This is a genomic window from Vibrio sp. 1562, from assembly GCF_033340155.1.
GTDB lineage: Bacteria > Pseudomonadota > Gammaproteobacteria > Enterobacterales > Vibrionaceae > Vibrio > Vibrio alginolyticus.
On the sequence record NZ_JAWOVY010000005.1, the window covers coordinates 57,672 to 115,342 of the forward strand.

Annotated in this window: 43 protein-coding genes, 2 pseudogenes and 1 other annotated feature (2 of these 46 cut by a window edge); of the genes and pseudogenes, 20 read left to right on the forward strand and 25 right to left on the reverse strand. The window is 44.9% G+C overall.

What is annotated here, in order from left to right:
• Positions 1–313: the 3' portion of a flavodoxin FldB gene (gene fldB, locus R7Z49_RS06920; RefSeq protein ID WP_005381790.1), read on the forward strand. 206 nt of this gene lie to the left of the window's left edge; only the last 313 of its 519 coding nucleotides appear in the window; its start codon lies off the left edge, out of view; it ends in the stop codon at positions 311–313.
• An 85-nt stretch (positions 314–398) separates the two neighbouring features.
• On the opposite strand, the gene brnQ is transcribed toward fldB, so the two are convergent.
• The gene (gene brnQ / locus R7Z49_RS06925; protein ID WP_104975863.1) at positions 399–1,709 is read right to left on the reverse strand and encodes a branched-chain amino acid transport system II carrier protein; all 1,311 of its coding nucleotides are present in this window, start codon (positions 1,707–1,709) and stop codon (positions 399–401) included.
• Positions 1,710–2,039: 330 nt separating this feature from the next.
• On the opposite strand from brnQ, the gene R7Z49_RS06930 reads away from it, so the two are divergent.
• Both R7Z49_RS06930 and srmB read left to right on the forward strand, forming a co-directional pair.
• Positions 2,040–2,759: a tRNA1(Val) (adenine(37)-N6)-methyltransferase gene (locus R7Z49_RS06930; RefSeq protein ID WP_053306891.1), complete on the forward strand. Its 720-nt coding sequence runs from the start codon at positions 2,040–2,042 to the stop codon at positions 2,757–2,759.
• A gap of 107 nt (positions 2,760–2,866) precedes the next feature.
• On the forward strand, positions 2,867–4,090 hold the full coding sequence (gene srmB / locus R7Z49_RS06935; protein WP_005381797.1) for an ATP-dependent RNA helicase SrmB: 1,224 nt from the start codon (positions 2,867–2,869) through the stop codon (positions 4,088–4,090).
• A gap of 110 nt (positions 4,091–4,200) precedes the next feature.
• On the opposite strand, the gene yaaA is transcribed toward srmB, so the two are convergent.
• The gene (yaaA, locus tag R7Z49_RS06940) at positions 4,201–4,977 is read right to left on the reverse strand and encodes a peroxide stress protein YaaA (protein ID WP_005382848.1); all 777 of its coding nucleotides are present in this window, start codon (positions 4,975–4,977) and stop codon (positions 4,201–4,203) included.
• A 110-nt stretch (positions 4,978–5,087) separates the two neighbouring features.
• Entirely contained in the window at positions 5,088–6,521 is a 1,434-nt protein-coding gene (locus tag R7Z49_RS06945; protein ID WP_005381800.1) for an alanine/glycine:cation symporter family protein, read from the reverse strand.
• A 721-nt stretch (positions 6,522–7,242) separates the two neighbouring features.
• Here R7Z49_RS06945 and R7Z49_RS06950 point away from each other — a divergent pair.
• A complete protein-coding gene (locus R7Z49_RS06950) occupies positions 7,243–7,428 on the forward strand; it encodes a DUF3545 family protein (protein ID WP_005381805.1) in 186 nt (61 codons plus the stop codon).
• Positions 7,429–7,663: 235 nt separating this feature from the next.
• On the opposite strand, the pseudogene R7Z49_RS06955 reads toward R7Z49_RS06950, so the two are convergent.
• From R7Z49_RS06955 to nfo, 3 genes and pseudogenes are all read right to left on the reverse strand, one after another.
• Positions 7,664–8,215 (reverse strand): annotated as a pseudogene (locus tag R7Z49_RS06955) (hemerythrin domain-containing protein).
• A 113-nt stretch (positions 8,216–8,328) separates the two neighbouring features.
• A complete protein-coding gene (gene ung, locus R7Z49_RS06960; protein ID WP_005382846.1) occupies positions 8,329–9,009 on the reverse strand; it encodes a uracil-DNA glycosylase in 681 nt (226 codons plus the stop codon).
• 289 nt (positions 9,010–9,298) lie between these two features.
• On the reverse strand, positions 9,299–10,183 hold the full coding sequence (nfo, locus tag R7Z49_RS06965; protein ID WP_318111483.1) for a deoxyribonuclease IV: 885 nt from the start codon (positions 10,181–10,183) through the stop codon (positions 9,299–9,301).
• A 326-nt stretch (positions 10,184–10,509) separates the two neighbouring features.
• On the opposite strand from nfo, the gene grcA reads away from it, so the two are divergent.
• Positions 10,510–10,887, forward strand: a complete 378-nt coding sequence (grcA, locus tag R7Z49_RS06970; protein WP_005381814.1) for an autonomous glycyl radical cofactor GrcA — start codon at positions 10,510–10,512, stop codon at positions 10,885–10,887.
• Positions 10,888–10,997: 110 nt separating this feature from the next.
• On the opposite strand, the pseudogene R7Z49_RS06975 reads toward grcA, so the two are convergent.
• The 5 genes and pseudogenes from R7Z49_RS06975 to thrL all read right to left on the reverse strand — a co-directional run bounded on the left by R7Z49_RS06975 (position 10,998) and on the right by thrL (position 16,696).
• Positions 10,998–11,657 (reverse strand): annotated as a pseudogene (locus tag R7Z49_RS06975) (NADPH-dependent FMN reductase).
• Positions 11,658–11,796: 139 nt separating this feature from the next.
• Entirely contained in the window at positions 11,797–13,077 is a 1,281-nt protein-coding gene (gene thrC, locus R7Z49_RS06980; RefSeq protein WP_132936765.1) for a threonine synthase, read from the reverse strand.
• Complete coding sequence (thrB, locus tag R7Z49_RS06985) at positions 13,074–14,030, reverse strand: homoserine kinase (RefSeq protein ID WP_033906103.1); 957 nt, start codon at positions 14,028–14,030, stop codon at positions 13,074–13,076. Before thrB ends, thrC begins: the two co-directional genes overlap by 4 nt.
• Positions 14,031–14,050: 20 nt before the next feature.
• On the reverse strand, positions 14,051–16,510 hold the full coding sequence (gene thrA, locus R7Z49_RS06990; protein WP_047102037.1) for a bifunctional aspartate kinase/homoserine dehydrogenase I: 2,460 nt from the start codon (positions 16,508–16,510) through the stop codon (positions 14,051–14,053).
• Positions 16,511–16,563: 53 nt separating this feature from the next.
• Positions 16,564–16,683 (reverse strand) — a sequence feature (Thr leader region).
• Positions 16,619–16,696 (reverse strand): thr operon leader peptide, encoded by a 78-nt coding sequence (thrL, locus tag R7Z49_RS06995; RefSeq protein ID WP_074192076.1) that lies wholly within the window; start codon positions 16,694–16,696, stop codon positions 16,619–16,621. It overlaps the preceding feature by 65 nt.
• Before the next feature lie 423 nt (positions 16,697–17,119).
• On the opposite strand from thrL, the gene R7Z49_RS07000 reads away from it, so the two are divergent.
• Positions 17,120–17,590, forward strand: a complete 471-nt coding sequence (locus R7Z49_RS07000) for a ribonuclease regulator (protein ID WP_318111485.1) — start codon at positions 17,120–17,122, stop codon at positions 17,588–17,590.
• Here R7Z49_RS07000 and R7Z49_RS07005 read toward each other — a convergent pair.
• Complete coding sequence (locus R7Z49_RS07005) at positions 17,587–18,069, reverse strand: putative 4-hydroxy-4-methyl-2-oxoglutarate aldolase (RefSeq protein ID WP_005381822.1); 483 nt, start codon at positions 18,067–18,069, stop codon at positions 17,587–17,589. The two genes, R7Z49_RS07000 and R7Z49_RS07005, sit on opposite strands and share 4 nt — an antisense overlap.
• Positions 18,070–18,133: 64 nt before the next feature.
• A complete protein-coding gene (locus R7Z49_RS07010) occupies positions 18,134–18,541 on the reverse strand; it encodes a DUF3293 domain-containing protein (protein ID WP_005381823.1) in 408 nt (135 codons plus the stop codon).
• Positions 18,542–18,902: 361 nt separating this feature from the next.
• Between R7Z49_RS07010 and arcA the strand changes: the two genes are divergently transcribed.
• The gene (arcA, locus tag R7Z49_RS07015; RefSeq protein ID WP_005381824.1) at positions 18,903–19,619 is read left to right on the forward strand and encodes a two-component system response regulator ArcA; all 717 of its coding nucleotides are present in this window, start codon (positions 18,903–18,905) and stop codon (positions 19,617–19,619) included.
• Between the two features lie 85 nt (positions 19,620–19,704).
• On the opposite strand, the gene R7Z49_RS07020 is transcribed toward arcA, so the two are convergent.
• From R7Z49_RS07020 to R7Z49_RS07035, 4 genes are all read right to left on the reverse strand, one after another.
• Positions 19,705–20,154 (reverse strand): hypothetical protein, encoded by a 450-nt coding sequence (locus R7Z49_RS07020; RefSeq protein WP_054574283.1) that lies wholly within the window; start codon positions 20,152–20,154, stop codon positions 19,705–19,707.
• 1 nt (position 20,155) lies between these two features.
• The gene (gene arcB, locus R7Z49_RS07025; RefSeq protein ID WP_005381826.1) at positions 20,156–22,510 is read right to left on the reverse strand and encodes an aerobic respiration two-component sensor histidine kinase ArcB; all 2,355 of its coding nucleotides are present in this window, start codon (positions 22,508–22,510) and stop codon (positions 20,156–20,158) included.
• Positions 22,511–22,747: 237 nt separating this feature from the next.
• The gene (locus R7Z49_RS07030; RefSeq protein WP_132936764.1) at positions 22,748–24,493 is read right to left on the reverse strand and encodes a GGDEF domain-containing protein; all 1,746 of its coding nucleotides are present in this window, start codon (positions 24,491–24,493) and stop codon (positions 22,748–22,750) included.
• A 35-nt stretch (positions 24,494–24,528) separates the two neighbouring features.
• Positions 24,529–25,488: a TIGR01212 family radical SAM protein gene (locus R7Z49_RS07035; RefSeq protein ID WP_132936763.1), complete on the reverse strand. Its 960-nt coding sequence runs from the start codon at positions 25,486–25,488 to the stop codon at positions 24,529–24,531.
• A 551-nt stretch (positions 25,489–26,039) separates the two neighbouring features.
• Here R7Z49_RS07035 and gltB (R7Z49_RS07040) point away from each other — a divergent pair.
• The 10 genes from gltB (R7Z49_RS07040) (at position 26,040) to R7Z49_RS07085 (ending at position 43,141) form a co-directional block, all read left to right on the forward strand.
• On the forward strand, positions 26,040–30,590 hold the full coding sequence (gene gltB, locus R7Z49_RS07040) for a glutamate synthase large subunit (RefSeq protein ID WP_132936762.1): 4,551 nt from the start codon (positions 26,040–26,042) through the stop codon (positions 30,588–30,590).
• Positions 30,590–32,059, forward strand: a complete 1,470-nt coding sequence (locus tag R7Z49_RS07045; protein WP_132936761.1) for a glutamate synthase subunit beta — start codon at positions 30,590–30,592, stop codon at positions 32,057–32,059. The genes gltB (R7Z49_RS07040) and R7Z49_RS07045 overlap by 1 nt, the downstream gene beginning before the upstream one ends.
• 447 nt (positions 32,060–32,506) lie before the next feature.
• Positions 32,507–36,970 (forward strand): glutamate synthase large subunit, encoded by a 4,464-nt coding sequence (gene gltB / locus R7Z49_RS07050; protein ID WP_186584463.1) that lies wholly within the window; start codon positions 32,507–32,509, stop codon positions 36,968–36,970.
• Positions 36,971–36,990: 20 nt separating this feature from the next.
• Complete coding sequence (locus tag R7Z49_RS07055; RefSeq protein ID WP_318111489.1) at positions 36,991–38,403, forward strand: FAD-dependent oxidoreductase; 1,413 nt, start codon at positions 36,991–36,993, stop codon at positions 38,401–38,403.
• A 91-nt stretch (positions 38,404–38,494) separates the two neighbouring features.
• Complete coding sequence (locus R7Z49_RS07060) at positions 38,495–38,923, forward strand: DUF1499 domain-containing protein (RefSeq protein ID WP_132936759.1); 429 nt, start codon at positions 38,495–38,497, stop codon at positions 38,921–38,923.
• A gap of 63 nt (positions 38,924–38,986) precedes the next feature.
• A complete protein-coding gene (gene mtnN, locus R7Z49_RS07065) occupies positions 38,987–39,682 on the forward strand; it encodes a 5'-methylthioadenosine/S-adenosylhomocysteine nucleosidase (protein WP_186584464.1) in 696 nt (231 codons plus the stop codon).
• Positions 39,683–39,693: 11 nt separating this feature from the next.
• A complete protein-coding gene (locus tag R7Z49_RS07070; RefSeq protein WP_054578510.1) occupies positions 39,694–40,647 on the forward strand; it encodes a cobalamin biosynthesis family protein in 954 nt (317 codons plus the stop codon).
• Positions 40,647–41,468, forward strand: coding sequence for a vitamin B12 ABC transporter substrate-binding protein BtuF (gene btuF, locus R7Z49_RS07075; RefSeq protein WP_017633625.1), 822 nt, complete (start codon positions 40,647–40,649; stop codon positions 41,466–41,468). The genes R7Z49_RS07070 and btuF overlap by 1 nt, the downstream gene beginning before the upstream one ends.
• A 69-nt stretch (positions 41,469–41,537) precedes the next feature.
• Entirely contained in the window at positions 41,538–42,158 is a 621-nt protein-coding gene (locus tag R7Z49_RS07080) for a TRIC cation channel family protein (protein WP_318111493.1), read from the forward strand.
• Positions 42,159–42,286: 128 nt separating this feature from the next.
• Positions 42,287–43,141: a LysR family transcriptional regulator gene (locus tag R7Z49_RS07085; protein WP_132936758.1), complete on the forward strand. Its 855-nt coding sequence runs from the start codon at positions 42,287–42,289 to the stop codon at positions 43,139–43,141.
• Here the strand turns inward: R7Z49_RS07085 and R7Z49_RS07090 are convergent.
• Positions 43,083–43,862, reverse strand: coding sequence for a TSUP family transporter (locus tag R7Z49_RS07090; protein WP_017821480.1), 780 nt, complete (start codon positions 43,860–43,862; stop codon positions 43,083–43,085). The genes R7Z49_RS07085 and R7Z49_RS07090 overlap by 59 nt on opposite strands.
• A 249-nt stretch (positions 43,863–44,111) precedes the next feature.
• On the opposite strand from R7Z49_RS07090, the gene R7Z49_RS07095 reads away from it, so the two are divergent.
• Positions 44,112–45,026 (forward strand): hypothetical protein, encoded by a 915-nt coding sequence (locus R7Z49_RS07095; RefSeq protein WP_025768414.1) that lies wholly within the window; start codon positions 44,112–44,114, stop codon positions 45,024–45,026.
• Complete coding sequence (locus R7Z49_RS07100) at positions 45,016–45,435, forward strand: hypothetical protein (protein WP_318111494.1); 420 nt, start codon at positions 45,016–45,018, stop codon at positions 45,433–45,435. The genes R7Z49_RS07095 and R7Z49_RS07100 overlap by 11 nt, the downstream gene beginning before the upstream one ends.
• A 75-nt stretch (positions 45,436–45,510) precedes the next feature.
• Here R7Z49_RS07100 and carB read toward each other — a convergent pair whose 3' ends face one another.
• From carB to secA, 5 genes are all read right to left on the reverse strand, one after another.
• The gene (carB, locus tag R7Z49_RS07105; protein ID WP_005381854.1) at positions 45,511–48,744 is read right to left on the reverse strand and encodes a carbamoyl-phosphate synthase large subunit; all 3,234 of its coding nucleotides are present in this window, start codon (positions 48,742–48,744) and stop codon (positions 45,511–45,513) included.
• Positions 48,745–48,760: 16 nt separating this feature from the next.
• A complete protein-coding gene (carA, locus tag R7Z49_RS07110; protein WP_017821483.1) occupies positions 48,761–49,900 on the reverse strand; it encodes a glutamine-hydrolyzing carbamoyl-phosphate synthase small subunit in 1,140 nt (379 codons plus the stop codon).
• Positions 49,901–50,381: 481 nt separating this feature from the next.
• Positions 50,382–51,191: a 4-hydroxy-tetrahydrodipicolinate reductase gene (dapB, locus tag R7Z49_RS07115; protein WP_005381860.1), complete on the reverse strand. Its 810-nt coding sequence runs from the start codon at positions 51,189–51,191 to the stop codon at positions 50,382–50,384.
• 110 nt (positions 51,192–51,301) lie between these two features.
• A complete protein-coding gene (gene mutT, locus R7Z49_RS07120; RefSeq protein ID WP_005387387.1) occupies positions 51,302–51,700 on the reverse strand; it encodes an 8-oxo-dGTP diphosphatase MutT in 399 nt (132 codons plus the stop codon).
• A gap of 155 nt (positions 51,701–51,855) precedes the next feature.
• Positions 51,856–54,585: a preprotein translocase subunit SecA gene (secA, locus tag R7Z49_RS07125; protein ID WP_047102008.1), complete on the reverse strand. Its 2,730-nt coding sequence runs from the start codon at positions 54,583–54,585 to the stop codon at positions 51,856–51,858.
• A 407-nt stretch (positions 54,586–54,992) separates the two neighbouring features.
• On the opposite strand from secA, the gene R7Z49_RS07130 reads away from it, so the two are divergent.
• Complete coding sequence (locus tag R7Z49_RS07130) at positions 54,993–55,451, forward strand: DUF721 domain-containing protein (protein ID WP_033906094.1); 459 nt, start codon at positions 54,993–54,995, stop codon at positions 55,449–55,451.
• 113 nt (positions 55,452–55,564) lie between these two features.
• Here the strand turns inward: R7Z49_RS07130 and lpxC are convergent, their stop codons facing one another.
• Both lpxC and ftsZ read right to left on the reverse strand, forming a co-directional pair.
• The gene (gene lpxC, locus R7Z49_RS07135; RefSeq protein ID WP_005381871.1) at positions 55,565–56,482 is read right to left on the reverse strand and encodes a UDP-3-O-acyl-N-acetylglucosamine deacetylase; all 918 of its coding nucleotides are present in this window, start codon (positions 56,480–56,482) and stop codon (positions 55,565–55,567) included.
• A gap of 101 nt (positions 56,483–56,583) precedes the next feature.
• Positions 56,584–57,671: the 3' portion of a cell division protein FtsZ gene (gene ftsZ / locus R7Z49_RS07140; protein WP_017633617.1), read on the reverse strand. Its footprint extends 151 nt past the window's final position; 1,088 of the gene's 1,239 nt are visible here — the last part of the coding sequence; its start codon lies beyond the right edge, outside the window — the gene reads right to left on this strand; the stop codon is at positions 56,584–56,586.

Here is a 57,671-nt window from a genome sequence, read left to right on the forward strand (position 1 = left end):
GCAAGACATCGCGACCACACCACTGAAAGGCAAAGTTGTAGCGCTGTTTGGTCTGGGTGACCAAGAAGGTTACGGAGAGTGGTATTTAGATGCGATGGGCTTACTTCACGATGAATTGCAAGCCACAGGCGCAACCTTTATCGGTTACTGGCCAAATGAAGGCTACGAATTTGAAGCATCGAAAGCATTGATCGAAGATGGCAGCAAGTTTGTTGGACTTGCGTTAGATGAAGACTCACAGTACGAACTGAGTGATGAACGCATCGAAAAATGGTGTGAACAAGTTCTTGTGGAATTCCACGACACGCTTTAATAGCGCAAACACGTAATCATTAAAAAGTAAAAAGCCCGATGAAGTAATTCATCGGGCTTTTTATTATCTTGATAACGCGAAGTGATTACGCGGTTTCTTGTGCTAGCTCTGGGCGAGGTTTCGCGATGAAGAACATGCACACGATAGCCGCAAATGTTGGAAGCACCCAACCCATGCCGACTTCGAATAGTGGCAACATGTTAAACGCAGAAACATCAATACCCGATACTTTTGCCGCATCAACCAACGCAAACAGCAGAGATACAAGCAGTACTGCACGGTAAGCAAAGCGTGGATTCGGCAGTTTGCTGCGCACAAATGTTAGTGCAACCAACGCAATCGCCACAGGGTACAGCGCAAACAATACTGGCACTGACAGAGAAATCAGCTGCGCAAGACCAACGTTTGCAACCAATGCACAAACAGAACCATTAATCAGTACCCATTGCTTGTATGACAGTGGTGTTTTCGAGCTGAAGAAATCTGAACACGCAGAAATCAAGCCAATCGCGGTTGTCAGACACGCTAGCAATACGATGACAGACAGAACGATTTGACCGTATGGACCAAACAACGCTTGAACGTATTGGCTAAGCACTAGGCCACCATTATCAGCACCAGCAGCAACCGTTGCACTCGTCGCACCTAAGTAAAATAGTGAGATGTAAACAAACGCAAGACCAGCAGCAGCAATACAACCTGCATAGATCAGATATTTAGTAGTTGCAGAGCGCTCAGTAATGCCTTTACCGCGCAGTGCATCAACCATCAGCATACCAAACATCAATGACGCGAACGTATCCATTGTGTTGTAGCCTTCTAAGAAGCCTTTGGTCAGAGGCTGCGTTAGGTATTCACCGTGCGCGCCTATCATATCGCCCTGAGGATCAAGGAAGACAGCGACAGCAAGAATGATCAAACCAACAAACAATGCTGGTGTCAGTACTTTACCGATAAGATCGATCAAACGGCCTTGGAACCATGAGAACATCATCGCTGTGATAAAAAAGATCACTGAGAACGCTGTCAGATGCGTTTGTGATGCCTCAAGGAAGAAAGGTTTCACCGCCATCTCGTAAGCCACTAGGCCAGTACGAGGCGCTGCAAACGCAGGACCAATGATGATGAAAATCAGTGCAGCCATAAGAACTGCCGCTTTTTTCGGAAGATCTTGCGTCAAGTGATCCCAAGAACCACCAGCAACAGCAATAGCAACGATAGTAATAAGAGGTAGACCTACCGCTGTTAGCAAGAAACCAAACATAGCTGGCATTAAGTTTTCACCCGCTAACTGACCCGCTAGAGGTGGAAAGATAATATTGCCCGCACCTAAAAAGAACGCAAATAGCATAAAGCCTACTGCGATAATATCTGTTAGTTTTAACGTCTGCTTCACAGATAACCCTTGTCTTTTAATTAATGAATGTTGTGTATGCTTAGACCACTTTTTGTATACCTAAAGTCAATAAGTACACGTGGTTCAATCTATAAAATTTTCGCCGCATAATGACGAAAGACTCATCATTTGGCAACCTTTAAGAAAAAAACACCATATTAATTTAGTTTTCAAACTTAAAAGCAGTGGATATAACCAGATCCAAATGACAGACCAGTTCTTTATCTCGATCAATTAACAATACAATTTAATAACCAACAAAACAACAATCTATACAATTAATAAACAATAGAGCAATCCACTTAATTATTGAGCAAATATAAAACAATCATGAAGAACAAAAAACTGAAAACTAAAGGCTTCAATTTTAAGCAATTTTGTATTGAGGGCGGCGAGAGTGGTATGCCAGTCAGCACAGATGGGGTAATGCTTGGTGCTTGGATTCAAAGCCCTAACGACGCTAAAATTCTCGATATTGGCACTGGCACTGGCCTGCTTGCCCTGATGTGTGCTCAACGCTTTACAGAAGCTCAAATAACCGCGGTCGATATCGAATTAACAGCCGTTGCTGCCGCGCAAAAAAATATGGCCCAGTCTCCTTGGTCAGATCGTGTAAGTGTGCATCACACCGACATACTGCACTTTACGCCGACACATCCATTCCAACGCATCATTTGTAACCCGCCCTACTTCAACAGCGGCGAGCAATCGAAACACAGTCAACGTGCAACCGCGAGGCACACTGATACGCTAGGCCATAACGCATTGCTACAGCGTTGCTATCATTTGCTTGATGACGAAGGGAGAGCTAGTTTTGTGTTGCCAATCACCGAAGGCGAGCAGTTCATTGAGCTAGCATTAAACCAAGGTTGGTATCTATCGCGGATCTGTCGTGTGCAACCATCAGAAAAGAAACCAGTACACCGACTGTTATTTGAACTGTCAAAACGACCTTGCGATTTGCAGACGTCACATTTAATTATCCGTTCAAATGACGGCTATAGTGATGATTTCATACAGTTAACTCGCGAGTTTTATCTTAAGATGTGAAATAACATGTGATCCTTATCACCAATCACTTTATAATGTGCGACCTTTTTGTATTCTATGCTGTTGTGGCGAACCATTAACCAAGCTTTGCTTGTGGAGAACTCATTGTGATCAGAACCTTTGCTGAACTTGATCTAGACCAAAACCTACTTGAAGCCATTGAAGAGATGGGTTACGAACGCCCAACAAAAATTCAGGCAGAAGCGATTCCACAAGCGTTGGACGGTCGTGACATTCTAGCGTCAGCGCCAACAGGAACTGGTAAAACGGCCGCCTTCGTCCTGCCAGCATTGCAATACTTGCAAGACTTCCCTCGTCGTAAGCCTGGGCCTGCGCGTATTTTGATCCTAACGCCTACTCGCGAACTGGCGATGCAAATTGCCGATCAAGCACGTGCTTTGGCAAAAAATACCAAACTCAACATTTTCACCATCACTGGTGGTGTTCAGTACCAAGAGCACGCCGACATCCTTGCAACAACGCAAGACATTGTGGTTGCGACACCTGGCCGTTTAAAAGAATACATTGATGCAGAACGTTTTGATTGTCGTGCAATCGAATGGTTAATCCTTGATGAAGCAGACCGTATGCTAGATATGGGTTTTGCTCCTACTGTCGATCGCCTATCGAACGAATGTCGCTGGCGTAAGCAAACCCTTCTGTTCTCAGCAACGTTAGAAGGGAAAGGCGTAGAAGGCTTTACCGCAGATCTGTTGAATGACCCAGCAGAGATTGATGCAAAATCGCCGCTGCGTGAGCGTAAGAAAATTGCTCAGTGGTACCACCGAGCTGATGATGCAGAACACAAACTGGAATTACTAAAACACATTATTACTCAGCAGGCTGAACGCACCATCGTCTTTTTAAAGACTCGTGAGCGTTTGGCTGAGCTACGAGCGCAGCTTGAAAGCGCACAGATTCCATGTTCTTGGATTCAAGGTGAAATGCCTCAAGATCGTCGTAATAATGCGATTTCTCGCTTCCGCGATGGTACTGTGAACGTGCTGCTCGCGACGGACGTTGCTGCGCGCGGTATCGATCTTCCGGATGTATCACACGTTATCAACTACGATATGCCACGCACGGCTGATGTTTACCTTCATCGTATCGGCCGAACTGCTCGCGCAGGTAAGAAAGGTAACGCTATCTCAATCGTAGAAGCACACGACCAACCAATGATGGATCGCGTTGCACGTTACGTGAAAGAAGACATCAAAGAGCGTTTCGTGAAAGAGATGCGTCCTAAACACAAAAAGCCCGTGTTTAAGAAGAAAAAGAAAAAAGACGACAAGAAAAAAGTAGCGAAAAAGAAAACCGCTAAGAAGAAGTAATCTTGTTGGGGCCAAGTAGCTCAAGCTAGAAAATAACAAAGGGTTGGCAATGCCAACCCTTTTTTCGTTTGTGCTGAAAGAGATTAACGTCGATTACGTCTCAATCAGCTTTATTTTTGCTCTTCGCGTTTAAATACTAACTCTGTTGGCGTCGATTCATCTTCCACAAAGTAGTAACCCGCCGTATCAAACTTAGTCAGGTCTGCCACGCTCTCAACACGGTTTTCAATGATGTAACGCGCCATCATACCGCGCGCTTTCTTCGCGTAAAAACTGATGACCTTGTATTGACCATTCTTACAATCTTTGAATACTGGCGTGATCACTTGCGCATCTAAATTCTTTGGCTTAACCGCTTTAAAGTATTCATTTGATGCAAGGTTGATAAGGACATTATCACCTTGAGCAGAAATCGCTTCGTTAAGCTTGTCCGTAATAACATTGCCCCAAAACTGGTACAAGTTCGTACCTTTGTCGTTTGCAAGCTTGGTACCCATTTCAAGACGGTATGGCTGCATCAAATCAAGTGGTTTTAGTAAACCATAAAGACCCGATAGCATACGCAGATGATCTTGAGCATATTCGAAGTCCGCTTCAGATAAACTTTCGGCGTCTAGCCCTGTGTAAACGTCACCTTTAAATGCAAGAATAGCTTGTCGAGAGTTTTCCGTGGTAAACGTTTCACTCCACTCTTGGAATCGGCCCACATTTAAATCGGCAATCTTGTCGCTCACTTTCATTAAAGAGGCAACATCAGCAGGAGTCAGTTTGCGGCAAACATCGATAAGCTCTTTTGAGTATTCGACCAACTCAGGTTGAGTAAATTTTTCTGTCGCTAACGGAGACTCGTAATCAAGAGTCTTCGCTGGAGAAACTACGATAAGCATGACTTTCCCTTCTCTAATTTTGTTTTTAATAGGGTACAAAAAAAGCCATGCATTGTCTGCATGGCTTTTTACATCGTACTAATAGCTTTCAACTATGAGTGATAGCTCACTTAGTCTTTTTTATCGTTGTACCAAATGCCTTCTTCAAGCTGAGATTTCAGCTCTGGGAAATCATTCGCATCAAATGTTGGCACTTTGCCTTCACCAAGCTGGCGATTGTAATCTTTGGCCAGTTTAATCACGATGCCAGATAGCAAGATGATCGCCACCAAGTTGACTATCGCCATCAGACCCATAGAGACGTCAGCAAGCGACCATACGACTGGTAACGAAGCTAGTGCACCAAACATCACCATACCAAGAACAATAACGCGGAAAATGCTTAAGCCCGCTTTATGATTGTGCTCTAGGAAGATTAAGTTCGTTTCAGCATACGAGTAGTTTGCAATGATTGAAGTAAACGCAAAGAAGAAGATTGCCACAGCAACAAAGATGCCGCCCCAATCGCCAACTTGTGAGCTCAATGCACGCTGAGTTAGCTCGATACCCGTCACTTCTGTTGCTTGACCGACATACTCACCAGACATCAGGATGATAGCCACTGTTGCAGAACAGATAACGATCGTATCCATGAACACGCCTAGCATCTGTACGTAACCTTGAGACGCTGGGTGTGGTGGGTAAGGTGTTGCTGAAGCTGCCGCGTTAGGTGCAGAACCCATACCTGCTTCATTCGAGAATAGACCGCGCTTGATACCGTTAATCATTGCCTGTGCAATTGCGTAGCCAAGACCACCTGCTGCTGCTTCTTGCAGACCAAATGCACTCTTAAAGATAAGCATCAATACATCAGGTAATTTCTCTAGGTTAGAGAACATGATGAACAGCGCTAGGGCTAGATAAAGTAGTGCCATGATCGGAACGATCATCTCAGCAACTCTTGCGATACGCTTGATGCCACCGAAAATAACAATTGCAGACAGTAAAACAACGGCAATACCGACATACAGGTTATTCCAACCAAATGCGTTGCTCATTGCATTGGCAATTGAGTTAGCTTGTACGGCGTTGAATACCAAACCAAAAGCGATGATTAGGAAAACTGAGAACAACACGCCCATCCAACGCATGCCCAGGCCTTTTTCCATGTAGTAGGCAGGGCCACCACGGTAGTTGCCATCATCATCTTTGGTTTTGTATAGCTGCGCCAGTGTGCTCTCAGCAAACGATGTTGCCATACCAAGCATTGCAATCAGCCACATCCAGAAGATCGCACCAGGACCACCCGCAGTCAATGCAACTGCAACGCCCGCCATGTTACCTGTACCAACACGTGCAGCAAGACTAGTACAAAGCGCTTGGAAAGAGGAAATACCAGCTTTGTCTGCTTTACGGCTGTTCTTAAGAACAGAGAACATGTGGCCGAAATGGCGGAACTGAATGAACCCTAATCGAACGGTGAAGTAAATACCAACACCAACAAGAAGATAAACCAGAATCGAACCCCAGAGGAGATCGTTCATCAAATTGATTAAGTCTGTCATGTGTACCTCAAAGTGAGTTGCGCCAGTCTATGCATCCTAGCCATCCACCAAATTGCCTGCTAAGTGTCAAAGTGTGCTTAGCTTTTTAAGTAATGTTTATGGGCAATCTAGAATCGTAAACGTCGCTTCATGCATCCATTTTACGTACCAGCGTATTTTTTGACGGGCGGATAATGCAACCTAGGAGCGCAAAAATCAATATGCAACAATAAGAATAACATTGTTATTTTTCACTATAAAGTCACCAAAAAATAACATAAATAGAAGACTTAACACTCAAACTGCGCAACATTTCAATTACCAAACACCAACATAAATAATTATTCTTCATTAAATGGAATGGCAAACCGTATAAACAAGAACAAGCTAGTATTCACAAGGTGTTACATAAATTTACGCTAGTGACTTACCATCTAATTGAACACTATTTCATCAAACTGATTTTATGCAACTTTAACCTTTGCGCAGTGCACCCATTCATCAAATCGAATTAACATAGAAAATTTCTCTATTTAATCGTTTTCTTGAGATCGTTTGTGCATTTTTTATCCACATCGTTGTAATAAAAAGTGTGATTTTGAGAATATTTTTGCACGAAAATGTCATGCTACCGACACAAATGCGAAATATATCATGGTTATTCTCACGGCTATTGTGGTACTTAAAAAACTCCACAAGGACTGGTTACAACAGTTTAGCTTAAGAAAGGTAAAGGTGGCTTATGGAAGGCTTTCAACTAGATGACATTTTTAATCTGGATACTACCTCAACAACCAAATCTCGTGCCAAACCAGTAAAGCGAAAGTGGCGTGAAATAGAAGAGATGAACGACAGACGCAATTTGCTTAAAGAGCTGCGCGAACTTGATGTCTGTACCGATTATAACTTGGAAGACATTAAACTCTAATTCAAACAAAAGGCACCTTACAGGTGCCTTTTGTTTTTTGTTTACAGTGACCGTAAACACCGTGAGTTTAGTACCAAGGTTTAAGTATGAATACCATTATTACTCAATGAGAATCTTCCGTACTTTTTGCCGAAAAATATGCACACGAAATTTTCGGTTGATTCCCAATAAATAAGAAATATATCTCACAAACCCGAGATACGACTTTCGCTCGCTCAGGTTTCATCATTCAGGCTTAAACATACTCAGTATCACTTTGACGAACACGTTCGGCCAACTGTTTATAACGATCAGCAATCGTGTCACCAAACACAGGATCATCCTCACTGACGCTCCATAAGCTCTCGACATGCTGTCAATCTTCTGTGGTAAATAACTCTTCAATGAGAGGCAAAATTTTTCGCTCTTCTAGCTCCAAGTGGTGCCTTTGCGATTCGATGAAATCTTCTAGGTGAGCGACAAACATGTCTTGTGGCACAACAGCATCCTGAAGGATCATCTCTATCACGGATGAAAACTCTCTGGTTTTACTCGCTAACTCTAGATGCTCTTTCTCTAAATTTTCCATGGTTTGTTGCTTACCATAGTGTTCAAGAAAGTGGTGATAGAGGATATCTTCTTTCGGGTGGTGTACTTTCTCCGAATGATTAGAGAGGTAATCAACAATCTCGCTTACTAACGCATAGTTGATTACACGTTCTTTTTTTATCTCATTGAGCTTATGGCGCAGTATCGCCAACAGACGAACCATATAACCATGTTCGCGTCGAATTCTTTCGATCATCATAGCGTCTCTCCTTAACACCTACTTTTAGTAAGTGTACATGAGAAATTTACTATCAGCCTCGAGCGTGCTCAAAAAAACAGCGATCATAGCATCCATGATCGCTGTCTCTTCATTTATACCGTTAATGGCAAATGCCAGTTAATTGGTGCTTTTTCTTGTGATGTAAGCAACTGGTTTGCTTGAGAGAAATGCTTACAACCGAAAAAGCCTCGATGTGCCGATAACGGCGATGGATGCGGTGCTGCCAAGACATGGTGTTTATTGCGATCGATAAAGCGCCCTTTCTTCTGCGCGTGTGACCCCCACAGCAAGAACACTACACCTTCTTGATGCTGATTAATGGCTTCAATAACTCGATCAGTAAACGTTTCCCAACCTGTCTTTGAATGTGAATGCGCTTTACCTTGCTCCACCGTTAATACCGTATTGAGTAACAATACGCCTTGCTCAGCCCAGCTTTGCAAAAAACCATGCTGAGGGATTTGGAAACCTTCAATATCTTGCGCCAGTTCTTTATACATATTAACCAGTGACGGTGGCGTTTTAATGCCAGGAAGTACAGAGAAACACAGGCCATGCGCCTGATTTGGGCCGTGGTATGGGTCTTGTCCTAGAATCACGACCTTAACGTCTTTGAACTCGGTAAAACGAAACGCGTTAAAGACATCTTTTGCGGGAGGAAAAATAGCTTTGCCTGCGGCGCGTTCGGCTTCAACAAAATTCAAGGTGTCTACAAAGTAGCTCTGCTTTTTCTCTTCGCCGATCACATCGTGCCAAGTGGGTGACTGATTCATGGAAAGTTCCTGTCCTAAATTTTGCTTCTATTCTAACGAGCGAAACTCAAACAAACAAAAACTTACCACGAACTTGAGACAAGTAATAAAAGACTAATGCTTCTGTGGCGTTCGAAAGTGCCCCTGTCCGGTAATGTGACGATTAGGCATCGGTAAGCGAAGCACGCGACGAGTATAAGCATAAGGAGTAAAAGAGAGTGGTCGAGACATGTTGGCATCCTTCTTTGCTAATTCAGAGATTGATGTTCAATGACTAAGAAAGAAAGGTGCCAACTTTGTGGTTACGCCATTAACTGTCAATGGCCGCTAAATGGAATTGACGCAACGTGTTGATCTCTTGCTGCCAAATATCTGGATCAATTGTTTCTAAAATCAGAGGGATACCATCAAAACGAGGGTCTTTCGCGATGTACTCAAAGCAATCCCACCCGATCTCTCCTTTACCAAGAGAATGGTGGCGATCTACTTTGCTGGCAAACTCTACTTTTGAATCATTTAGATGCATTGCTCTTAAATAGTGCATACCTACGATACGGTCGAACTCTGCAAAGGTGCGCTCGCAATCTTCTTTTGTACGTAAGTCATAACCAGCCGTAAAGGTATGGCAGGTATCAATACAAACGCCGACACGATCTTTATCTTCCACTTGCTCGATGATTTCAGCTAGGTGCTCAAACTTCCAGCCTAAGTTAATGCCTTGACCTGCCGTATTCTCGATAACAGCGATCACATTCGGCACCGCTTTATGCGCAAGATTGATCGACTCGGCGATCGTCGCGAGACACTCCTGTTCAGAGACTTTCTTTAGGTGACTACCCGGATGGAAGTTAAGCAAAGTCAGCCCCAACTGATTACAACGCTCCATTTCATCAATAAATGCCGCGCGGGATTTATTCAGCTTTTCTTCTTCCGGCGCACCCAAGTTAATCAGATAAGAATCATGGGGAAGAATATGTTCTGCTCCGAAACCCAGCATTTTACAGTTCGCTTTAAACGCACTGATGGTTTTTGCTTCTAAAGGCTTCGCCACCCACTGGCGTTGGTTTTTTGTAAATAGTGCGAATGCATTCGCGCCAATTTCACGAGCTCTCAACGGAGCTTGATCGACCCCACCAGCAGCAGAGACATGTGCACCAATGAGTTTATTCCCAAGCTTGTTTTTCATGTTTGTCATTTAATCACTTTAGACTTTCAGTATTGCTACCTAAATACAGATAGTTGCGTTAACCAGTTTAAACTTTAATCTCAATTTGTAGTAAATTTACAACAAAACCAGTTATTAAATATTTTTTATATTATCAAATAAATTGTAATTGGTTTGTTTTCAAAGGTTTTATTGATTTAACTCAATAAAATCACCTTAATAAAAATAATGTTTTTGGTTGTTTTTTGACTTAAATCAATATTAAAATAGTGGATATTAGCTATATAATACTCAGCTCAACGAAAATTCGAAAATTAACACCAATAATCACCACGTAAGTGGTCTAGGAGATAGTGATGATCCAAGGTATCCAAATTACAAAAGCGGCAAACGACGACCTACTAAACTCTATCTGGCTATTAGATAGCGAAAAAAATGAAGCTCGTTGTGTTGCTGCAACTGCTGGCTACGAAGCAGACCAAGTTATCGCAATCAGCGACCTAGGTGAATACGAAAGCCGTGAAGTTGCAATCGAAACTGCTCCTCGTATCGAAGGCGGCCAACACCTAAACGTGAACGTGCTTAAACGCGAAACACTAGAAGATGCAGTTGCACACCCAGAGAAATACCCACAACTAACTATTCGTGTTTCTGGTTACGCAGTACGTTTTAACTCGCTAACTCCAGAGCAACAACGGGATGTAATCGCTCGTACTTTTACTGAGACTCTATAATCTCTCAGTAAACTAGCTCGCTAGAATTTAAAAAGCTTGGTCAGCAATGACCAAGCTTTTTTGTTTCAGAATCCTTCTAAACCCTTTCTATAATGGAAAGCAACTCGCCTCTAAGGTGCATTTCTTTGCGAAGGATCTTTCTGAAACGCTTGCGCTAAAGAGGTTGGATCAAGCCTATCTCTTTGCAGTGACGCCCCTTCTGCCCACCAAATCAATTGATGCATAGTGCGATTCATATAGTTGTCCCACTGCGTCTGCTCCGACTCATCCTCAGCAACGCCCTGTTCATCAAACACTTCTTGCGCTTTCGGAATGTGGATCATCGCAGAGACAGGTAGACATCCAAGTTCAGATAAGAAGGTACGCATAGAAACGGCAGCTCTAACACCACCCCATTGTCCGGCAGAATAGGTCACGATAGCACTCGGCTTGTAAGAAAACAGCGAACTGCCGAAATGGTTAAGTATGTTCGCCAAAGCAGGACTCATCGAATGGTTATATTCCGGGCTAACCATCACATACCCATCGGCCTGTTTGATTTTGTCTGCCAGCTCACTTAGGTGCTGCGGAACTTTAGAGCGGTGATAAGCAAACTCGGGCTTAAACACATCGCCAAAGTCTTAATTCAAAGGGTCGATGATTTCGACCGTATGTTGCGAATGTTGACTCGCGATGAGTTTTTCACACGCTTTACTGACTCGCATTCCTAAACGGGCTGGTCGTGGTGGCGTGCTGTTTCTCACTGAGCCAAGAAAAATCAAAAAATGCATGCTTCTCTTTCCATCTCATTTAGTTAAGTTCGTTTCTCAATCATAAAGAGAGTCAAAACTTACCGACAATAAAAAAGGTGAATGATTACTCATTCACCTCTCGTTATTTCTGTTTTTGATACTTACTATACTTTGAAGCTTACTGCACGCGGCGCAGTACTTGTTTCAATGCGTCAAAGTCTGCGTCGAGCTCTTCCGATAGCAGCTCCATCGCAGCGTGCTTCGCTAGTGGCGCAGGAAGGTCGATATCGGATTCTAGAATATCATCCACCACTTCTTTGAACTTCGCAGGGTGAGCAGTACATAGGAACAGACCGGTTTCACCGTCTTGCAATTGTTCTTCAAGCACTCGGTAAGCAATCGCACCATGCGGTTCGCATAGGTAGCCTAGAGCATGTAAATCTTTCACTGACTGTGCGCTTTGCTCATCAGATACTGCGCCTTTACCTAACGTCTCCAAGCCCCACTCTTTCACGCGGCACAGCTCTTCAATACGAGGCCAGTTGTTTGGTTGGCTCACGTCCATCGCGTTCGATGTTGTTGCGACTGTTGGTTTTGGCTCCCACTTACCTGTTTCTAGGTAGCGTGGCACAGTGTCATTGGCATTCGTTGCCGCGATAAAGCGCTTAATAGGTAGACCCAGTGCTTTTGCCAGTAGACCAGCAGTTAGGTTACCGAAGTTACCGCTTGGTACTGATACCACTAGGTTTTCACGCTCTTGCTTGCTCATTTGCGCAGCTGCTTCAAAGTAGTAACAGATTTGCGCCATCAAACGGCTGATGTTGATTGAGTTTGCAGAGTTCAGACCGATCTCTTCACGCAGTGCTGAATCACCAAAAGCTTGCTTAACCAGTGCCTGACACGCATCGAAGTCTCCATCGATCGCGACAGTGTGAATGTTTTTACCAAGCGTACAGAATAGCTTCTCTTGCAGTGGGCTGATCTTACCTTTCGGGTAAAGAATCACAACGTTGATGTCTTCCATACCGTAGAAAGCATGTGCAACCGCTGCGCCAGTATCGCCAGAAGTTGCCGTTAGGATAGTGATCTTGCCGCCATCCGAAACCGCAGCAAGAGATTGCGCCATAAAGCGACCACCAAAGTCTTTAAACGCAAGCGTTGGACCATGGAACAGCTCCAGTGCGTAAACACCGTCTTTTACTTGGTTGATAGGCGCAGGGAATTGAAATGCAGCATCAACAAGAGCATTCACTTGCTCTTCTGCAAGTTCATCTCCAATTAACGCCGATAGAATCTTAGTGCTACGAGAGACAAAGTCTTCTGCAAGCAGCGCATCGATATCTTCAAATTTTGGTAATTCCGATGGGAAAAATAGGCCTTGATTGCGACCTAACCCTTGGCGAACGGCTTGGCCAAAGGAAACTTGTTCATCATTTTCTTTTATATTGTAAAGCTTCATAGCTCACTTCCTGTTACTTTCGAACCCTGCTTATCTAGACGACAAACGTGGACGAATCCTTCTTCGTTTTGTACGTAGTTCTGTTCTAACCAGCGAGCAACTCGCTCAGCGACATCTTTCTCTTTGCAAATACTGAACAGTGTTGGACCACTGCCAGAAATACCGGTTGCTAACGCACCTGCTGATGCAGCGTATTGACGTGCATTCGCAAAACCTGGAAGCAGTTTCTCACGATACGGTTCTGCGATCACGTCTTTGATCATTTTTGCAGCAAGTTCTGGCTGACCAGAATGACACGCATGAATAAAGCCCGCAAGGTGGCGACCATGAGCAATGATATCTTGTCGGCGGTATTGAGATGGTAGGATCTCACGCGCTTCCGCCGTTGATACCTTGATACCCGGATACGCCATCACCCAGTACCAATCATCAAAGCAAGGCACTTCTTGACTGATGATACCCAACTCTTCAAGCATCAGTTGCACACCACCAAGGTAACATGGCGCAACGTTGTCGTAGTGAATACCACCAGAGATCTTGCCTTCCATCTCTCCCATCAGCGCCAATAATTCTGTCTCGTTAAGTGGCTGTCCATGGAATCGGTTCAATGCATCTAATGCAGCGACGATAGAACATGCACTTGAGCCTAAACCAGAGCCAATTGGCATGTTCTTTTCTAGCGTCATCTCAAGTGGTTTTAGCTCAACGCCTTTTTTGTCTAACTCACGAGCAAACACGAGCCAACAGTCGTAGACGATGTTGTCTTTTGGTTCAGTTGGCAATTTCTCAACAAAATCACCCGCCGTTTTAAGGCTGAACGGATCAGCCCCAGATTTCACCAATACACGGTCACCCAATAGTGTGCCATCCACTGGAGACACGGCCGCCCCCAGCACATCAAAGCCAACGCTTACATTACCAATTGATGCTGGGGCATAAACCACTACATCCATATCACTTGAACTCATTATTGTTATACCCCTAGTTTCCAACCTAAAGTACGCATCACGTCAGAAAATACACCCGCAGCCGTTACTTCGGTGCCTGCACCATAGCCACGTAACACTAGTGGGATTGGCTGATAGTAACGGCTGTAAAATGCCAGTGCGTTTTCACCGTCCTTGATTTTATACATTGGATCGTTTTCATCCACCGCTGCGATGCTTACTGTGCACTTGCCCTCATTAATCTCACCAACGTAGCGCAGTACTTTGCCTTCTTCCGCTGCCTTTGCAGATAATTCTTTAAAGTAAGCGTCTGCTTCAGGTAAACGCGCCATAAATTCATCAACGCTACCAGAATCATCAAAACCTGGTGGCAGTGCTTGATCAACCACAACGTCTTCTAGTTCTAGAGACATGCCTGCTTCACGAGCTAGGATCAGAAGCTTACGCGCGACATCCATACCAGAAAGATCATCACGAGGATCCGGTTCAGTAAAACCATTTTCTTTTGCGATATTAGTAGCTTCACTTAGGCTCATACCTTCATCTAACTTACCGAAGATGTATGACAGAGAGCCAGAAAGAATACCGCTAAAGCGCTCTAGCTCATCACCCGCTGAGATTAGGTTTTGCAGGTTTTCGATTACCGGTAGACCCGCCCCCACAGTTGTTTCGTACATCAGCTTGCGACGAGAGCTGCGCGCAACATCGCGAAGCTGATGGTAGTAAGCCATGCTTGCTGTGTTTGCTTTTTTATTTGGTGTAACGACATGGAAACCAGCTGCTAGGAAATCAGCGTATTGGTTCGCGATATCTTCACTTGATGTACAGTCAACCAATACTGGGTTGATGATGTGGTTACGTTGAACCAAAGAAATCAAACGCGCTAGGCTGAACTCTTCTGTCGCTGCCGACATACGATCACGCCAATGCTCGAGTGGCAGACCTTCACTATCAAGTAAAAGACCTTTGCTGTTTGCCAAGCCGCACACGCGGATCACGATGCCTTTCTCTGCAAGCTTCGCCTGTTGACGCTCGATCTGATCCACCAGCTCACCACCAACGCCACCAATACCAACCACGAATACGTCTAAGAAGTGCTTAGAGTTGAATAGGTTTTCGTGACACGCTTTGATCGCTTCAGAGATTTTATCTTCAGGAATCACGGCTGAGATAGCACGCTCAGATGAGCCCTGTGCGATGGCTACAATGTTTACGTTCACTTCAGCAAGAGATGAGAAGAAGCGAGATGCAACACCGCGCGATGTACGCATGCCGTCACCAACCAACGTTATGATTGAAACATTATCAATAAACTCGACCGGCTCTAATAAGCTATCTTTCAGTTCCAACTCAAACGCATCGGCCAGTACTTGTTGCGCTTTTGCTTTATCTTCTGCCTCAATACAGAAGCTAATGCTGTACTCAGAAGAAGACTGAGTAATAAGAACAATAGACACACCAGCGGAAGACATTGCGCCAAATACGCGGCTTGCCATGCCAACCATACCCTTCATACCTGGGCCGGAGACGTTAACCATGGTTAGGTCGTTTAGCGTCGTGATACCTTTGATCGCCAGATTGTCTTCACCAGTGTCTTGCCCAATCAGAGTTCCTGCACCTTGTGGGTTAAAGCTGTTTTTGATCAGACATGGGATGTGGAACTGCGCGATAGGAGCAATGGTCTTCGGATGCAAAACGGAAGCACCGAAGTAAGAAAGCTCCATTGCTTCTTGGTAGCTAAGAGATTTAAGTAAGCGAGCATCTTCCACTAAACGAGGGTCGCAGTTGTATACACCATCTACGTCAGTCCAGATCTCACAACAATCTGCGCGCAGACACGCCGCAAGAACCGCCGCCGAATAATCAGAGCCATTGCGACCAAGTGTTACCAATTCACCTTTCTCGTTACCTGCGGTAAAGCCAGGCATGATATTCACATGGCCCAGAGGAAGAGGGTTTTGGCGGAAGTTTTGCGTTGAAACATCTACATCAACCATGGCTTCAAGGTGATCACCTTTTGCGTATAGGTATTCAACTGGGTCGATAAGATGCGCAGGTTGGCCTTTCGCTTCAAGCACTGCCTTCATCAATTGAATTGAAACGCGTTCGCCTTTGCTGATGATGCGTGCATTGACGTTATTTGGGCACATGCCAAGAAGGTTGATGCCATGAACGAACTGGCGTAATTGAGAGAGAGAAGTTTTCACTTGGTTATCGAAAGCTGAACCATCGATATTGGGTAGTACTGCTTGGATTTGAGTGAAGAGCGTTTTAAACGACTCCTCCAACTCTTTGATTTGTAGTTCTGCTTCACCATTGCGCAATGCGCCTTCAATGACCGCAACCAATTTGTTTGTTGTTTTACCAGGAGCGGAAAGAACAACCGCTACTTCTTCTTGTTGAGCGTTATTGGCAATAATGTCTGCCGCTCTCAAAAAGCGATCTGCATCAGCTAGTGATGATCCGCCAAACTTCAATACTCGCATCCCTTCCTCCGGTATATCTTCTTAAATTTGTCTAAATTCTGGATAAAAAAGCATAAAAAAAGGCCTGTATCTTGTTGGATACAGGCCTTTTTTGTGAATTTCTTTCGCTCAGCAGCCTGCCCCAACATGTGTCGTGTCGGTAATAATAATGGTCGTGGTCATTACTACTAGGCTGTTAGATGGCATAAATAAATATTCAACGTTAATTGTGTTTGCTTAACTCTACGTTTACCGAGTTTCTGATACATAGTCAACAAAAAATTGTTTGTTTTTCCATCTTTCAGAGATTTCTGCTAAGCAATGTCATTGATATTTATAGTTAATTACACATTATTGATCATTTGGAAATCTACAGTTAGTTTTTGTAAAGGACTTAACTATCATCACCAGTTCGGTTTTTTATCTAATAACTAGTCTAATCTTTGCCATAAAACGTACGATCAAATAATTCGAGAGGGTTGTGACACATAACAACAACTTAACTGTGACTTATGTTCATAGGATCGAATTATTTAGAAAATAGGTGAGCTAGCTTTCATATTCTATGCTTTAATAGTGAGAAGCTTTGGGCGCATACTAATAAAAAAGTTGACACAAGGAGTGGTGAACATGAAAAGAGGGCTTTTTCTGTTGCTGTTTTTTGTGCCTGGTGTTTGTCTAGCAAACGAACTTCCGCCGCTTCCAGGTAAAACATCCCCTTCTCCTCATAAGCTATTCATTTCCAGCGACAGTTATCAGTCTGACAGTTTTGATGTTTGGAATATCGATACGGGTTACGCTTACGAGCTTTTTGATTCGGTAGACGTTTATGTCGGTGCGCGAGTCAATAACTCTCCTACCCAAAATCAAAGTGGTTTTTTGAGCGGGATCAGCTATCACTTTAATGATCGTGTCACGCTGAAAAGTACAGTTCGCTCTTACAAGAACGAAACAGTGGAAGGTATTCGCCAAGACGACAGTAGCCTCGCGGCTGAAGTCTCAAGTCGCGTAAAAATTACCGATAAACTGGATCTTCACGCGACTCTTGATTACCAAGATTGGCGACAAGGCTTTGAGGTTGGTTTAGGCTTTCGTTTTTAGAAGTCCAGCTTTTGCTTAGAAATCAATACACCGTTCCAGTCCGCGTAAACGTAGTGCTTAGGTTGAACGATTTGGTTTTGCATCGTTAAGGTTACGTTTACCTCTCCTATCCCGCGTTTCTCTGTTTTAAACGGGTTGGTGCCAAGAGCTTGAACGCCAATGTCCATTTGAGATATTTGTGCTACATCGCGTATTGCACCATAGACAATGATGCCTTCCCACCCATTTTCTATTCCGAGTATCGCTAATTGATCGCCGAGTAATGCTCTCTGACACGATCCATGTCCGTCAACAATCAATACTTTACCCGTTCCATCTTCGCCCAGTACTTCACGCACTTTCGAGTTATCGTGATAGCAGCGCACCGTAACGATTTCACCGTAAAAAGCGCTACGTTGACCAAAGTTCTGCAATGGTAAAGTAAGCAAGCTCACTTGGTCTTCAAATTGGTCACAAATATCGGGTGTAATGTCTCTCATATTTCCTCCGTGAATTTTCTCACCCAAGCGGTGCTTCAGTGAGCAGTATCCTTTTCTATACCTTCTATACGAGCCGAGGTTTAATGGAGCCTAACGTATGAAAAACTTTCGGCTGCGAGCACGCAATAAGATAAAGTTGGTCATTAATGACGTAATAAATCGCGTTTTGTTGAAAGTCACTCGCCAATTCAACGGCTACCTCTGGCGACAACTCGACGGCAAAGCTTTCCTCATACCATGTAAAAGCGCTATCACCTACCGTGACAGGCGCGTAATTAACGTGCTGTAGCTGTTTTTCTAACGCGTGATTGTTTATGCTGTTCTCTTCTTTGGACCTCAAGTTACTGTATGGGTTCCAAGCGGTTATCACAGCATAGTTTGAAACACGCCACTCGGCTTCGAATCTGAAAAAAGATTCTGAATAAGCATTCCATAACGATGCGTCTATGTTCTTATTACTTTTTTCTATCATAAGTCTTAAACGATTAATAACAGTTACATTTCATCAATTGATATAAATCAACAAACTGAATGGAATTAACATTTGAGCATTGTTAGCATGCTGTTAACAATATAAAATCCGCTCAATATCTTAGGGTGTTTACGTTTCAGGCCCCACTGAAAGCAGGAAATGAAAGGTAAACAAGCCCTTTAGAATAAACGTCGCCATTGGATACTGGTGAGTTGGCAAAATTCCATGGAGGGCGGATAACTGAAAGAAGTGTTTTTTTGATCAACTTGATTTATTATCAAAATCACATTACCTGTATGTTATATTTTTGCCTAGAATTTATTCTATTAGCACAATTTTGTCACAAATTTAGGTACCGCCAATGCAAACCCCGCAGATTCTTATCGTTGAAGATGAGCAAGTAACTCGTAACACTCTTAAGAGTATTTTTGAAGCAGAGGGATACGCTGTTTTTGAAGCCAGTGACGGTGAAGAGATGCACCAAGTGTTGTCTGATAACTCAGTCAACTTGGTTATTATGGACATTAATCTTCCAGGCAAGAATGGCCTTCTACTAGCGCGTGAATTACGCGAGCAAGCGAACATTGCTTTAATGTTCCTGACAGGCCGTGACAATGAAGTAGACAAGATCCTAGGTCTTGAGATTGGTGCAGATGACTACATCACTAAACCATTCAATCCACGTGAACTAACTATTCGTGCACGTAACCTACTTAGTCGCTCAATGAGCTCTAACGCGGTGCAAGAAGAGAAGCGCTCGGTAGAAAAGTATGAATTCAACGGTTGGGTACTAGACATCAACAGCCGCTCTCTAGTAAGCCCTGCTGGTGATAGCTACAAGCTACCTCGCTCTGAGTTCCGCGCATTACTGCACTTCTGTGAGAACCCGGGTAAGATTCAAACTCGTGCAGATCTTCTTAAGAAGATGACTGGTCGTGAACTTAAGCCACACGACCGTACTGTAGACGTAACGATTCGTCGTATCCGTAAGCACTTTGAGTCTGTTTCAGGTACGCCAGAAATCATCGCCACTATCCACGGCGAAGGTTACCGCTTCTGTGGCGATCTAGAAGACTAGATTTAACCGCTAATATGCAAAGGGCTTGCTCATTGAGCAAGCCCTTTTTGTTTTAGGTCTAACGACTAATGCAACATCATTGCGGTTAATAAACCTTGTTAATCTTCACGTACTTTTCGACTAACCAACGCTGTTTACCCGCATCGTCTAGAAGCACTGCGATATCAACCGATTTTTCTGTGTTCACATCAATGTGAGACGAGAACGCCACCTCCCATCGGCTTTCACTGTGCGTTCGAGTATCTAAAGACGCACTGTCCACCAACCACTCTTTTTGCCCCTGTTTAATAATAAGAGCTTCTGCCGTTAGATTTGCAGGAAGTAACTGATCTCCTTCGAGGTAAAGTGCACCTTGAATACTTTGCTCTTCCACGTCCCCAATATTCGGCATGAGGTTCACCCATAAATTACTTTTGAGCTCAACATTAACCTCATTAATCGTAATCTGACTGTTTTGTTGCCAATTCACATTTGGAACGGAACTACAGCCTGCCATCAATGCCATGACTAACGCCAATGGTGCGATTCTTTTCATGTTATTTCCTTTGTTCCAACCAACTTTTGAGGACTTGAATATCGTTTTGGTATTCATTTTTGATCTCTTCAACCCAGTCTGAAATGTTTTCCCACCATGCAGGCATATCGGGCGATTGCGCTTTTTGCGCCACACTTTGGATACGTTTCAGGCCAATTGAACCTGCAGCACCTTTGATTTTATGCGCTTCAGAAACAATCCCATCTTGATCTTTCGCTGTCATGTTCGAATCTAAGACATCGATATAGTCTGGCATCATATCTTCAAACATTTTTATGCTGTCGTAGACAGGTTTTGCACCAACAATGTCGACGTAAGACTCTAACATATCCATATCGAGCAAATGTGTCTCAATCACAGGAGAAGGCACTGGCTCTTCCACTGTTTCGGGACCGCTCACCACTTCCTTAGGTTGTTCTAACTGGTGAGCGAAGAATTTATCAATCACTGACTGAATAGCATTCACTGCCAGCGGCTTACTGATCGCATCATCCATGCCGTTATCTAAGTATTCACGACGATCTTTCATTACATTAGCAGTTAAGGCGACCAATGGAGGAAGATTGTTATAATGCTTGCGGTAATAATTGGCGACATCAAAGCCCGTCATATCAGGCAGTTGGATATCCAACAACGCTAAGTCGTATTTTTCTGGCACAAAGTTCACTAACGCTTCTTGGCCCGTCATTGCCACGGTGACAGAGTGCCCTAGGCTCTCAAGTAACGATTTAGCCACAGTTACGTTAAGCTCGATGTCTTCGACCATAAATATGTTGAGGCGCACATTGTCGCGTTTCGCATCAATGACTGGCTCAGCTAGTTCAACAATCGGAACGTGGATCGATACAGTAAAAGTGCTACCAAAGCCTTCCTCACTGGTAACCGTAATGTCACCATCCATCATATTGATCAGTTGCTTAGATACCGCCAAACCAATACCTGTACCGACCGCATGCAGGTTGTCCTTGCCTGATTTCACTTGGTAGTACATCGCAAAGATCTTATCTAGCTCTTCGTCTGGGATACCAATACCAGTGTCTTCCACTTCCATAATAATGGTCGCAAAATCGTCTTCGACATCCGCGCTCACTGTCATCACAACGCCACCTTCTTTGGTGAACTTCATTGCGTTGCTGACCAAGTTCCAAATCACCTGACGTAGACGGGTTGCATCCACTTCAATTGCTTTTGGCAAGTCGCTTAAACGTTCTAAGTCAAAGCGTAACCCTTTTTGTTCCGCCATCAGAGCAGAGATACTCTCAATCTCTGCGACGAAGTCTTCGAAGTTAAGTGGCGCAGGTAATAGTTCTAACTTACGGCGATCAAATTTATCCATATCGATAATATCGTTGAAGATGTTACCTAGAGTAATCGCACTCACATTGATGGTCTGCATGTGTTTACGCTGCTCTTCTGTCAACGGACTATCTAGAAGCATACGACTTAAGCCTACAATGCCATTCAGCGGCGTTCGCAGCTCATGACTGATGGTTGAGATGAAGGTAGTTTTGTCGCGGCTTGCTTTCTCTAACGACTCTTCATGGCGCTTACGTTCAGTGATATCACGACCGAACCCAACGAGACCAAGGTGACGGCCATCTTTGCTGTAAAATGGCACTTTACGCAGCTCAAAGTAATGCTTGCGACCATCTGGGTATTCGAGCCATTGCTCGTAAGTAATCGCTTGATTATCGGCAAAAACCTTTTGGTCAGTATCAACGATATGCTCGGCGATTTCTTTGCTATACACATCCCAAGGGCTTAATCCGACTAACTGGTGCTCTTTCTTGCCCGTTAGCTCTTCCATCGCGCGGTTACAGCCAGAGAAAACACCATCCGCATTGCGGTAGTAAATTAAGTCTGGTGAGGCATCAATAAATGAACGCAGTAATGCGGTACGTTCTGCCAACTCTAATTGAGTACGTTCGCGTTGGAACACCTCGTTTTCGAGGTCTTGCATCGCCTCTTCACGTGCTTCTTCCGCTTTAATACGCTCTTCAATTTCTTGGTTAAGCTTTTCAATGTTTTGTTGAAGTTGGTAATTCAACTCTTGATCTCGCGAACGCATGTCCTTCAGTTTGGACACCAGCTTAGTTAAACGCTGGCGAGACTCTTCTAGTTGATCGACAACCACAGAGAGGAAGTAAACCGCCCAAGGGGTGATCAATAGACCAAAAAACACCGAACGGACAATGTCGATATCATCTACTCGCCCTTTGAGAGCTAAAGTAATCCCTACCTGCACCACAACAGCTAATGCCACCAGCGCAAGGGCTAGCAAAATAGAGAAGCGAACAATCCCCAGTTTGACTAGCAAGTCGACATAATACTGGGCGAGATTTTTCATGGGTTTCATTAACTACTCCATGGTGGTGGCTAGATAGCGCCATTCGATGATGAAAAACAGGTAAATGCACTCGACCTAACGCAATTTAGGTCTGTTTGATTAGTGAAAAACACACGGTGCGATCTGCGCTTGTGACACGAGATAGAAAGATAAACCAACGAGCGCACAGGCTTCTGTAAGTTTAACGTGTTTAATACGGTGATTTAAACAATCAGCTATCAACTTAGAGCAAGCGGTCACAAAGCGTTAGCAAGAACTGGGGTGAATACAGGTGCGATTACGTCCATCAGCTTTAGCTTGGTATAACGCACTGTCAGCCATAGCGATGCCCATTTCAGGTTCATCACCATGCTGAGGAATGTAAGAGACCAGACCGATACTGACGGTAAGGCGTTCAGATGCTTCTGAACTGTCGTGTTCCATATCAAGCTGTAGAATTTTCTCATGAATACGCAGCGCTACGTTGCGCGCACCTTCCGTGGTGGTATTCGGCAATATAAAACCAAACTCCTCGCCACCATAACGCGCAACACAATCCGAAGAACGATTGATGACTTGTGTAAACACGGTAGCGACACTGACTAACGCTTCATCACCTTGTTGGTGACCGTAACAGTCGTTGTAATCTTTGAAAAAGTCGATGTCACATAACATGATGGTGAGCGGCAGCTTTTCTCGAGCGTGGTGGTACCACAATACCTGCAGCTGTTCGTCGAAACGGCGTCGGTTCGATACTTGAGTTAAGCTATCCATAAAGCTCAATTTTTCTAACTCTAGGTTGGCTTTTTCCAACTTTTGTTCTGCAAGATAACGCTCAGAAATATCACGCGCCATGATCAGCACACCATTCGTTCCTGATGCTTTATCTTTAAAAGGCGATTTCACCACATCAAACCACGTACTTTTACCATCACTACTCACGACTTTATCTATGTATCGAACTGGCTCTAACTGGCGTAATGCTTCTAAGTCACTATCTGCTAAGCGCGCGTACATCTCTTTAGGAATCACGTCTTGGAGGCGCTTACCTATCAAATCAGAAATTTTTGAAATGCCTAACGCCTTAACAAAAGGCTGATTACACGCTTGATAGACCATGTTCTCATTGAAAATACCAATAGAGTCCGGACTGGCATCCAGAATCGTTTGTAAGATAGTATCTCTTTGCGCTAGCGCCACCTCTGTATCTTTGCGACGCTCCATTTCATCTCGCAGATTCTGTTGCATCTTGTGCCATTCAGTCACGTCATGACTAATAGACAGCGTACCGATAAGCTCACCACTCGGCGAAACAAGAGAGTTTTGATTGACTTCCAATAAGCAACTTCGACCTTGTGGATCCGTTGTCCATTTACGTTCGCTTTTTCTAGTCGTCTCACCCAAGGCCTTGGATGCGCAAACTTCTTCCCTTCGCCCTTGCCAGAATTGATCAAATGCTCGATTGGTCGTTAATAGATTGCCTTGGCGGTCTTGGGTACAAATCAGCTCTGAAAGTGAGTCTAATGCCGAACGTGCGATGATTAATTGCGCAAGTTCTTGTTGCTGCTCTTGGTGAGTGGCTTGATATGGCTGAGCATAAAGAATCCAAACTCGATGATTGCGCAATAAACTCTTTCTGCCTGACAGCTCCACTTTAATAGATTCACTATCAGATAGTCGCCAGTCAAAAGCCTGCTGACGAAAATGACGACTAGAGAAGCGATCGAGAAACTGCTCAAGCTCATGAATATCGAATAAAGCAGGATACAAATACCCCGTTCCCAAAGAGCGAATGCCTAATAACTGCATCGCAGCCTGGTTAGATAGCAAGAGCTGAGCATGGCTAGTGTCCACCACTATGACTGGATAGGGAGAATCCGTTACTAGTTGCTTAAGTGATGTCTGAAAGTGTAAATAGATCAGTGCTAACGCGCACACGCCTGCGATTAACAACAAGACGACATAGCCATAACCGCCTTGACCACCCCAAAGCCAATTGAGTAACTGATCCATCGTTTAAACCTTCAAAGAACACTGGTTAAAATATATCAGTTATTTATTGAGCGATCTGCTATTAATTCCGGTTTAGTATAGATAAAGGTATTCCCCGTAAGACTCCCTTGAGCACCATGAGCACTGAGATCTCGACCAATTTCCGTCATCGCTAGCCAACGGTTTTCACACCACAGAGGCGATAATAACGTGGGCCTCCTGGCTGCTGATGAAACGCGATGATAAATCACATCTGGTGGTGTCATACGAATCATTTCACTGGCGATCGCAACATATTCTTCTAATTCAGGGGCTTCTAGCTTTCCAGCACGCCAAGCTTTCGCCATGGTGCTACCTTCGACAATATGCAAGCCATGTAACTTGATGCCATCCGTTCCCACGGCCAACACTTTTTGCAGCGTTTCAATATTTTCGGCGCGGTTTTCTTTGGGTAAACCCACAATTAAGTGAGTACAAACCTTGATTCCGAGTGTTCGCGCACGCTTAGTGATTTCGGCATAACACTCAAAGTCATGACCACGATTGATACGTTTTAGGGTGTCATTGTTGGCGGTTTGAAGGCCTAGTTCTAGCCAAATTTCATAACCTTGCTGTACATAGCCCGACAGTAAATCCAATACCGCATCAGGGACGCAATCAGGACGCGTCCCCACACAAAGACCAACCATGTCTGCAGCCTTTAGTGCTTCTTCATACATGTTTTTGAGAACTTGTACTTCGGCATAGGTACTGGTGTAGGCCTGAAAATAAGCGAGATACTTCTTCGCTCTGTGAATTTCACCTGCGCGATCTTTTAACTGTTCGTGAATGCTTTTTATCTGGACTTCTTCATCTGCAAACGAAGCCACATTGCAAAATGTACATCCTCCCCGCCCAATCGTGCCATCGCGGTTAGGGCAACTAAATCCACCGTGCAATGTTAACTTATGAACCTTTTCACCGTATCGACGCTGAAGATCTTGGCCGATTGTATTGACCAACTCATGTAACTGCATAAATTCTCACCAACAATAAATCGTAATCAATCTCACTACGATCTGTGTAAATAAATTACATCCCTGCAAGAAAAAACACACAATATTAATCAATTCAAACACCCACCATGCGGGTCAAAATCAATAAACTTGCATAATTAAAGACAAAAATCGTTCATGTTGCGTAAATGTTAAACTAAAAATGCATAATTAAACGAAAAAATTGGGTCACAACGCCGACTTTTTCATTGCATTCTGAAGTGACAAAATTGTAGGATACTTACACAACCCCGTTATTTTTGTGACTTTTATTACAAAGCACACTGCGGGATTTGTCGGTGTTATCCCACTCCTACCTATATAAATCACTAGATAGTGATAATAAATAAAGGGATACCACCAAGGATTGTTTTTCTCGCAAAACTTTTCCTGCGAGATACGGAAAGGAATCAAGACCGGTCAACCTAGATCGGTGGCGATAATAAATATAAAGGACAAGACGTAATCAATAGTCTAGGTAGTATTTGCTGCCCGGTACTTTTGCGTCGACATTGAACTGGAAGGATGTATCTATGGTAGATAGAGAGCAAAATCCACAGGGTCTGTACACTCCGGAACTGGAGCATGACGCTTGCGGTATCGGTTTTGTTGCTCACCTTAAAAACCGTAAATCTCATGAAGTAGTGACTCAAGCATTGGATATGCTGGCTCGCATGGAACACCGTGGTGGTCAAGGTTGTGACCCATGCAGCGGTGACGGTGCGGGTATCTTGCTACAAAAACCTCATGAATTCCTATTAGAAGAAGCCGTTAAGCTAGGCATTAAACTGCCTTCGTTTGAAAAGTATGGTGTTGGTGTAGTTCTTTTCCCGAAAGACGAATACAAACGCGAGCAATGCCGTGACATTCTAGAACGTAACGCACAACGTCTAGATCTTGAAGTTATCGGCTACCGCGTATTGCCAACCGATAACTCAATGATCGGTGCAGACCCACTAAGCACAGAGCCTCAGTTTGAGCATGTGTTTATCTCTGGTGGCCCGGGCATCACACCTGAAGAGCTAGAGCGCAAACTGTACGTACTTCGTAACTATACTGTACGTGTTTGCCTAGAAAGCGTTTCGAACATTGGTGACGACTTCTACATTAACTCCATGTCTTACAAGACATTGGTGTACAAAGGTCAGTTAACTACCGAGCAAGTACCTCAGTACTTCCTTGATCTACAAAACCCGACCATGGTGACTGCACTGGCACTGGTACACTCTCGTTTCTCTACCAATACCTTCCCGAAATGGCGTCTTGCACAGCCTTTCCGTTACATTGCCCACAACGGTGAAATCAATACAGTTCGCGGTAACTTGAACTGGATGAAAGCCCGTGAAGCAATCCTAGAATCAGACCTGTTTACTCAGGCTGAAATCGACATGCTTCTTCCAATCTGTCAGGAAGGCAGCTCGGATTCATCTAACTTCGATATGGCACTTGAGCTCCTAGTTCTTTCTGGTCGCAGCCTGCCACACGCATTGATGATGATGATCCCGGAAGCATGGCAAGAAAACAAAAACATGGATCCTAAACGTCGCGCGTTCTATCAGTACCACGCGAACATCATGGAACCATGGGATGGTCCTGCTTCAGTATGTTTTACTGATGGTGTTCAAGTTGGTGCGACACTAGACCGTAACGGTTTGCGCCCTTCTCGCTACACAGTGACCAAAGATAACTTCCTAGTGATGGCATCTGAATCTGGTGTTGTGGATATTGAACCAGAGAACGTAGAGTTCCGTGGTCGTCTACAACCGGGTCGTATCTTCGTTGCAGACCTAGAACAAGGTCGAATCATCTCTGATGAAGAAGTGAAAGACACCATCGCAACGGCACAGCCTTACGAGAAGTGGGTAGAAGAAAACCTACTGAGCTTGAAGAAGCTGCCAGATGCGAGCAACCAGTTCAGCCAACCTAAGCCAGAACACCTTCTACACCGCCAACAAGCGTTTGGCGTAAGCACTGAAGAAGTGAACGAAATCATCGTTCCAATGGCGAATGATGCGAAAGAGCCATTATCAGCAATGGGTGCCGACTGGCCTCTTGCGGTTCTATCTCATCAGTCTCAACATCTTTCAAACTACTTCAAGCAGCTGTTCGCACAGGTAACTAACCCACCGATCGACCCGATCCGTGAGCGTATGGTTATGTCGCTGAACACTTACTTGGGTAAAGACCAAAACCTTCTGACTGAAACACCACTTCACTGTCAGAAAGTAGAATTGGAATCGCCTGTTCTAGCCAACTCTGAGCTTGAAAAACTGCGTGCGATCGATAACGAGCACCTACAAGCGAAAACGTTGGATATCGTATTCCAAGCTAGTGAAGATCAAGGCAAACTTGAGCGTGCATTAAAACGTATCTGCCAATACGCAGAAGACGCGGTTATCGATGGTTATTCAATCATCCTACTCACTGACCGCGCAGTGAATTCAAACCACGCGGCGATCCCAGCAATGCTGGCTGTTGGCGCAGTGCACCACCACTTGATCCGTAAAGGTCTACGTGCGAAGTGTGACATCGTGGTTGAAACTGGTGACGCGCGTGAAACGCACCACTTTGCAACGCTACTTGGTTACGGTGCGAATGCGGTTAACCCTTACCTAGTGATTGAAACCATCATTGAACTTCAACGTACGAAGAAGTTGGATCCAGAAGCGAACCCGCGCGATCTGTTCAACAACTACCGTAAAGCGATTAATGGCGGTCTTCTGAAGATCTTCTCGAAGATGGGTATCTCGACGCTACAGTCGTACCATGGCGCACAAATCTTCGAAGCCTTGGGCATCCACAAATCCGTGGTAGACAAATACTTCACTGGTACGGTTTCTCGTATCCAAGGTCTCACCCTTGATGATATCGCCAAAGAAGTGCTGATCCGTCACCGCATCGGTTACCCACAACGCGAAATCCCAATTCAAATGCTGGATGTTGGTGGTGTTTACCAATGGAAACAGCGTGGTGAAAAGCACCTATTCAACCCAGAGACTATTTCTCTACTGCAAGAGTCTACGCGCAACAAGAACTACGATCAGTTCAAGCAATACGCGACTGCTGTAGATAAGCAAGGCGACAACGCGGTAACCCTGCGTAGCCAACTTGAGTTCATTAAGAACCCAGCCGGTTCTATCTCTATCGACGAAGTCGAGCCAATTGAAAGCATCGTGAAACGCTTCGCGACCGGTGCAATGTCATTCGGTTCTATTTCTTACGAAGCACACTCCACACTGGCAGTTGCGATGAACCGTCTTGGCGCGAAATCGAACTCTGGTGAAGGTGGTGAAGACCCAATGCGTTTCGAGCGCAAAGAGAACGGCGATTGGGAACGCTCTGCAATCAAGCAGGTGGCTTCAGGTCGTTTCGGCGTAACCTCTTACTACCTAACTAACGCTGAAGAGCTGCAAATCAAAATGGCTCAAGGTGCGAAGCCAGGTGAAGGTGGTCAGCTACCAGGCGATAAAGTAGATGACTGGATCGGTGCAACGCGTCACTCGACTCCGGGCGTTGGCCTTATCTCGCCACCACCACACCACGATATCTACTCAATCGAAGATTTGGCTCAACTTATCTACGACTTGAAGAACGCGAACCGCGCAGGCCGTGTAAACGTGAAGCTAGTATCAGAAGCAGGCGTAGGTACGATCGCTTCTGGTGTAGCGAAAGCGAAAGCGGACGTTGTACTAATCGCAGGTTTCGACGGCGGTACAGGTGCATCACCAATGTCTTCAATCCGCCATACCGGTCTTCCTTGGGAACTTGGCTTGGCAGAAACGCACCAAACGCTACTGAAGAACGGTCTACGTAACCGTATCGTGGTTCAAGCAGATGGTCAGATGAAGACACCTCGCGACCTTGCAGTGGCAACACTACTTGGTGCAGAAGAATGGGGCGTAGCAACCGCAGCATTAGTGGTTGAAGGTTGTATCATGATGCGTAAGTGTCATAAGAACACTTGTCCTGTTGGTATCGCAACTCAGAACAAGACGCTTCGCGAGCGCTTTGATGGCCGCGTAGAAGACGTCGTTACCTTCTTCCAATACATGGCACAAGGTCTACGTGAAATCATGGCTGAGCTTGGCTTCCGCACTATCGATGAAATGGTCGGTCAAGGTCAGAAACTGAAGATCCGCCAAGAGATTTCTCACTGGAAATACAAGAACCTAGATCTGTCTCCTGTTCTCCACGTTGAGCAACCACGTGAAGCTGATGGTGTATTCAACCAAGCTCAACAGAACCACAACCTAAAAGAAGTGCTAGACCGTAAGCTGATTCAAGCAGCGATTCCTGCACTAGAGAAAGGCGAAGCGGTGAATGCCGAGTTCCCTATCGTCAACACGGACCGCTCTGCAGGTACCATGTTGTCGAACGAAATCTCGAAAGTGTACAAAGATGCAGGTCTACCTCAGCCAATGAACGTGAAGTTCAAAGGTTCTGCAGGTCAGTCATTCGGCGCATTCCTAGCTAAGGGCGTGAAGTTCGAAGTGGAAGGCGACGCGAACGACTACTGGGGTAAAGGCTTATCCGGCGGTACTTTAGTACTTTATCCAGATGCGAAATCAAGCATTGTCGCGGAAGACAACATCGTGGTTGGTAACGTGTGCTTCTACGGTGCAACTTCGGGTGAGTCTTTCATTCGTGGTATGGCTGGTGAACGTTTCTGTGTTCGTAACTCAGGCGCGAAAGTAGTAGTAGAAGGCGTCGGTGACCACGGTTGTGAATACATGACTGGCGGTGCAGCCATCATCCTTGGGTCAACAGGTCGTAACTTTGCCGCAGGTATGAGTGGTGGCGTGGCTTACGTATGGGATAAATCAGGTGACTTTGAGTCAAAACTGAACCCAGAGTTAGTAGACTTAGATCCAATCGAGAAAGAAGACAGAGATCTATTACTCGACATGCTAACTAAGCATGTTCAATTCACAGGAAGTGAAGTCGCGCAGTCTTTCCTAGACAATTTTGAAGCTAGCCTAGCCTCTATGGCTAAGGTAATGCCGCGTGATTACAAAGCGGTTCTTCAAAAACGCAAAGCTGAAGCACTGTCTCAAGGAAACGAAACTCAAGTGGAGGCCGTATAATGGGTAAGCCTACTGGATTTTTAGAGCATGGTCGTGAACTACCACAGAAGATTGACCCAGCTGAACGCATCAAGAACAACAAAGAGTTCGTTCTGAACGAGGAGTTTGGTGACAAGATCAATACTCAAGCTTCTCGTTGTATGGATTGTGGCGTGCCGTTTTGTCATAACGGCTGCCCTATCGGTAACATCATCCCAGAATTTAACGACGCGGTTTATCGTGATAGCTGGGAAGAAGCTTGGAACATCCTAAGCTCGACGAACAACTTCCCAGAGTTTACTGGTCGTGTTTGCCCTGCTCCATGTGAAAGTGCTTGTGTTCTTGGTATCAACCAAGACCCAATCACTATCTGTAATATCGAAAAAACTATCGTAGAAACGGCGTATCGTGAAGGGTACGCCAAACCAAAAACACCACGCTCTCGCACTGGCAAAACCGTTGCGATCATTGGTTCAGGTCCTGCTGGCCTTGCAGCTGCTGAGCAGCTAAACAGCGCAGGTCATACTGTGACGGTATTCGAGCGAGACGAGAAAGTGGGCGGTCTGCTACGTTTTGGTATCCCAGACTTTAAACTGAGCATGGAAGTCATTGATCGCAAGATCAATCTAATGGCAGAAGCTGGCATTGAGTTTAAAGTAAACCAACACGTCGGTGTTGATGTAAATGCTCAGCAATTGCGTCAAGAGTTCGATGTGGTTCTACTAACCGGTGGCTCAACGGTTCCACGTGATTTGCCCGTTCCGGGTCGTGAACTAAAAGGCGTTCACTTCGCGATGGAGTTCCTAGGTCAAAACAACCGTCGCGCCAATAACATGGACCTGAAAACGGAAGAAATTCACGCTGCGGGTAAACATGTTGTGGTTATCGGTGGTGGTGATACGGGTTCAGACTGTGTGGGAACATCAAACCGTCACGGCGCAGCAAGTGTAACTCAAGTGGAAATCATGCCGATTCCACCAGAAAAGCGTCCTGCTAATATGCCTTGGCCTCAATATCCAATGATCCTGCGTACTTCGACATCTCATGAGGAAGGTGTCGATCGTCACTGGAACATCCTCACCAAAGAGTTCATCGGCAATGACAAAGGTGAAGTTACTGGTCTTCGTTTGGCTGATATCGTTTGGCAAGATGCGAAACCAGGCGAGCGTCCAGGCTTCAAAGAAGTTGAAGGCAGCGAGCGAGTGATTCCGTGTGATATGGCATTCCTAGCGATGGGCTTCCTGCACCCTGAACCAACGGGCGTACTTGCTCAACTGGATATCGCGCTAGATGATCGTGGTAACGTAGCAACTCAAGGTTTTGCTACTAACCAAGAAGGTGTATTTGCTGCTGGTGATATGCGAACAGGCCAATCTTTGGTGGTTCGTTGTATCAATGAAGGCCGCGAATGTGCCCGTGCTATCGATGATTACTTAATGGGTGGCACAAACCTAGAAGCAAAAGCAGATTCACTGATGCTTTCTGCTTAACGAAGCAGCCATGCTTCTCTCTTTCAATTGCTAATAGCCATCAGCAATATCGATGGCTATCGGTGAAGAAAGAAAACAATTCCTTCCAATCTTTCTATTTTGACCAGCATTTTATGCTGGTCTTTTTTATCTCCCACAGAATCAAATGTTACTTTTTTGTAACAATCAATTTACTATCTATTTGAAATTATTAAACTATTTTAGCTTATTAAATGGTAAATCGCATATTCACGTTATGATCCACTAATAACTTGACCTTTTTTACAATAAGCTATAGCTTGTGAAGTTGATGAAAATAAAACACTCAAAAAATGTTAAATATTTCACAACTTTTACTGAATAATTATACATAAAGCTATAAAGATGACGCATAGTTAGTCATCAATATCAACGTAAGCAGTGTTGATATATCTGTCGGGATGACGGATAAGCAAAGGGAGAATTGCAATGGCTCTTTATGATCCAAGTCTTGAGAAAGACAACTGTGGATTTGGCTTGATCGCGCATATGGAAGGCGAACAAAGCCACAAGCTGGTACGTACAGCAATTTCTGCACTTGACCGCATGACTCACCGTGGTGGTATCGCCGCCGATGGTAAAACTGGTGATGGTTGTGGTCTTCTATTACAAAAGCCCGATTCCTATTTACGTCTTATTGCCGAAGAAAATGATTTCAACCTTGGCAAGCAATACGCCGTAGGGATGATTTTCTTCAACCAAGATCCAGTCAAAGCTCAACTCGCTAAAGACATCGTCAACAAAGAACTGGCGCAAGAGACGCTAACTGTGGCTGGTTGGCGTGAAGTACCAACTAATTCAGAAGTACTCGGTCCAATTGCGGCCAACTCGCTTCCAAATATTCAGCAAGTCTTTATCTCTGCACCGGCAGGTTGGCGCGAGCGTGACATTGAACGTCGTCTCTACATCGCACGCCGTCGCATCGAGAAACAAATCACCGAAGATCCGGATTTCTACATCTGTAGCTTGTCGACTCAAGTTTTGGTGTACAAAGGCCTATGCATGCCTGCAGACTTACCGCGCTTTTATCTTGATCTTGCCGATCTACGTATGGAATCTGCTATCTGTCTGTTCCACCAGCGTTTTTCTACCAACACTCAACCGCGTTGGCCATTAGCTCAACCGTTCCGCTACCTTGCTCATAATGGTGAGATCAATACCATTGAAGGTAACCGACAATGGGCACGCGCTCGTGCTTATAAGTTCTCGTCACCACTGCTGCCTGACCTACAAACTGCAGCACCGTTTGTGAACGAGACAGGCTCAGACTCGTCTAGCTTAGATAATATGCTAGATCTCTTCTTAGCTGGCGGCATGGATATCTTCCGTGCCATGCGTATGCTCGTACCGCCAGCATGGCAAAACCACCCGGATATGGATCCGGATTTGCGTGCGTTTTACGATTTCAACTCCAAACACATGGAACCATGGGATGGCCCAGCAGGTATCGTACTGTCCGATGGTCGTTATGCTGCTTGTAACCTAGACCGAAACGGTCTACGTCCTGCGCGTTATGTAATTACCAAAGACAAGCTGATCACTCTGGCATCTGAGGTAGGGATTTGGAATTACGCCCCAGATGAAGTTGCCAAAAAAGGTCGTGTAGGTCCGGGGGAATTGCTCGTCATCGACACTCGTAAAGGTAAGCTTTGGCAATCTAGCGAGATCGATAATGATCTGAAATCTCGTCACCCTTATCGCGAATGGATGGAGAGCAACGTTCGCAAACTAACGCCGTTCTCTCAGCTGCCTGAAGATCAAGTAGGTGAGCGTAGCTTTGATGAAGACTTGCTTAAGACTTATCAAAAGCAGTTTGCCATGAGCAATGAAGAAGTCGATCAAGTATTGCGTGTCCTCGGTGATATGGGGCAAGAAGCCGTCGGTTCGATGGGTGATGACACCCCGATGGCGGTTCTTTCTTCGAAAGAGCGCTTGGTGACTGACTACTTCCGTCAGAAGTTTGCTCAGGTCACCAACCCACCAATCGATCCGCTGCGTGAGAAACACGTCATGTCGCTGGCGACCAGCATCGGCCAGGAGATGAACGTCTTCTGTGAAACCGATGGCCACGCGCATCGTGTAACCTTTGATTCTCCAGTACTGCTCTATTCAGACATGCAGCAACTACTAGAGCTGAGTGACGATCATTACCGTAATACCATTCTCGATATCAACTACGATCCACAACAGAAAGATCTCAAACAAGCCATTGATGATCTGTGTGAGCAAGCAGAACAAGTGGTGCGTGAAGGCACGGTTCTAGTCGTGCTTTCAGATCGCGCTTTAGTCAAAGGCAAGCTGCCAATTCCTGCAGCAATGGCGGTCGGTGCGGTTCAAACTCGCTTGATCGATGCCAACTTACGTTGTGATGCCAACATTGTTGTTGAGACCGCAACAGCTCGTGACCCACACCAATTTGCTGTCTTGCTTGGCTTTGGTGCTACTGCGGTTTACCCATACCTTGCTTATGAAGCGTTAGGTAAACTGATTGATGATAAAGCACTAGAGAAAGACTACCGCGATGTGATGCAAAACTACCAATACGGCATCAACAAAGGCCTGTACAAGATCATGTCGAAAATGGGGATCTCAACCATCGCCTCTTACCGCTGCTCACAACTGTTTGAAGCAGTTGGCTTGAGCCAAGATGTGGTCGATCTGTGTTTTAAAGGCGTCACAACTCGAATTGAAGGCGCGAATTTTGACGACTTCCAGCAAGATCTTACAAACTTATCTCGTAAAGCATGGGCGAAACGCAAATCGATTGATCATGGCGGCTTGTTAAAGTACGTCCATGGAGGTGAGTATCATGCGTACAACCCGGATGTTGTCGGCACGCTGCAACAGGCCGTTAAATCTGGCGAAAGTAACGACTATCAGAGCTTTGCTAAGCAGGTAAATCAACGCCCTGTTGCCATGCTGCGTGACTTAATGTCGCTGAAAAAATCAGACTCACCGCTGCCACTTGAGCAAATAGAACCACGCACTGAACTGTTCAAACGCTTTGACTCTGCGGCAATGTCCATTGGCGCACTTAGCCCAGAAGCGCATGAAGCACTTGCAACGGCGATGAACCGTCTTGGTGGTTACTCTAACTCGGGTGAAGGCGGTGAAGATCCTCGCCGCTTCGGTACTGAGCGTAACTCACGTATCAAACAGATTGCTTCTGGCCGATTTGGTGTAACGCCTCATTACCTGACTAATGCGGATGTACTGCAAATCAAGGTGGCACAAGGTGCGAAACCGGGTGAAGGTGGACAGCTACCAGGACACAAAGTCACCGCAGAAATCGCAAAACTGCGTTATTCGGTACAAGGCGTGACTCTGATCTCCCCTCCTCCGCACCACGATATCTATTCGATTGAAGATTTGGCCCAGCTGATCTTCGACCTTAAACAAGTCAACCCAAATGCGCTGGTTTCGGTAAAACTCGTCTCCGAGCCAGGTGTCGGCACCATCGCAACGGGCGTAGCCAAGGCTTACGCTGATCTTATTACCATTTCGGGTTACGACGGTGGTACCGCAGCAAGCCCATTAACTTCGGTAAAATACGCTGGTAGCCCTTGGGAGTTGGGGTTGGCAGAGACACAACAAGCTCTGGTTGCTAATGGTCTGCGTCATAAGATCCGCTTACAGGTAGACGGTGGTCTAAAGACTGGTTTAGACGTAGTTAAAGCCGCAATTTTAGGTGCAGAAAGCTTCGGTTTTGGTACTGCGCCAATGGTCGCTATGGGTTGTAAGTTCCTACGAATTTGTCACCTCAACAACTGTGCAACTGGGGTTGCGACTCAAGACGAGACACTGCGTAAAGAATACTTCAAAGGTCTACCAGAAATGGTGATGAATTACTTCATCGGCTTGGCAGACGAAGTGCGCGGATTACTCGCCGAACTTGGCGTTGAAAAGCTGACGGACTTGATTGGTCGTACCGATTTACTTGAGGCGGTAGAGGGATTTACAGCGAAACAGACCAAGCTGGATCTATCCAATATTCTAGAAGCTCCAGTATCACCTGAGGGTCATCCGCTATTTTGGACAGAGCCAAACAAACCGTTTGATAAAGCTGAGCTCAACCAAAAGATCATTGATGATGCCATGCATGCGGTCGAAAACGGTCAATCGGCAAGTTTCTTCTACAATGTCATCAACACTGATCGTTCTGTTGGTGCACGCTTATCTGGCGAAATAGCAAAACGCTATGGCAACCAAGGATTGGCGGCTTCCCCTATCAAAATCTATCTTGACGGCACCGCAGGTCAGTCCTTTGGTGTTTGGAACGCAGGTGGTGTAGAGCTTTACCTCACGGGCGATGCGAACGACTACGTGGGCAAAGGCATGGCGGGTGGTAAAGTGGTTATCAAACCTCACCTTGGCACCGCATTTAAATGCAATGAAGCAACTATCATTGGTAACACCTGCCTGTACGGCGCGACCGGCGGTAAACTATTTGCAGCCGGTAAAGCAGGTGAGCGTTTCGGCGTACGAAACTCAGGTACGTTAGCCGTCATTGAAGGTGCTGGCGATAACGCTTGTGAGTACATGACTGGCGGTATTGTTGCCATTCTTGGTGCGACAGGTGTGAACTTTGGCGCGGGTATGACTGGAGGCTTTGCCTATGTTCTGGATGAGAACCAAAGCTTTGAAGGTCGAGTTAATACTGAGTCTGTCGAAGCCATCTCATTGTCCGATCTTTACATCCACCAAGAACATTTGCGTGGCCTAATTGCGGAACACCTTGAAGAAACAGGGTCGAGTCATGCAGAAAATATTTTGGCGAACTTTGATGAATGGATTCCAAAGTTCTATTTGGTGAAACCACAAGCGGCAGATCTTCGCACGCTACTTGGTCACCAGAGCCGCAGTGCCGCAGAGCTGCGTGTTCAAGCACAGTAATCATGGAGGATGTTTGAATCATGAGCCAGAACGTTTATCAATTTATCGATGTGCAGCGTGTAGATCCTGCGAAAAAGCCTATCAAAGTTCGTAAGATCGAGTTCGTTGAAATCTATGAACCGTTCACTAAACAACAGGCGACTGCACAAGCGGATCGCTGCTTAGATTGTGGCAACCCATATTGTGAATGGAAATGCCCAGTCCACAACTACATCCCTCAATGGTTAAAACTTGCCAATGAAGGCCGTATTCTTGAAGCGGTTGAACTATCGCATCAAACCAATAGCCTACCGGAAGTATGTGGGCGCGTTTGTCCTCAAGACCGCCTATGTGAAGGTTCATGCACGCTTAATGATGACTTTGGCTCCGTCACCATCGGTAATATAGAAAAGTACATTACCGACAAAGCGTTTGAAATGGGCTGGAAGCCAGATATGTCCAAGGTGGAGTGGACCGATAAAAAGGTTGCAATCATTGGAGCTGGCCCAGCTGGCTTGGCTGCCGCGGATATCCTAGTGCGCAATGGCGTTAAGCCAGTCGTGTTTGACCGCTACCCTGAAATTGGAGGCCTTCTGACCTTCGGTATTCCTTCCTTCAAGCTTGAAAAAGGCGTGATGGAAAACCGCCGCCGTGTGTTCACTGAAATGGGCGTCGAGTTCCGCATGAACATGGAAGTAGGCAAAGATGTCCAAATGCAAGAGCTGCTTGATGAATACGATGCTGTTTTCTTGGGCGTTGGCACCTATAAATACATGCGTGCAGGTCTAGATAATGAAGATGCGCCGGGTGTGTATGACGCGCTGCCATTTTTAGTTTCGAACACCTACAAAGTCATGGATCTTGAGAGTAACCAGCCCTTTATCGATATGGCAGGAAAGAAAGTCGTCGTACTGGGTGGTGGTGATACCGCAATGGACTGCGTTCGTACCTCAATTCGCCAAGGTGCCTCCAACGTGGTTTGTGCTTATCGTCGTGATGAGGCCAACATGCCGGGCTCTCGTCGCGAGGTAAAAAACGCAAAGGAAGAAGGCGTGAAGTTCATGTTCAACCTTCAGCCTTTGGGAGTTGAAGTGGATGCGTCAGGCAAAGTCTCGGGGGTCAAAGTGGTGAAAACCGCACTTGGTGAACCTGATGAAGCGGGTCGCCGACGTCCAGAGCCCGTTGAAGGCAGCGAGCACGTTCTACCAGCAGACGTTGTTATCATGGCGTTTGGTTTCCAGCCGCACAAAATGGACTGGTTAGCACCGTTTGATGTCGATTTGGATCAATGGGGTCGTATCAAAGCCCCAGCGAAGCAAGAGTTCCAATTCCAGACCAGCAATGAAAAGATCTTCGCGGGTGGCGATGCGGTACGAGGTTCTGATCTTGTCGTAACCGCAATTGATGAAGGACGAAAAGCGGCAGAAGGCATCCTCGATTACCTCGAAGTTTAATCTCAGCTAACCTCACAAAAAGGGTCCTGTTATTGGATCCTTTTTCTTTTATATCCATATAATTAGAAACAAAATTATAAGAGTAAATACAATGAAAAAAGCCGCTCTCCTTTCCATTACTTTGCTCGGCTTAACCGCTTGTAGCCAAGGAGTCACAACCATGATGGATCGTTCTCAATCACCTTGTGGTGACAAACCAAACTGCGTCTCCACCCAAGACACGCGAGAAAAATACAACCTAACGACATTTATCTTAGTTGATTCAGCGAACATCGACGCTATTGAGCAAGTTGCGCTTGAACTGCCAGGCGCGAAAACCGCGGTGAAAGAAAGCAACTACCTTCGTATCGAGTGCACATCTAAAATCATGCGCTTCGTGGATGACCTCGAACTAAAAATAGCAGGAGACCAACTGATTGTGCGCTCGGAGTCTCGTGTGGGCTACTCTGACTTTGGCGTAAACAGAAAGCGCGCCGATCAATTACGAGAAAAGCTCACTCAAGCTAAGCTCATCAAATAGAAAACTGCCAACGGGGAGTGCTATACTCTCGGCCAACTAAAATATTTACCTAAAGAGAGTGTTATGAAAGTTGGTATCATCGGTGCGATGGAACAAGAAGTGACCATCCTGAAGCAAGCAATTACAAACTACAAAACTGTAAATAAAGCAGGTTGTACGTTTTTCTCTGGTCAAATTAACGATGTTGAAGTCGTCGTACTACAATCGGGCATCGGTAAAGTTGCAGCGGCAGTGGGCACGACAATCCTTCTTGATGAATACCAACCAGACGTTGTGATTAACACAGGCTCTGCTGGCGGTTTCGATTCAAGCTTAAACCTTGGCGATGTAGTTATCTCTACAGAAGTTCGTCATCACGATGCAGACGTAACCGCTTTTGGTTATGAGATTGGCCAAATGGCCGGTCAACCAGCTGCATTCAAAGCGGATGACAAGCTAATGGACTTAGCCGAAAAAGCCCTAGCACAAATGGAAAACACTCATGCGGTTCGCGGCCTAATTTGTACTGGCGATGCGTTTGTTTGTACTGCTGAGCGTCAAGAGTTTATTCGTAAACACTTCCCGTCAGTTATCGCTGTAGAAATGGAAGCATCTGCTATCGCTCAAACTTGTCATCAATTCAACACTCCGTTTGTTGTTGTGCGTGCAATCTCTGATGTCGCTGATAAAGAATCACCAATGAGCTTTGATGAGTTCCTGCCTCTAGCAGCAAAAAGCTCTTCCGAAATGGTATTCAAAATGCTGGAACTCATTAAGTAAACGACTCATTCATGGAAGAAGTTTTTCAGTCATTTTATGCCAACGGTGCGCTCCTCATTATGTGGGGTGCACTGATCTTGCACCTTTTAGTGCCAATCCCCCATTCAGCGCACCCCATCACTTTATGGCGAAAGCTAGCAGAGCAGCTAGCTAACAAAGTGAACAATAATCACAATTACTCACAGAGTGTAATCTCAGGCAGTCTTGCACTAGGCTTGATGCTGTTTCCTTGCTTGATATTACTGATTGCAGTAAAGCCATTTGTTTGGCAAATCCGTTTATATGAACTGGTTCTATTGATCCTTGCGCTAGACTGGCGCAACAGCGAAACGTTAACGAAACAGCTCGTCACAAGTATCTCTTCGGAAGACAAAGCTCAGTGTCGAGCATTACTGAGACCATATCTTAATCGCGATACTGGTAGCCTCTCGATCGTTGGCATAGGTAAAGCTGGCTCAGAAACCCTGATTATGGCATACAGCCGCAACGTGATCGGTGTGCTATTTTGGTACGCACTAACAGGTGGTATTGGTGCGTTAATGTATCGACTCACAACAGAATTAGCGCGAGTGTGGTCCCCTAGCCGACGCCAATATTTGCCCTTTGGTAAACCTGTGATTCAATTGGTTGCTACTCTGGATATTATTCCACTTCGTCTCTTTGCCATACTTTTAGCTGCCGGAAAGAATACAAGTAATGTGCTCTCTGGAATACAACAGCAAGCGAAGTCTTGGCCCTTACCAGGACCTAGTTGGGTGTTATGTACTATCGGACACAAACTACAACTGTCTTTATGCGGCCCTGCTATCTATCAAGGTGTGCGTGCAGAGCGCGCAAAAATCGGTGGGCGCATTGCGCCATCGGCTATTCACCTTTCACAAATACATACGCTGCTCGTTTGGCGCGTCCTGGCTTGGGTCGCAATCCAAAGTTTGCTTTTAGGAATAATTTATCAAGGATTATGATGAATAAATTATGCTTCGCATTAACGCTATTTGTTTCGACAGCGACCTTCGCTCAACCCGCTCAACGCATTATAAGTTTAGCTCCACATGCCACCGAAATTGCCTTTGCAGCAGGGCTAGGAGAGCAGCTTGTTGCTGTCAGCGAAATGAGCGATTATCCAGAACAGGCAAAGCAGCTAGAAAGAGTCTCAAATTATCAAGGAATTAAATTAGAGCGCATTATTGCTCTTCAGCCGGACTTAGTGATTGCTTGGCCAGCCGGAAACCCCGCTAAAGAGTTGGAGAAAATTAAACAGTTCGGTATTCCTATCTATTACTCCACTACAGGTTCATTAGAAGATATCGCCAATAATATCGAGCAACTCAGCCAATACAGCGAAACTCCACAAGTAGGAAAAAAGGCCGCTGAAGATTTTAGAACGCAGCTGAGTACACTAAAAGAACAGTACAACACGAACGAGAAAGTTAGTTACTTTTATCAGTTGAGTGAAAAGCCTATCATCACTGTCGCCGGAAAGAACTGGCCAAGTGAAGTCTTTACTTTTTGCGGTGGTGAGAACATTTTCGCCGCATCTAGCGCGCCTTATCCTCAAGTTAGCATCGAGCAAGTCATTACTCGCCAGCCAGAGGTTATTTTTACTTCTCGTCACGCAATGAGTAACGATGGTATGTGGGCTGAGTGGAGTAATGAGCTTCTTGCTCTTAAAAACAAACACATCTGGTCCCTAAACTCTGATTGGATTAACCGTCCCACACCACGCACATTGAACGCGATCAAGGAAGTGTGTGAGCACTTTAAAAGCGTTCGTCAAAAACGCTAACGATTTCGTGGCAAATACCGTACAATTTCCGCCCATTTTTTCTCACACTATTTAAAGGTACTAAGTAACATGGACTCCATGCTGCTTTATATGATCGATTTGTTCGGTACCGCTGTTTTCGCTATCTCTGGCGTATTACTGGCGGGCCGTTTAAAAATGGATCCATTCGGCGTTATCGTGCTCGGCAGTGTGACTGCTATAGGTGGCGGAACAATCCGAGACATGGCGCTTGGTGCCACTCCCGTATTTTGGATAACAGATACGACTTACTTATGGGTGATATTTGTTACGTGTCTACTAACCATGCTTATTATTCGAAGACCCAAGCGACTCTCATGGTGGGTATTACCCGTTTGTGATGCCATCGGTCTCGCTGTATTTGTAGGAATAGGAGTAGAAAAGGCACTCGCCTACAATGCTTCTGGGATGGTCGCGGTGATAATGGGGGTTATTACTGGCTGTGGCGGTGGCATTATACGAGACGTGCTGGCTCGCGAAGTTCCTATGGTATTAAGAAGTGAAGTCTATGCTACGGCATGTATTATTGGCGGCATCTTCCATACGATGGCGGTAAACATGGGTTATGACCACTCAACGGCTTTACTCGCTGGTGTAATCTCAACGCTCATTATACGTCTCGGTGCGATTCGTTGGCATCTATCCCTGCCAACTTTCGCCATTAACCGTTAAACACCAACAACATCACTCATCATGGAGTCGACCAAGTGTCGGCTCCTCTCATTTATGCTCATTTGATTCGCCAATTCTTGGGCAATTCGCTAAATTATCTCAACCATTCCTAACTTTCATTAATCATTATGTTGCTTGAAGGTATTGAAACGTTACTTGTCCTCAGTAAAGAAAAAACCATGAGCCGCACGGGCAGTCAACTCTATATTAGTCAATCTGCCGTGAGTAAACGTATTTCAAATCTAGAGAAGAAGTTAGGAAAAAAATTAATAGAGCCAAATGGTCGGCACATAAAGCTGACCTCCGATGGCCTTGCCCTCATAAACACAATAGAACCCACGTTCAATGAGTTAAGAGGAAAAATCTACGATCAACAACAAATAGAAGACACTTCTTTAATCAAAATGGACTGCTCTGAAACCTTAGTGGCGGGATACCTCAGCATGATCATGGCAGAACACTTTGCCCATGATCAGTACATACGAATATCGACCAATCATACGCCACGCATTATTGAGAATGTGAAATCAGGTAAAGCGACACTGGGATTCTGTGCTGGTTATTTACCGCCTCACCATGGATTAATGAGCCTTCACCTCGCCGATGAACCTTTCTCAATTGTCAGTCGACATTCACTTTCACAACTACCTAAAGCTATTTTGACCAATGACCTAACTAACCCTGCCAACACATATCAACAAGCTATTTTATCCAAACACGGAATCGAACCTTTGATGGAAATGGATTCGTATACTGCGGCAGCACAACTGGCTTTGGGAGGTATGGCTCCCGCTTTAATCCCTAAATCTATCCTAACGATACTTAATATCACACCTAAGTTCTGCTATGACTTTGAAGAGCTAGATCAGTTAGTTCGACCAATACATATCTGCTTACGTCACAGCACATATCGTAGCGAGCGAGTTAAAGCACTGACAGAATCCATTGCTGATGTTGTTGCCAAAGAAGTTTCGTTGCCATAAGCATCGACATCACTATAACTAGAGGACGAATCCATTTTTGCCCTTTACTTACCACGACCTTCGCCCCTAACTGAGCACCAAGAAAACCGCCAACAGCCATAGTTAAGCCAAGCTTCCACACTGGCAACCCAGCTAAGATAAAAAAGAGTAGTGCCGCAATGTTTGACGTGAAATTGAGGATTTTGGTTCTAGCTGTGGCTTCGACCAAAGAAAAGTGACCTAGTGCAACAAAACAAACAGTAAAAATAGATCCAGTCCCAGGGCCAAAAAAGCCATCATAGAAACCGATCCCGCCACCAATGCATAGCGCAAACATCGCTTCAGATAACTTTGGTTCTCCATCGATTTTTCGCGTACTTGGCGCGAGTAAAAAATAGAGGGAAATGGCTATCAAAAGAACAGGGATCAAACTGGTGAGTACGCTAGCATCAATAAACTGCACAGCCTCGGCACCGATTGCAGCGCCTATAAAAGTGCAGAGTATCGCAAAACGCATTTCCTTTAAGCTAACAATACCGTTACGCACGAAATACCAGCTAGCAGAGAAACTGCCAAACGAACTTTGTAACTTATTGGTCGCTAGAGCTTGAGTCGGACTCAACCCCGCAGCCAAAAGCGCAGGGAGCGTAATGAGCCCTCCCCCACCAGCCATCGCATCAATAAAGCCTGCGGCAGTCGCAACCAAAAATAAGGCCAACAAAATTTCAACCGTGATTTCCACTACACTTCCTTTTTGAAGAGGTATCAAAGAGGAAGAAACGGTAGCACTTATTCACAAAACTACCAATGGAAAGTCAAGACACCAATCTATTCCTAATTTTCATCAGTTAATAAATCTAGAGAATGATACATTAAAAATATCAATTACATCCAAATATAGAGCCTCACCTCAAGAGCCTCTTAATATTTTGATAGAAAAAGAAAATGCTGTCTTAATAGGAAATATTTAATCTGATAAAAAACGAAAATAATGGAAGCCTTACTGACTCGACCATCAATAAAAGAACAGCAATTACGCTTAAAAATCGAACAGATAGTGAATATTAATCAGCTATTCAGCGTTATTGACGCTAAACCAGAGACTAGCGGTGCGGGTGTAATTTATATTGATAACAAATTCACCGTTGTACGCTTAAGAGACTTTAAATCCACATGCCATATCAATCCTACCTTTATCATTCTACGGGAACCGATAAAATTACAATCATCTCAAGAATTTGCAAAAAAAATAAAACAGGAAGAGTCAAAATCAAGATTCAATCAAGAGCTTCTATCAGCGAGCATTAGCTGTATTGGTGCAGCGATTGGCTGGATTGGGGTAGTTGGTTCGGGGCTAACAATACCAGTAAGTGGTCCTGTGGGCGTAACTATGTCCTATATCTCACACGCCGCTACTGTTGCTGCCACAGCTCAATGTGCTATTGGAGTAGCAAGAACCCGTATGGTATCTAAATCACCAGACAAATTATCGGATATAGACAGTAATGAGTGGTATCAAAATACAACTAAAGCTTTAGATTACATCTCCTTAGCTGGAGCGGGCGCTAGTGGATATCAAACGATAAAAATGGTTCAATCTCTTAAGCAAACCACTAAGAAAGGCGTTCCCGAGATTCTAAAAGGCTTAAACAGACAAGAAAGAACAAGATTAACTAAAGAAATCATCCGTAAAAACCTTCCGAGCATTTCGAATAAAGCTCGTAAACAGCTAATGTTGTCAGGAGAAATTCCTAAGAGGTATTCACAAGCAACAATATCCGCATCCATTTCTCATCAGCTTCTAGATGCAATTGGAGGCTCAATTAGCATAGTAGGAAGCGGTTATTCGGGAGAGTTAAGAAATCTTGCTATTGGAATCTATGAGGAATTGAAAGTTGAATACTAAATCAATTAGCATAGCAAACATCTCACTAAGTATATGTTTATACTTGGCATTGACTATTGGTCTGGCTATTAGCTTAAGCATTTGGAATGACTGGTTTTCTTTCACTCAACACATTGCTCTAGATACTTACCTCCTTACATTGGGAGCTATTACGGTTGTTATTGTATGCATTCCAAACATTCTGACAATAAGCAAAGGATTAAGTGTTGCTGCAAAAATAAACTTACTTACTATCTCTTTTATCATTCTCACTTGCAGCATTAATTTTGTTGTAGCAAATGGTAGTACTATTTCTTCATCTTTGGGTACATTGCTTGCCATCATTAGCTTAATGATCTTCAAAAGCGAAGCATACCAATCGTTCCTAGCACACTTTAATGCTCTTCATTTTAGAAAAACCTCGATATAAAAAAGCCCGCTCAAATGAGCGGGCAATGAGGTTGTCATGTAAGCCCTGATTAATGAGCTTACTGATTTTTATCTGTTACGCGTCTAGACTCGCTTTCACTTTAGCGTGTAACTCTTGAACCGAAGTTACTGACGCTTTTGCGTCTGCAGTATGAGACATACATGTAGCGAACGCTGCATTCAGTGTCGTTGTGTAGTTCACTTTTTCAGCCAGTGCACCACGGCGTAGAACTTTCGAATCTTCAATCGCTTGACGACCAGCAGCCGTGTTTACGATGTAGGTGTATTCGTTGTTCTTGATGCGGTCAAGAATGTGTGGACGACCTTCGTGTACTTTGTTTACCAAACGTGGGTTAATACCCGCTTCGCCCAGAATTACAGCTGTACCGTGTGTCGCATCCAACTGGTAACCCAGTTTCACTAACTTAGAAGCTAGGTCAACAACACGCTCTTTATCACCTTCACGTACAGACAGTAGCGCACGACCACCTTCAGGATAAACCGCACCACAACCTAGCTCTGCTTTCGCGTAAGCTTCTGCGAACGTTGCACCCACACCCATTACTTCACCTGTTGAGCGCATTTCAGGGCCCAATAGAGGGTCAACACCAGGGAATTTGTTGAACGGCAGAACCACTTCTTTCACTGAGTAGTAAGGAGGGATAATCTCTTTAGTAAAGCCTTGTGACTCTAGAGATTGACCCGCCATTACACGTGCAGCGATTTTCGCTAGAGGAGCGCCTGTCGCTTTCGATACGAATGGTACCGTACGAGCAGCACGAGGGTTCACTTCAATTAGATAAACGTCGTTATCTTTCACAGCAAACTGCGTGTTCATCAAACCGCGCACACCGAGTTCGAATGCTAACTTCTCAACTTGCTCACGCATCTTGTCTTGAATTTCCTGACTTAGCGTGTATGCAGGCAGTGAACATGCAGAGTCACCAGAGTGAACACCCGCTTGTTCGATGTGCTCCATGATACCGCCGATAACGACGCGTTCACCGTCACAGATAGCATCAATATCAACTTCGGTTGCATCATCCAAGAAACGGTCTAGCAGAACTGGAGACTCGTTCGATACGCTTACTGCTTCGTTGAAGTAGCGACGCAGGTCTTGCTCGTCGTATACGATTTCCATCGCACGACCACCGAGTACATAAGATGGACGAACAACTAATGGGAAGCCAATTTCTTTCGATTTCTCAACCGCTTGCTCCATCGTTGTTACTGTCGCGTTTTCTGGCTGAAGTAGACCTAAACGGTCAACAGCGGCTTGGAAGCGTTCACGGTCTTCCGCACGGTCGATAGCATCTGGGCTAGTACCAATGATTGGCACACCAGCCGCTTCTAGAGCACGAGCCAGTTTAAGTGGCGTTTGACCACCGTACTGAACAATCACACCTTTTGGTTTTTCAACGCGAGCGATAGACAGTACATCTTCCAGAGTTACTGGCTCGAAGTACAGACGATCAGACGTATCGTAGTCAGTAGATACCGTTTCTGGGTTACAGTTAACCATAATGGTTTCGTAACCGTCTTCACGCAGCGCAAGTGATGCATGAACACAACAGTAATCGAATTCGATACCTTGGCCGATACGGTTTGGACCGCCACCAAGAACCATGATCTTATCTTTGTCTGTTGGGTTTGCTTCACATTCTTCATCGTAAGATGAGTACATGTAAGCCGTGTCAGAAGAAAACTCTGCTGCACATGTATCCACACGTTTGTAAACCGGATGAATATCAAACTGCTCACGAGCACGGCGAATTTCACTTTCAGCGACACCAAGCAATTTAGACAAGCGAGCATCAGAGAAGCCTTTGCGTTTCATCTGACGAAGCACTTCTTTGGTCAAACCTGCGTAGCCGCCCGCCTTGACTTGTTCTTCGAGTTTTACAATTTCTTCGATTTGAACCAGGAACCAGCGGTCGATTTGAGTCAAGTTGAACACACCGTCGACTGACATACCCGCTCGGAATGCATCGGCGATGTACCAGATACGCTCTGCACCTGCTTCTTTAAGTTCGTGACGAATCTTAGTCAGTGCATCTGGCGCTTCCAGATCGACCATCTCATCAAAACCAGTTGCGCCAACTTCTAGGCCACGCAGTGCTTTGTGAAGAGATTCTTGTTGGTTACGACCAATCGCCATTACCTCACCAACCGATTTCATCTGAGTTGTCAGACGATCGTTTGCACCAGCAAATTTCTCGAAGTTAAAGCGAGGGATCTTAGTTACGACGTAGTCGATAGTTGGTTCAAATGACGCAGGTGTTGCACCACCTGTGATGTCGTTTTGTAGTTCGTCTAGCGTAAAGCCAACAGCCAGTTTCGCGGCAATTTTCGCAATTGGGAAGCCTGTTGCTTTTGATGCTAGCGCAGAAGAGCGAGATACACGCGGGTTCATCTCGATGATGACCATACGACCATCTTTCGGGTTGATACCAAACTGTACGTTTGAACCACCTGTTTCAACACCGATTTCACGCAGAACAGCTAGCGATGCATTACGCATAAGCTGGTATTCTTTGTCAGTCAGTGTTTGTGCTGGAGCAACCGTGATTGAGTCACCCGTATGGATACCCATTGGGTCAAAGTTCTCGATTGAACATACGATGATACAGTTGTCCGCTTTGTCACGAACGACTTCCATTTCGTACTCTTTCCAACCGATTAGTGACTCATCGATAAGAAGTTCGTTGGTCGGAGATAAGTCCAGACCGCGACGACAGATTTCTTCGAACTCTTCTTTGTTGTACGCGATACCACCACCAGTGCCACCCATGGTGAACGATGGACGAATGATACAAGGGAAGCCAACCATATCTAAAACTTTGTAAGCTTCTTCCATGCTCTTCGCTGTATCTGCGCGAGGACACTCAAGGCCGATAGACTTCATCGCTTTATCAAAACGAGAACGGTCTTCCGCTTTGTCGATTGCATCAGCCGTTGCACCAATCATCTCTACGCCAAACTCTGCGAGAACGCCGTGCTTCTCTAAATCTAACGCACAGTTAAGTGCTGTCTGACCACCCATAGTTGGCAGAACTGCATCAGGACGTTCTTTCTCGATGATCTTGCGTACAACTTCCCACTGAATCGGCTCAATGTAAGTCGCATCTGCCATCTCTGGGTCAGTCATGATGGTTGCTGGGTTAGAGTTAACCAGGATAACTCGGTAGCCTTCTTCGCGAAGAGCTTTACACGCTTGTGCGCCAGAGTAGTCAAACTCACATGCCTGACCGATAACAATCGGACCAGCACCAAGAATTAGAATACTTTGAATGTCAGTACGTTTTGGCATTATCTACTACTCCGAATTAAGCGCTGTGTTTTTTGATTAGTTCGATAAAGTGGTCAAATAGCGGTGCCGCGTCATGTGGACCTGGGCTCGCTTCTGGGTGACCTTGGAAGCTAAATGCTGGCTTGTCTGTGCGGTGGATACCTTGCAAAGAGCCATCAAATAGCGATACGTGAGTAGCACGTAAGTTTTCCGGTAATGTTGCTTCATCTGCCGCAAAGCCGTGGTTTTGCGAAGTGATCATCACAACGTTACGCTCTAAATCTTTTACTGGGTGGTTTGCACCGTGGTGACCAAACTTCATTTTCACCGTTTGCGCACCTGATGCTAGCGCCAGAATTTGGTGACCTAGACAAATACCAAAAATTGGCAAGCCTTTTTCTAGGAACACTTTGGTTGCTTCAATCGCGTAAGTACATGGTTCTGGGTCACCAGGGCCGTTCGATAAGAATACGCCATCTGGATTTAGTGCCAGAACTTCTTCCGCTGACGTTTCTGCAGGTACAACCGTTAAGCGGCAGCCGCGGTCAACCAACATTCGTAAGATGTTGCGTTTTGCGCCAAAGTCGTAAGCGACAACGTGGTATGGCAGCTCGCTGTCATCTTTCGCCTCTGGAAGTCCACCTTCAAGCGTCCACGAACCTTGCTTCCATTGATACGCTTCTTTTGTTGTAACTTCTTTCGCAAGGTCCATTCCTTTTAAGCCTGGGAATTCTTTTGCTTTCGCTAGTGCCAAAGCTTCGTCTAGGTTGTTGCCCGCAACAATACAGCCGTTTTGAGCACCTTTTTCACGCAGGATACGAGTGAGCTTACGAGTATCGATATCAGCGATGCCAACGATATTTTGAGACTTAAGATAATCAGAGAGGGATTGTTCGTTACGGAAGTTAGAAGCGATTAGAGGAAGATCGCGAATCACAAGGCCTTGTGCATGAATGGAAGAGGATTCTTCATCTTCGGAAGTGGTTCCGGTATTGCCAATGTGAGGATAAGTGAGAGTGACGATTTGCTGAGAATAGGAAGGATCAGTGAGGATTTCTTGATACCCCGTCATCGAGGTATTAAAAACGACTTCACCAACGGAAAGACCATCTGCCCCTATGGACACTCCGCGGAACACTGTCCCATCTTCTAGGACCAACAGTGCTAATTTACCCAAGACAACCTCCAGAATAAAAATGCAAAAAAAATAAATCAAACTGCAAACATGCCTTCCTTTACCTATAAAATCTACATAAATAGGTATTTCAGACAAATTGGCGGTATTCTAAAGTTGGACTCGAAACCTGTCAACCTACAATCAAAAATAAATGATTAATTTCTAGCGAGTAAGGTCATTTTGAATCAGTAAGGCCCAAAAAGATAACTTTTACATGCTATTACATAGAGAGGCATAGAGGTTTAATGAATTTTACAAATTTGAACTTTTTAGAGATCACAAAAAAGTATGAATTTTTCACGCAAACGTTCACTCGACAAAAAAGACATTAGTTTTTAGACATCAAAACCCAAAACACCCACAAAACAACCAAAACAACGACAAAAGTAAGCACCAAAATACTTTCTGTTAGAATCATTTCATTTACAAATAATTCTATAGATATAAAAAAGCCGGCTACCGCCGGCGAATAATTATGTATTTAGAGTTCATTCAATCCCAAAACATCTGTCATGGTATAAAAGCCCGCTGGTTTGGCACTCAACCAAACAGCGGCCTTGACGGCGCCATTAGCAAACGTCATACGATCGGTCGCTTTGTGCGTTATCTCCACTCGTTCCCCGATATCAGCAAACATGGCTGTGTGCTCACCGACGATATCGCCAGCGCGAATTGTAGCAAAGCCGATCTCATCTTTAGTACGTTCACCTGTGATACCTTCTCGCGCATAGACAGCTACATCATTCAGCTTGTTGCCCATCGCACCAGCAATGGCTTCGCCCATCCCGATAGCGGTACCAGAAGGAGCATCAACTTTATGACGATGATGTGCTTCGACAATCTCAACATCACAGTAGTCGCCCATCACTTTGGCTGCTTTCTCAAGAAGCTTAAATACTAGGTTCACACCAACAGAGTAGTTAGGAGCCATGACAACAGGCACTTGCTTAGCGGCTTCGTCAATCAGTTCACGCTCTGCATCACTGAAACCAGTCGTCCCAATCACAATACTCTTTCCATGCTTCTTACACAGTTCAAGATTCGCCAACGTACTTACTGGGGCAGTAAAATCGATGATTACATCAAAATTATCGACGTCTTTAGCAAGATCATCCGTTAAGAACACATCGAATTTGCCTTCACCACAAAGTTCACCGATATCGACACCGACAAGTGAGGACTCAGGTCGTTCTGATCCCGCGCTCACTGTCGCCTCTGGGTTAAGGTGTGAAGCTTTAACCAAATTACGGCCCATTCGGCCTGCTGCTCCTGCGATTGCAATACGAACCATTGCGCTTTCTCTCCTTCTCTGGATAACGAGGTTTGCTCTCGTTCTCTCGTTTCGCTTAATCTGTTTAAACTAACAACATACCGTGGTTACCACAAGCAAGTTCATCAGGCTTAAGCGAACTCTTTTACGACACGCTCCAAGATAGGCACGTTCGCTTCAGGAAAGGCATAGTTACCCAATTCTCTTATCTCAACCCAGCGACCTTCTTGACCTTCTCGGCCGTAAGGCTCATTACTGAACTTAGATACCGTAATAAAATCAAACTTAAGTGATTTGTCTGGATAGTCATATTCCAAATGCTCGAAAAGGGCTTGCTCAGTAACTTCAATTCCTACCTCTTCTTCAAGTTCTCTTGCTAGAGCATGTTCAATACTTTCTCCTGACTCGACTTTCCCGCCGGGAAACTCCCAAAACCCGCCTTTATGCTTGTCGTCTGGACGCTTTGTAATAAAAATTTTTGATTTGTCTTGGTTAAAAATAATAGCCGCGACTATGTGAATTCTTTTCATAGGGGTTCCTAACTCTCAAGCCGTTACACTTCAACGGTCTTTGCATCTCTAAAACTATCCGATGCTATCAAAACTTATGAAATTCGACAGCCACAGAATTTGCTTAAAAAAAGAGCCGCCTAGGCGACTCTTTAAAAAATTATCTGACTAATACGTTAGTCGATTTTGCCGTGGCACTGTTTATACTTCTTACCACTACCACAAGGGCAAGGCTCATTGCGACCTACTTTACGTTCATCACGTACCATTGGCTGACTTGAACCTTCTTCAGATTCTTCACCTTCAGAAAGAGGGTTTTGTGCTGCTGCGTGTTGCGCTTGAGCACGACGAGCGGCCTCTTCAGCTTGCGCACGACGTTGCTCTTCCATACGTTCAACTTCTTCTTGTTGCTGAACTCGAACGCGAGATAGAACAGTAATCACATCAGTTTTCAGCGCTTCTAGTAGACCTTCAAACAGTTCAAACGATTCACGCTTGTATTCCTGTTTCGGGTTCTTCTGCGCATAGCCGCGTAAGTGAATACCCTGACGCAAGTGATCCATTGCTGCCAAGTGCTCTTTCCAAAGCGTATCCAGAGTTTGAAGCATAACCGATTTCTCGAAGTTACGAAGCACTTGCGCACCCACCACTTCCTCTTTCTCTTTGTACACTTCAACGGCTAGATTGATGATCTTCTCGCGTAGCGCCTCTTCGTAAAGCTTATCGTCTTCTTCAAGCCATTGCTTCACTGGCGCATCAAGATCGAAGTCTGCTTTCAAGCGCTCTTGCAGACCTTCAACGTCCCACATATCTTCTAGTGATTGTGGCGGGATGTACTCATCAATAACCGCGGTTAGCACATCTTCACGGTTTTGCTCGATCATACCGCTGATGTCTTCAACGTTCATCAATTCGTCGCGCAGCTCGTAGACAACCTTACGCTGATCGTTCGCCACATCATCGTATTCTAGTAGCTGCTTACGGATATCAAAGTTACGGCCTTCCACTTTGCGCTGTGCTTTTTCAATTGAGCGAGAAAGCATTTTCGATTCAATAGCTTCACCTTCTTCCATACCACTTTGAATAAGGCTCGCCATACGATCAGAAGTGAAAATACGTAACAAAGAGTCTTCCATAGATAGGTAGAAGCGCGATGAACCTGCATCTCCTTGACGACCAGAACGACCACGTAGCTGGTTATCAATACGGCGAGATTCGTGGCGCTCAGTACCAATGATGTGTAGACCACCAGCATCTAGTACTTGATCATGTACCACTTTCCACTCTGCTTTAATCGCATCGATTTGTTCTTGAGTTGGGTTCTCCAAAGCTTCCACTTTTGATTGCCAACTACCGCCAAGCACAATATCCGTACCACGACCGGCCATGTTGGTCGCGATAGTTACCGCACCCGGCATACCCGCTTCAGCAACAATTTCCGCTTCCTTCTCATGGAATTTCGCATTCAATACGTTGTGTTTGATCTTCGCTTTCTTCAAGGCGTTGGAGAGTAGTTCTGATTTTTCAATCGATACGGTACCAACCAATGTTGGCTGACCTTTCGCAACGCGCTCTTTGATATCTTCAATGATTGCAGCAAACTTCTCAGCTTCGGTACGGTACACCACATCCGGCATATCGTTACGAATCATTGGTTTGTTGGTTGGGATAACCACCGTTTCCAAGCCATAAATAGATTGGAACTCAAACGCTTCAGTATCCGCAGTACCTGTCATACCAGACAGTTTTTCGTATAAGCGGAAGTAGTTCTGGAAGGTAATCGAAGCCAAAGTTTGGTTTTCGTTTTGAATCTTAACGCCTTCTTTCGCTTCTACTGCTTGGTGAAGACCTTCAGACCAACGACGACCTGGCATTGTACGACCAGTATGTTCATCAACAATTACTACTTCACCTTCGTCAGTAACGATGTAATCAACGTTGCGCTCAAACAACACATGAGCACGCAAAGCGGCATTCACGTGATGTAACATGCTGATGTTAGTCGGAGAGTAAAGTGTGTCACCCTCTTCCATAAGACCATTTTTCACCAACAGTTCTTCAACGTACTCTTGGCCCGTTTCTGTGAGGTATACTTGCTTTGATTTCTCATCAACAGTGTAGTGACCATCACCACGATATTCTTCAGAGTCTTCTTTGTCTTGCTTTTTAAGATGCGGGATCAAAAGGTTGATTCGGGTGTATAGCTCAGAGCTATCTTCAGCAGGACCAGAAATGATCAAAGGAGTACGAGCTTCATCAATTAGGATTGAGTCCACCTCATCGACAACTGCAAAGAAGCGATCACGCTGTACACGGTCTTCGCTACGGAAGGCCATATTGTCACGAAGGTAGTCAAAACCAAATTCATTGTTGGTTCCGTATAGAATGTCAGCTTGGTACGCTTCTTTTTTCTCTTGAGGAGGCATGTTTGGCACGTTTACACCAACGGTCATACCTAAAAATTCAAATAGAGGGCGGTTCGTCTCAGCATCACGTTTAGCTAGATAATCGTTCACTGTTACGATGTGAACGCCTTTACCAGCAAGAGCATTTAAGTAAGCTGGAAGCGTTGCCGTCAGCGTTTTACCTTCACCCGTACGCATTTCAGCGATTTGACCCGCATTTAGAACCATACCGCCGATAAGCTGGACGTCGAAGTGGCGCATACCGTAGACACGCTTAGATGCTTCACGAACCGTAGCAAAAGCTTCTGGAAGTAGTTTATCAAGAGTTTCACCCTTCTCTAGGCGCTCACGGAATTCAACCGTCTTTGCTTTTAACTCTTCATCACTTAGAGCCTCGAATGTTGGCTCATAGTTATTAATTTCTTTTACAATTTTTCTAAGGCGGCGCAGTGTTCGGTCGTTGCGACTGCCAATCACTTTTGTCAGTAGCTTAGTTATCATTTTTCGTGAATCTCTCTTTATTCAGACCGTTCCCGATCTACTCATAATGCCTTCAGTCTCTGCCAGTTTGGAACTAAGAATACTGAGATAAATCATTTATCAAAGATATTGAGTTCAAACATCCATATTTCAAGGCTAAGTTTTGAAACAATGTGGCTTAGTGTAAGGATTTTTAATCGATACAACCATAAATAGACGTATTTGTTTGAAGCACTCTGAAGTTTTTACTTAAAGTGGTGACTGATTAGCCGATATTGCATACCGCAATATGTGTAATCCATCCAGAGCAAACTTTGCTTTTTACCTTGCTACATTGTAAAACTGAAGCTAAAGACGTTAATGTAAACTATACCTTGATAGAAAGCTGCTCTAGAATAGCTATATCTCAACAAAATTAGATTTTACCTATGCGTGATCACCGTCCAACCTCGACTGAAGATGTTATTGCTGAGTCACAGTTCAAGCAGATTCAAGAACATGCTGGAGAAATCTTACAGCTTAACCAAGCTTTGCAAGAGGTCTTACCCACGGGGACGGCCGATCATTGCCGAGTAGCGAATGTTCGTAACGGCCATCTATTGATCGATGTCTCTAGTGCCGCGATCAAAATGAAGATCGATTACGATCGCCTCATGATCCTAAATAAACTTCGTACTCAAGGCTTTGCCAAGCTGATGAGCGTTGAAGTGAGGATCAATCCTTCACTATATCGAAACCGCTTTCAACAAGACGACAGACCTAAGCGTCCACCACTAACCGAATCTGCAGCAAAGTCATTAATGACGATTGCCGACATGGCGCCACCGAAAATTCAAGAGCGTTTAAAACGATTAGCCGATATGGCAGAAAAGGAAGATCGTAAGTGAACGTTATTTCAATATGCTGAAAGCTTGAATGTTATTGATAAATCCAGGATTAAAGCCAAATAGCAAAAAACCAGGCATAAGCCTGGTTTTTTATTAATTCTAATGCCAAGTATTTACGCAAGCACCATATTTGGTTCTGCGAATGCTACTGGTGAGCCGACTTCTTCTTCGAATGTAGTCCACTCCCACGCTTCCTGATCTGCAAGAACAGCACGTAACAGTTGGTTATTTAAACCGTGGCCAGATTTAAAGGCACGGAATTCACCAATGATTGGGTGGCCACACATGTAAAGGTCACCAATCGCATCCAACACTTTGTGAGTCACAAACTCATTTTCAAAGCGTAGACCTTCTTCATTAAGAATACGGTAATCATCCAAAACGATAGCATTGTCAAAACTACCACCCAAAACTAGGTTTTGAGATTGTAGATATTCGATATCACGCATAAAGCCAAACGTACGTGCTCGAGAAATCTCACGAACAAAGCCTTTTGACGAGAAATCAAACAGCAAACGTTGCTCGTCTGATTCAATCGCTGGGTGATTAAACTCAATTTCGAAGTCCATACGGAAGCCGTTAAATGGTACAAATTCTGCCCATTTATCACCATCTTCAAAACGAACTGGCTTTTTGATGCGGATGAAGCGTTTTGGCGCATTTTGCGTTTCGATACCTGCTTGTTGTAGCAAGTATACAAATGGGCTTGCACTACCATCCATGATCGGAATTTCAGGTGCGTCTACTTCGACAACAATGTTATCGATGCCCATACCAGCAAGTGCCGCATTCAAGTGCTCAACAGTTGAAATACGCACACCTTCATCGTTTACCAATGCAGTACAAAGCATGGTGTCACGAACCGAAGCTGGATCAGCTGGAAAATCTACAGGTGGATTTACATCTGTACGACGGTAAATGATACCTGTATTTGCAGCAGCCGGGCGCAGAGTAAGTGTGACTTTACGACCAGAGTGGAGACCCACACCAGTTGTTTTCACTATTTCTTTCAGAGTACGTTGTCTGATCATCTGCTTGCCTCTCAAAAATTTGCTACAAAACACGGCCGTCTGTAACGTCGACCGTGAATGCTACCATAATTTTGAGCCATGTCAAATTTATGGGTTAAAGATTAATCAGCCTGACGACGCAAAAATGCCGGTATATCTAAATAACCACTTTCCTTTTCTTGCTTTGGAGCCGCAGAACTTTGGCTCGACGAAGCTGGAGAAGAAGGAGCAGTGTTTGTCGGCTGAGGAGTTACCTGTGGCTTCTCTTGCACTTGATTATTTTGCAAGGTCTGTGCCGGTTTTTCTTCAGCTTGCGTTGCCGCTGCTTGTTGCTGTGGTTGAGCTTGCGGCGTCGGTGCCACTTTAGCTTTACCACCCGCAACTAGCGTGATATCTGGCTTTTTCTCATTACCAATACCTGTCGCTACAACTGTTACGCGGATTTCGTCAGTCATATCAGGGTCTAGAGAAGTACCGATAACAACAGTCGCATTGTCAGAAGCGAATGCCTTCACTGTATTACCAACCGTCTCAAACTCGTCAAGACGCATATCCAGACCAGCAGTAATATTGACAAGAACACCACGAGCGCCCGCTAGATCGATGTCTTCCAGAAGTGGGCTAGAAATTGCCATTTCAGCCGCTTCTTCAGCACGGTCTTCACCTTTGGCGATGCCGCTACCCATCATTGCGTGACCCATTTCAGACATTACAGTTCTTACGTCCGCAAAGTCGACGTTGATCATGCCAGGGCGAGTAATTAGCTCAGCAATACCTTGAACGGCATTCTTAAGAACATCGTTAGCGCTTGCAAAAGCTTCTAGTAGTGTTACACCACGACCAAGTACTTTAAGTAGCTTTTCGTTTGGAATCGTGATCAAAGAGTCAACATGCTTAGACAGCTCATCGATACCTTGCTCAGCAAATGCCAAACGCTTTTTACCTTCAAAACTAAACGGTTTAGTTACTACCGCTACTGTTAGAATGCCAAGCTCTTTAGCCACTTCAGCAATAACAGGCGCTGCACCAGTACCGGTACCGCCACCCATACCAGCTGCGATAAACACCATATCGGCGCCAGTCAGGGAATCTTTAATTCGATCTCTGTCTTCGAGAGCTGCGTCACGGCCAACCTGTGGATTAGCACCTGCACCCAGACCTTTAGTGATATCACCACCGATCTGAATAACATTGCCAACGCTTGTCTTAC

Coding starts and splice junctions, on each gene's coding strand:
- R7Z49_RS06930 (WP_053306891.1), top strand. CDS start 2,040: ATGAAGAACAAAAAACTGAAAACTAAAGGCTTCAATTTTAAGCAATTT.
- yaaA (WP_005382848.1), bottom strand. CDS start 4,977: ATGCTTATCGTAGTTTCTCCAGCGAAGACTCTTGATTACGAGTCTCCG.
- R7Z49_RS06945 (WP_005381800.1), bottom strand. CDS start 6,521: ATGACAGACTTAATCAATTTGATGAACGATCTCCTCTGGGGTTCGATT.
- R7Z49_RS06950 (WP_005381805.1), top strand. CDS start 7,243: ATGGAAGGCTTTCAACTAGATGACATTTTTAATCTGGATACTACCTCA.
- ung (WP_005382846.1), bottom strand. CDS start 9,009: ATGAATCAGTCACCCACTTGGCACGATGTGATCGGCGAAGAGAAAAAG.
- nfo (WP_318111483.1), bottom strand. CDS start 10,183: ATGACAAACATGAAAAACAAGCTTGGGAATAAACTCATTGGTGCACAT.
- grcA (WP_005381814.1), top strand. CDS start 10,510: ATGATCCAAGGTATCCAAATTACAAAAGCGGCAAACGACGACCTACTA.
- thrC (WP_132936765.1), bottom strand. CDS start 13,077: ATGAAGCTTTACAATATAAAAGAAAATGATGAACAAGTTTCCTTTGGC.
- thrB (WP_033906103.1), bottom strand. CDS start 14,030: ATGGATGTAGTGGTTTATGCCCCAGCATCAATTGGTAATGTAAGCGTT.
- thrA (WP_047102037.1), bottom strand. CDS start 16,510: ATGCGAGTATTGAAGTTTGGCGGATCATCACTAGCTGATGCAGATCGC.
- thrL (WP_074192076.1), bottom strand. CDS start 16,696: ATGCCATCTAACAGCCTAGTAGTAATGACCACGACCATTATTATTACC.
- R7Z49_RS07000 (WP_318111485.1), top strand. CDS start 17,120: ATGAAAAGAGGGCTTTTTCTGTTGCTGTTTTTTGTGCCTGGTGTTTGT.
- R7Z49_RS07005 (WP_005381822.1), bottom strand. CDS start 18,069: ATGAGAGACATTACACCCGATATTTGTGACCAATTTGAAGACCAAGTG.
- R7Z49_RS07010 (WP_005381823.1), bottom strand. CDS start 18,541: ATGATAGAAAAAAGTAATAAGAACATAGACGCATCGTTATGGAATGCT.
- arcA (WP_005381824.1), top strand. CDS start 18,903: ATGCAAACCCCGCAGATTCTTATCGTTGAAGATGAGCAAGTAACTCGT.
- R7Z49_RS07020 (WP_054574283.1), bottom strand. CDS start 20,154: ATGAAAAGAATCGCACCATTGGCGTTAGTCATGGCATTGATGGCAGGC.
- arcB (WP_005381826.1), bottom strand. CDS start 22,510: ATGAAACCCATGAAAAATCTCGCCCAGTATTATGTCGACTTGCTAGTC.
- R7Z49_RS07030 (WP_132936764.1), bottom strand. CDS start 24,493: ATGGATCAGTTACTCAATTGGCTTTGGGGTGGTCAAGGCGGTTATGGC.
- R7Z49_RS07035 (WP_132936763.1), bottom strand. CDS start 25,488: ATGCAGTTACATGAGTTGGTCAATACAATCGGCCAAGATCTTCAGCGT.
- gltB (WP_132936762.1), top strand. CDS start 26,040: ATGGTAGATAGAGAGCAAAATCCACAGGGTCTGTACACTCCGGAACTG.
- R7Z49_RS07045 (WP_132936761.1), top strand. CDS start 30,590: ATGGGTAAGCCTACTGGATTTTTAGAGCATGGTCGTGAACTACCACAG.
- gltB (WP_186584463.1), top strand. CDS start 32,507: ATGGCTCTTTATGATCCAAGTCTTGAGAAAGACAACTGTGGATTTGGC.
- R7Z49_RS07055 (WP_318111489.1), top strand. CDS start 36,991: ATGAGCCAGAACGTTTATCAATTTATCGATGTGCAGCGTGTAGATCCT.
- R7Z49_RS07060 (WP_132936759.1), top strand. CDS start 38,495: ATGAAAAAAGCCGCTCTCCTTTCCATTACTTTGCTCGGCTTAACCGCT.
- mtnN (WP_186584464.1), top strand. CDS start 38,987: ATGAAAGTTGGTATCATCGGTGCGATGGAACAAGAAGTGACCATCCTG.
- R7Z49_RS07070 (WP_054578510.1), top strand. CDS start 39,694: ATGGAAGAAGTTTTTCAGTCATTTTATGCCAACGGTGCGCTCCTCATT.
- btuF (WP_017633625.1), top strand. CDS start 40,647: ATGAATAAATTATGCTTCGCATTAACGCTATTTGTTTCGACAGCGACC.
- R7Z49_RS07080 (WP_318111493.1), top strand. CDS start 41,538: ATGGACTCCATGCTGCTTTATATGATCGATTTGTTCGGTACCGCTGTT.
- R7Z49_RS07085 (WP_132936758.1), top strand. CDS start 42,287: ATGTTGCTTGAAGGTATTGAAACGTTACTTGTCCTCAGTAAAGAAAAA.
- R7Z49_RS07095 (WP_025768414.1), top strand. CDS start 44,112: ATGGAAGCCTTACTGACTCGACCATCAATAAAAGAACAGCAATTACGC.
- carB (WP_005381854.1), bottom strand. CDS start 48,744: ATGCCAAAACGTACTGACATTCAAAGTATTCTAATTCTTGGTGCTGGT.
- dapB (WP_005381860.1), bottom strand. CDS start 51,191: ATGGTTCGTATTGCAATCGCAGGAGCAGCAGGCCGAATGGGCCGTAAT.
- mutT (WP_005387387.1), bottom strand. CDS start 51,700: ATGAAAAGAATTCACATAGTCGCGGCTATTATTTTTAACCAAGACAAA.
- secA (WP_047102008.1), bottom strand. CDS start 54,585: ATGATAACTAAGCTACTGACAAAAGTGATTGGCAGTCGCAACGACCGA.
- R7Z49_RS07130 (WP_033906094.1), top strand. CDS start 54,993: ATGCGTGATCACCGTCCAACCTCGACTGAAGATGTTATTGCTGAGTCA.
- lpxC (WP_005381871.1), bottom strand. CDS start 56,482: ATGATCAGACAACGTACTCTGAAAGAAATAGTGAAAACAACTGGTGTG.